Annotated in this window: 56 protein-coding genes (2 of these 56 running past the window's edge); 26 read left to right on the plus strand and 30 right to left on the minus strand. The window is 71.3% G+C overall.

The genetic code is table 11. The annotated features are described in order from the left end of the window. Positions 1 to 119 precede the first annotated feature (119 nt). The 4 genes from H0488_RS02000 to H0488_RS02015 all read left to right on the plus strand — a co-directional run bounded on the left by H0488_RS02000 (position 120) and on the right by H0488_RS02015 (position 6059). Complete coding sequence (locus H0488_RS02000; RefSeq protein ID WP_183097605.1) at positions 120 to 1253, plus strand: class I SAM-dependent RNA methyltransferase; 1134 nt, start codon at positions 120 to 122, stop codon at positions 1251 to 1253. Between the two features lie 226 nt (positions 1254 to 1479). Beyond that, positions 1480 to 2094, plus strand: a complete 615-nt coding sequence (wrbA, locus tag H0488_RS02005; protein ID WP_183097606.1) for an NAD(P)H:quinone oxidoreductase — start codon at positions 1480 to 1482, stop codon at positions 2092 to 2094. A 24-nt stretch (positions 2095 to 2118) separates the two neighbouring features. After that, entirely contained in the window at positions 2119 to 3156 is a 1038-nt protein-coding gene (locus H0488_RS02010) for an EamA family transporter (protein ID WP_312856171.1), read from the plus strand. Further along, positions 3042 to 6059 (plus strand): AfsR/SARP family transcriptional regulator, encoded by a 3018-nt coding sequence (locus H0488_RS02015; protein ID WP_183097607.1) that lies wholly within the window; start codon positions 3042 to 3044, stop codon positions 6057 to 6059. The genes H0488_RS02010 and H0488_RS02015 overlap by 115 nt, the downstream gene beginning before the upstream one ends. Here H0488_RS02015 and H0488_RS02020 read toward each other — a convergent pair. Continuing rightward, a complete protein-coding gene (locus H0488_RS02020; RefSeq protein ID WP_312856172.1) occupies positions 6019 to 6471 on the minus strand; it encodes a pyridoxal-phosphate dependent enzyme in 453 nt (150 codons plus the stop codon). The genes H0488_RS02015 and H0488_RS02020 overlap by 41 nt on opposite strands. On the opposite strand from H0488_RS02020, the gene H0488_RS02025 reads away from it, so the two are divergent. Next, on the plus strand, positions 6408 to 6908 hold the full coding sequence (locus H0488_RS02025) for a M20/M25/M40 family metallo-hydrolase (RefSeq protein ID WP_246371332.1): 501 nt from the start codon (positions 6408 to 6410) through the stop codon (positions 6906 to 6908). The two genes, H0488_RS02020 and H0488_RS02025, sit on opposite strands and share 64 nt — an antisense overlap. A 41-nt stretch (positions 6909 to 6949) precedes the next feature. On the opposite strand, the gene H0488_RS02030 is transcribed toward H0488_RS02025, so the two are convergent. Both H0488_RS02030 and H0488_RS02035 read right to left on the minus strand, forming a co-directional pair. Next, on the minus strand, positions 6950 to 7177 hold the full coding sequence (locus H0488_RS02030) for a heavy-metal-associated domain-containing protein (RefSeq protein WP_183097609.1): 228 nt from the start codon (positions 7175 to 7177) through the stop codon (positions 6950 to 6952). 81 nt (positions 7178 to 7258) lie between these two features. After that, complete coding sequence (locus tag H0488_RS02035; RefSeq protein ID WP_183097610.1) at positions 7259 to 8710, minus strand: MFS transporter; 1452 nt, start codon at positions 8708 to 8710, stop codon at positions 7259 to 7261. Between the two features lie 266 nt (positions 8711 to 8976). Here H0488_RS02035 and H0488_RS02040 point away from each other — a divergent pair, with 266 nt between their 5' ends. Further along, positions 8977 to 9186, plus strand: coding sequence for a heavy-metal-associated domain-containing protein (locus tag H0488_RS02040; RefSeq protein ID WP_183097611.1), 210 nt, complete (start codon positions 8977 to 8979; stop codon positions 9184 to 9186). 170 nt (positions 9187 to 9356) lie between these two features. Continuing rightward, positions 9357 to 10613 (plus strand): NAD(P)/FAD-dependent oxidoreductase, encoded by a 1257-nt coding sequence (locus H0488_RS02045; protein ID WP_183097612.1) that lies wholly within the window; start codon positions 9357 to 9359, stop codon positions 10611 to 10613. A gap of 145 nt (positions 10614 to 10758) precedes the next feature. On the opposite strand, the gene H0488_RS02050 is transcribed toward H0488_RS02045, so the two are convergent. From H0488_RS02050 to H0488_RS02070, 5 genes are all read right to left on the minus strand, one after another. Next, on the minus strand, positions 10759 to 11163 hold the full coding sequence (locus H0488_RS02050; RefSeq protein WP_312856174.1) for an aminoacyl-tRNA deacylase: 405 nt from the start codon (positions 11161 to 11163) through the stop codon (positions 10759 to 10761). Positions 11164 to 11227: 64 nt separating this feature from the next. After that, positions 11228 to 11725 carry a PGPGW domain-containing protein gene (locus H0488_RS02055; protein ID WP_183097613.1) on the minus strand — a complete coding sequence of 166 codons (498 nt, stop codon included), beginning with the start codon at positions 11723 to 11725 and terminating at the stop codon, positions 11228 to 11230. 160 nt (positions 11726 to 11885) lie between these two features. Beyond that, entirely contained in the window at positions 11886 to 14207 is a 2322-nt protein-coding gene (locus H0488_RS02060; protein WP_183097614.1) for a heavy metal translocating P-type ATPase, read from the minus strand. A gap of 28 nt (positions 14208 to 14235) precedes the next feature. Further along, a complete protein-coding gene (locus H0488_RS02065) occupies positions 14236 to 15243 on the minus strand; it encodes a DUF8832 domain-containing protein (protein WP_183097615.1) in 1008 nt (335 codons plus the stop codon). A gap of 222 nt (positions 15244 to 15465) precedes the next feature. After that, positions 15466 to 15648 (minus strand): hypothetical protein, encoded by a 183-nt coding sequence (locus H0488_RS02070; RefSeq protein WP_183097616.1) that lies wholly within the window; start codon positions 15646 to 15648, stop codon positions 15466 to 15468. A gap of 238 nt (positions 15649 to 15886) precedes the next feature. On the opposite strand from H0488_RS02070, the gene H0488_RS02075 reads away from it, so the two are divergent. From H0488_RS02075 to H0488_RS02085, 3 genes are all read left to right on the plus strand, one after another. Further along, on the plus strand, positions 15887 to 19087 hold the full coding sequence (locus H0488_RS02075) for an AfsR/SARP family transcriptional regulator (RefSeq protein ID WP_183097617.1): 3201 nt from the start codon (positions 15887 to 15889) through the stop codon (positions 19085 to 19087). 133 nt (positions 19088 to 19220) lie between these two features. Next, positions 19221 to 19724, plus strand: coding sequence for a GNAT family N-acetyltransferase (locus H0488_RS02080; RefSeq protein WP_183097618.1), 504 nt, complete (start codon positions 19221 to 19223; stop codon positions 19722 to 19724). A 3-nt stretch (positions 19725 to 19727) separates the two neighbouring features. Beyond that, on the plus strand, positions 19728 to 20276 hold the full coding sequence (locus tag H0488_RS02085; protein WP_183097619.1) for a GNAT family N-acetyltransferase: 549 nt from the start codon (positions 19728 to 19730) through the stop codon (positions 20274 to 20276). Between the two features lie 355 nt (positions 20277 to 20631). On the opposite strand, the gene H0488_RS02090 is transcribed toward H0488_RS02085, so the two are convergent. The 13 genes from H0488_RS02090 to H0488_RS02150 form a co-directional block, all read right to left on the minus strand. Then, the gene (locus H0488_RS02090; protein WP_183097620.1) at positions 20632 to 21666 is read right to left on the minus strand and encodes an EamA family transporter; all 1035 of its coding nucleotides are present in this window, start codon (positions 21664 to 21666) and stop codon (positions 20632 to 20634) included. A 49-nt stretch (positions 21667 to 21715) separates the two neighbouring features. Then, positions 21716 to 22174: an SRPBCC family protein gene (locus tag H0488_RS02095; protein ID WP_183097621.1), complete on the minus strand. Its 459-nt coding sequence runs from the start codon at positions 22172 to 22174 to the stop codon at positions 21716 to 21718. Positions 22175 to 22216: 42 nt separating this feature from the next. Further along, a complete protein-coding gene (locus H0488_RS02100) occupies positions 22217 to 23632 on the minus strand; it encodes an MFS transporter (protein WP_183097622.1) in 1416 nt (471 codons plus the stop codon). A gap of 76 nt (positions 23633 to 23708) precedes the next feature. Further along, positions 23709 to 24029 carry a DUF6204 family protein gene (locus H0488_RS02105; RefSeq protein WP_183097623.1) on the minus strand — a complete coding sequence of 107 codons (321 nt, stop codon included), beginning with the start codon at positions 24027 to 24029 and terminating at the stop codon, positions 23709 to 23711. Next, positions 24026 to 24640: a cysteine hydrolase family protein gene (locus H0488_RS02110; RefSeq protein WP_183097624.1), complete on the minus strand. Its 615-nt coding sequence runs from the start codon at positions 24638 to 24640 to the stop codon at positions 24026 to 24028. Before H0488_RS02110 ends, H0488_RS02105 begins: the two co-directional genes overlap by 4 nt. Further along, a complete protein-coding gene (locus tag H0488_RS02115; protein WP_183097625.1) occupies positions 24637 to 25062 on the minus strand; it encodes a VOC family protein in 426 nt (141 codons plus the stop codon). The genes H0488_RS02110 and H0488_RS02115 overlap by 4 nt, the downstream gene beginning before the upstream one ends. Before the next feature lie 28 nt (positions 25063 to 25090). Continuing rightward, on the minus strand, positions 25091 to 26005 hold the full coding sequence (locus H0488_RS02120; RefSeq protein ID WP_183097626.1) for a PhzF family protein: 915 nt from the start codon (positions 26003 to 26005) through the stop codon (positions 25091 to 25093). Further along, positions 26002 to 26802 carry a CPBP family intramembrane glutamic endopeptidase gene (locus H0488_RS02125; RefSeq protein ID WP_183097627.1) on the minus strand — a complete coding sequence of 267 codons (801 nt, stop codon included), beginning with the start codon at positions 26800 to 26802 and terminating at the stop codon, positions 26002 to 26004. Before H0488_RS02125 ends, H0488_RS02120 begins: the two co-directional genes overlap by 4 nt. A gap of 5 nt (positions 26803 to 26807) precedes the next feature. After that, entirely contained in the window at positions 26808 to 27842 is a 1035-nt protein-coding gene (locus H0488_RS02130; protein ID WP_183097628.1) for an AfsR/SARP family transcriptional regulator, read from the minus strand. Between the two features lie 883 nt (positions 27843 to 28725). Next, a complete protein-coding gene (locus H0488_RS02135) occupies positions 28726 to 29301 on the minus strand; it encodes a dihydrofolate reductase family protein (RefSeq protein WP_183097629.1) in 576 nt (191 codons plus the stop codon). A 123-nt stretch (positions 29302 to 29424) separates the two neighbouring features. Further along, positions 29425 to 30393: an ABC transporter ATP-binding protein gene (locus H0488_RS02140; protein WP_183097630.1), complete on the minus strand. Its 969-nt coding sequence runs from the start codon at positions 30391 to 30393 to the stop codon at positions 29425 to 29427. Next, positions 30390 to 31211: an ABC transporter permease gene (locus H0488_RS02145; protein WP_183097631.1), complete on the minus strand. Its 822-nt coding sequence runs from the start codon at positions 31209 to 31211 to the stop codon at positions 30390 to 30392. Before H0488_RS02145 ends, H0488_RS02140 begins: the two co-directional genes overlap by 4 nt. Then, positions 31204 to 32022: an ABC transporter permease gene (locus H0488_RS02150; protein WP_183097632.1), complete on the minus strand. Its 819-nt coding sequence runs from the start codon at positions 32020 to 32022 to the stop codon at positions 31204 to 31206. The genes H0488_RS02145 and H0488_RS02150 overlap by 8 nt, the downstream gene beginning before the upstream one ends. Before the next feature lie 57 nt (positions 32023 to 32079). Here H0488_RS02150 and H0488_RS02155 point away from each other — a divergent pair, with 57 nt between their 5' ends. Further along, positions 32080 to 33966 carry an ABC transporter ATP-binding protein gene (locus tag H0488_RS02155; protein WP_183097633.1) on the plus strand — a complete coding sequence of 629 codons (1887 nt, stop codon included), beginning with the start codon at positions 32080 to 32082 and terminating at the stop codon, positions 33964 to 33966. 9 nt (positions 33967 to 33975) lie between these two features. Here H0488_RS02155 and H0488_RS02160 read toward each other — a convergent pair whose 3' ends face one another. Then, the gene (locus tag H0488_RS02160; RefSeq protein ID WP_183097634.1) at positions 33976 to 34290 is read right to left on the minus strand and encodes a response regulator transcription factor; all 315 of its coding nucleotides are present in this window, start codon (positions 34288 to 34290) and stop codon (positions 33976 to 33978) included. A gap of 253 nt (positions 34291 to 34543) precedes the next feature. On the opposite strand from H0488_RS02160, the gene H0488_RS02165 reads away from it, so the two are divergent. The 4 genes from H0488_RS02165 (at position 34544) to H0488_RS02180 (ending at position 38936) form a co-directional block, all read left to right on the plus strand. Continuing rightward, positions 34544 to 37360, plus strand: coding sequence for an aconitate hydratase (locus H0488_RS02165; RefSeq protein ID WP_183097635.1), 2817 nt, complete (start codon positions 34544 to 34546; stop codon positions 37358 to 37360). Between the two features lie 100 nt (positions 37361 to 37460). After that, a complete protein-coding gene (locus H0488_RS02170; protein ID WP_183097636.1) occupies positions 37461 to 38153 on the plus strand; it encodes a hypothetical protein in 693 nt (230 codons plus the stop codon). A gap of 23 nt (positions 38154 to 38176) precedes the next feature. Further along, entirely contained in the window at positions 38177 to 38482 is a 306-nt protein-coding gene (locus H0488_RS02175; protein ID WP_183097637.1) for a thiamine-binding protein, read from the plus strand. A 49-nt stretch (positions 38483 to 38531) separates the two neighbouring features. Beyond that, positions 38532 to 38936 carry a YjbQ family protein gene (locus H0488_RS02180; RefSeq protein ID WP_183097638.1) on the plus strand — a complete coding sequence of 135 codons (405 nt, stop codon included), beginning with the start codon at positions 38532 to 38534 and terminating at the stop codon, positions 38934 to 38936. Positions 38937 to 38959: 23 nt separating this feature from the next. Here H0488_RS02180 and H0488_RS02185 read toward each other — a convergent pair whose 3' ends face one another. Next, entirely contained in the window at positions 38960 to 39754 is a 795-nt protein-coding gene (locus H0488_RS02185; protein ID WP_183097639.1) for a hypothetical protein, read from the minus strand. 23 nt (positions 39755 to 39777) lie between these two features. Here H0488_RS02185 and H0488_RS02190 point away from each other — a divergent pair, with 23 nt between their 5' ends. The 6 genes from H0488_RS02190 to H0488_RS02215 all read left to right on the plus strand — a co-directional run bounded on the left by H0488_RS02190 (position 39778) and on the right by H0488_RS02215 (position 46710). Beyond that, the gene (locus H0488_RS02190) at positions 39778 to 40230 is read left to right on the plus strand and encodes an NUDIX hydrolase (protein WP_183097640.1); all 453 of its coding nucleotides are present in this window, start codon (positions 39778 to 39780) and stop codon (positions 40228 to 40230) included. A gap of 18 nt (positions 40231 to 40248) precedes the next feature. Then, complete coding sequence (dxs, locus tag H0488_RS02195) at positions 40249 to 42174, plus strand: 1-deoxy-D-xylulose-5-phosphate synthase (RefSeq protein ID WP_183097641.1); 1926 nt, start codon at positions 40249 to 40251, stop codon at positions 42172 to 42174. After that, positions 42155 to 43447: a hypothetical protein gene (locus tag H0488_RS02200; RefSeq protein ID WP_183097642.1), complete on the plus strand. Its 1293-nt coding sequence runs from the start codon at positions 42155 to 42157 to the stop codon at positions 43445 to 43447. The genes dxs and H0488_RS02200 overlap by 20 nt, the downstream gene beginning before the upstream one ends. A gap of 79 nt (positions 43448 to 43526) precedes the next feature. Next, positions 43527 to 44465: a PAC2 family protein gene (locus tag H0488_RS02205; RefSeq protein ID WP_312856175.1), complete on the plus strand. Its 939-nt coding sequence runs from the start codon at positions 43527 to 43529 to the stop codon at positions 44463 to 44465. After that, the gene (locus H0488_RS02210) at positions 44462 to 45346 is read left to right on the plus strand and encodes an acyl-CoA thioesterase (RefSeq protein WP_246371328.1); all 885 of its coding nucleotides are present in this window, start codon (positions 44462 to 44464) and stop codon (positions 45344 to 45346) included. The genes H0488_RS02205 and H0488_RS02210 overlap by 4 nt, the downstream gene beginning before the upstream one ends. Then, complete coding sequence (locus H0488_RS02215) at positions 45343 to 46710, plus strand: methyltransferase (protein WP_183097643.1); 1368 nt, start codon at positions 45343 to 45345, stop codon at positions 46708 to 46710. Before H0488_RS02210 ends, H0488_RS02215 begins: the two co-directional genes overlap by 4 nt. Positions 46711 to 46737: 27 nt before the next feature. Here the strand turns inward: H0488_RS02215 and H0488_RS02220 are convergent, their stop codons facing one another. Genes H0488_RS02220 through rfbF form a run of 7 tightly spaced genes read right to left on the minus strand, consistent with a single transcriptional unit; the run spans position 46738 to position 52424 of the window. Then, the gene (locus H0488_RS02220; protein ID WP_183097644.1) at positions 46738 to 47517 is read right to left on the minus strand and encodes a cephalosporin hydroxylase family protein; all 780 of its coding nucleotides are present in this window, start codon (positions 47515 to 47517) and stop codon (positions 46738 to 46740) included. Beyond that, a complete protein-coding gene (locus H0488_RS02225; protein ID WP_183097645.1) occupies positions 47514 to 48320 on the minus strand; it encodes an NAD-dependent epimerase/dehydratase family protein in 807 nt (268 codons plus the stop codon). The genes H0488_RS02220 and H0488_RS02225 overlap by 4 nt, the downstream gene beginning before the upstream one ends. Beyond that, the gene (locus H0488_RS02230; protein ID WP_183097646.1) at positions 48317 to 48805 is read right to left on the minus strand and encodes an acyltransferase; all 489 of its coding nucleotides are present in this window, start codon (positions 48803 to 48805) and stop codon (positions 48317 to 48319) included. The genes H0488_RS02225 and H0488_RS02230 overlap by 4 nt, the downstream gene beginning before the upstream one ends. Further along, positions 48802 to 49353: a dTDP-4-dehydrorhamnose 3,5-epimerase family protein gene (locus H0488_RS02235; RefSeq protein WP_183097647.1), complete on the minus strand. Its 552-nt coding sequence runs from the start codon at positions 49351 to 49353 to the stop codon at positions 48802 to 48804. Before H0488_RS02235 ends, H0488_RS02230 begins: the two co-directional genes overlap by 4 nt. Continuing rightward, on the minus strand, positions 49353 to 50588 hold the full coding sequence (locus H0488_RS02240) for a class I SAM-dependent methyltransferase (RefSeq protein WP_183097648.1): 1236 nt from the start codon (positions 50586 to 50588) through the stop codon (positions 49353 to 49355). The genes H0488_RS02235 and H0488_RS02240 overlap by 1 nt, the downstream gene beginning before the upstream one ends. Continuing rightward, the gene (gene rfbG, locus H0488_RS02245) at positions 50585 to 51652 is read right to left on the minus strand and encodes a CDP-glucose 4,6-dehydratase (RefSeq protein ID WP_220794105.1); all 1068 of its coding nucleotides are present in this window, start codon (positions 51650 to 51652) and stop codon (positions 50585 to 50587) included. Before rfbG ends, H0488_RS02240 begins: the two co-directional genes overlap by 4 nt. A 7-nt stretch (positions 51653 to 51659) precedes the next feature. Then, on the minus strand, positions 51660 to 52424 hold the full coding sequence (gene rfbF / locus H0488_RS02250) for a glucose-1-phosphate cytidylyltransferase (RefSeq protein ID WP_312856180.1): 765 nt from the start codon (positions 52422 to 52424) through the stop codon (positions 51660 to 51662). A gap of 183 nt (positions 52425 to 52607) precedes the next feature. Between rfbF and H0488_RS02255 the strand changes: the two genes are divergently transcribed. After that, positions 52608 to 53633, plus strand: coding sequence for a TylF/MycF/NovP-related O-methyltransferase (locus H0488_RS02255; RefSeq protein ID WP_183097650.1), 1026 nt, complete (start codon positions 52608 to 52610; stop codon positions 53631 to 53633). 3 nt (positions 53634 to 53636) lie between these two features. Continuing rightward, positions 53637 to 54305, plus strand: coding sequence for a sialate O-acetylesterase (locus H0488_RS02260; protein ID WP_183097651.1), 669 nt, complete (start codon positions 53637 to 53639; stop codon positions 54303 to 54305). Continuing rightward, complete coding sequence (locus H0488_RS02265; protein WP_183097652.1) at positions 54302 to 55081, plus strand: sulfotransferase domain-containing protein; 780 nt, start codon at positions 54302 to 54304, stop codon at positions 55079 to 55081. Before H0488_RS02260 ends, H0488_RS02265 begins: the two co-directional genes overlap by 4 nt. Beyond that, positions 55078 to 56089, plus strand: the 5' portion of a protein-coding gene (locus tag H0488_RS02270) for a TIGR00180 family glycosyltransferase (protein WP_183097653.1). It continues 11 nt past the right edge of the window; only the first 1012 of its 1023 coding nucleotides appear in the window; it begins with the start codon at positions 55078 to 55080; the stop codon falls past the right edge of the window. The genes H0488_RS02265 and H0488_RS02270 overlap by 4 nt, the downstream gene beginning before the upstream one ends. Beyond that, on the plus strand, positions 56087 to 56089 hold the beginning of the coding sequence (locus H0488_RS02275; protein ID WP_183097654.1) for a hypothetical protein. It continues 138 nt past the right edge of the window; the window shows 3 of its 141 coding nt (coding positions 1-3); the start codon lies at positions 56087 to 56089; the stop codon falls past the right edge of the window. The genes H0488_RS02270 and H0488_RS02275 overlap by 14 nt, the downstream gene beginning before the upstream one ends.

Below are 56089 nucleotides of genomic sequence, written 5' to 3' on the forward strand. Positions count from 1 at the left end.
CTCGATCGCCGCGAAGGAGCGTGAGGAGCGGGAGGAGACCCGGGTGCACCCGGGCGACATCCGCAGGGGCCGGGTCGGCGGCGGCAAGGACCGGGACCGGCAGGTCCAGTGAGCTGCCCGTGAGCCCACCGCCGCGCCGTCCCCGAGCCCGACAGCAGCGCGGGCAGTCGCATGTCGGTGAGCGGTTCGAGGCCGAGATCGGTCCGGTGGCCCACGGCGGTCATTGCGTGGCGCGCCTTCCGCAGGGTGACGGCGACCGGGTCGTGTTCGTGCGGCACGCATTGCCGGGGGAGCGGGTGGTCGTCGAGATCACCGAGGGCACCGAGGGCGACCGGTTCTGGCGCGGCGACGCCGTCGAGGTGCTCGCCCCGTCGCCGGACCGGGTGGTCGCGCCGTGCCCGTACGCCGGGCCCGGCCAGTGCGGTGGCTGCGACTTCCAGCACGCGTCGTTGCCCGCCCAGCGGGCGTTGAAGGCCCAGGTGGTGCGCGAGCAGCTGCGTCGGCTCGCAGGGCTGGAGGTGGAGGTCGTGGTCGAGGCGGTGCCGGGCGACACCGCGGGCCTGGGTTGGCGGACCCGGCAGCGCTACGTGCCGCTGCCCGGCGGGCGACGCGGGATGCGCAAGCACCGGTCGCACGACGTGGTGCCGGTCGAGCGCTGCCTGCTCGAGGCACCCGACGGCCCGTCGTTCGAGGTGCGCGGCACCTGGTTCGACGTCGCCGCCAGCGGCTTCTGGCAGGTGCACCCCGGCGCGCCGGAGGCCCTGGTCGGCGCCGTGCTGGACGCCCTCGACCCGCAGCCGGGGGAGTCGGCGCTCGATCTCTACGCCGGCGTCGGGCTGTTCAGCCGGTTCCTGCTCGATGCGGTCGGCCCGGGTGGCCGGGTGTGCGCGGTCGAGGGGGACGGTTCCGCCGTACGGCTGGCGAGGCGGAACTGCCGCGGCCTCGACGCGACGGCCGGCGACGTCGGCGCCGTGCTCGCGACGACGTACGACGCCCCCTTCGACCTGGTCGTGCTCGACCCGCCGCGCGTGGGTGCGAAGCGGAAGGTCGTCGAGCAGGTCGTCGACCGGCGGCCGCGGGCCGTGGCCTACGTCGCCTGCGACCCCGCGGCGCTCGCCCGCGACGTGGCGATCTTCGCCGAGCACGGCTACCGGCTCACGGACCTCCGGGCGTTCGACCTGTTCCCGATGACCAGCCACACGGAATGCGTTGCGCTGCTGGAGCCTGCGGACGTTTGCGCGCGGCCGCGCTGAACGAGCCTTCACACGGGAAACAAGTCAACGGCGCGACAGACATCCTTCTGTGTCATCCCCCTTGGCGCCACAGATCAGATGTCACCTATCCGTGCAGCAGACCCGCCGTGGTGCTGTCACTGCTGAGCGCCGCAGCGTGAAAGGCATCCGAAAGGGGGGAAGCAGGCAGGACCGCCATCGTCGTGGAAGAGCCCGGGATCCGGGTCCCCACACAAGGAGCATCCCCATGGACAGGTCCACGAACATCCTCATCTCGTACTACTCCTCGACCGGCGGCGTGCACCGGCTCGCGGAGGCAGTGGCCGCTGGGGCCGAGAAGGCGGGAGCCGATGTGCGGCTGCGCCGGGTTCCCGAGCTGGCGCCCGCATCGGCGATCGCGGCCAATCCCGTCTGGGCCGAGCACGTCGCCAGCACGGACCACCTTCCCGAGGTGACCCTCGACGACCTGAGGTGGGCAGACGGCGTGGCCTTGGGGACGCCCACGCGCTTCGGGCTTCCCAGCGCCCAGATGAAGCAGTTCATCGACCAGACCGGTGGCCTGTGGTTCCGGCGCGAGCTCGAGGGCAAGGCGTATGCCTCGTTCACCGCGACCAGCACGGACCACGGCGGCGTCGAGGCGACGATCCTTGCTCTCAACAACACCTTCTACCACTGGGGCGGCATTATCGTGCCGCCCGGTTACACCGCTGAGGTCCAGCACGAGCACGGGAACCCGTACGGCGCCAGCCACGTCGCCAAGGGCGGCGCCGCACCGGGCGACGTGGCCCTGCTCTCGGCGCAGCACCTGGGCGAGCGGCTGGCTGTCGTGGCCTCGCAGACCCACGAGCTCCGGGCCGGCTGACCGGGCGCGGCCGAGGAGACCGTCGTGCGACACCACCGTTCCCAGCCCGTCCTGCTGGTCCTGGCCCTGACCGCGGTGGCGCCCGCCCTGTGGGGCACCACCTACTTCGTCACCACCGAGTGGTTGCCCGAGGACCGCCCGCTGCTCGCCGGCACGCTGCGCGCCCTGCCGGCAGGCCTGCTCCTGGTCGCGGTCACGCGCACCGTGCCCCGGGGCGCCTGGTGGTGGCGCGCCGGGGTCCTCGGGGTGCTCAACATCGGCGCCTTCTTCGCCCTGCTGTTCGTGGCCGCCTACCGTCTCCCCGGCGGGGTGGCCGCGACGCTGGGGGCGGTGCAGCCGCTGGTGGTCGTCGCGCTCTCGGCCGTGCTGCTGCACGAGCGGGTGAGCGGCCGAGCCGTGCTCGCGGGCGTCACCGGCGTGCTGGGAGTCGGGCTCCTCGTCCTGCGCGGCGACGCCCACCTGGACGTCCTCGGTGTCGTGGCCGGCCTGCTCGGGGCCGCGTCGATGGCGGTGGGCGTCGTCCTGACCAAGCGGTGGGGCCGTCCGGCGGACGTGGGGGTCGTCGCCTTCACCGGCTGGATCCTGTCAGCCGGCGGGCTCTTCCTGCTGCCGCTCACGCTGGTCTGGGAGGGCCTGCCCGGCAGTGTCTCCGGCAGCGAGACGCTGGCGCTGGGCTACATGACCTTCGTCAACACCGCGCTCACCTACTACCTCTGGGTCCGTGGGATCCAGCTGCTCCCGGCGAGCCGGGTGGCATACCTGGGCCTGCTCTCCCCCGTGGTGGCGACGGTGGTGGGCCTCGCTGCGGCCGGTGAGACCCTGTCCGGCTTGCAGGTCGTGGGCCTGCTGCTCGCCCTCGGGAGCCTGGTGGCCGCCCAGTCCCGCGGCGGTCTCGGCCCTCGGTCCGTGCCTCCCTCGCGGGTCGCCCGGTCCCGTACCGTTGCGCCGTGGAGGTCCCGGTCGAGTTCCTGGTCCTCGGACCGCTCGAGGTCCGGGTCGACGGGACCGTCGTCGCCCTCCGCGGCGGACGCCCCCGCACCCTGGTCCACGCGCTCCTCCTGAACCGGCGGCTCGCCCAACCGGTCGAGCTTCTCGCGGAGCGCCTCTGGGAGCGCGACGCCCCGGTCGACGGCTCGAACGCCGTGCACCAGCTCGTCTCCTACCTGCGGCGTGCCCTCGGGCCCGTCGGTCGGCAGGTCCTGGTCACCACGGCGACCGGCTACCGCCTTGACGTGTCGGACGACTGCCTCGACGCGGAGCGGCTCGAGCGGCTCGTGCGCTCGGCGATGGCGGGCACGGCGTCCCCCTCGGGTGTGGAGGTCCGCCGGGGCCTGGCCGAGGCCGATGAGGCAGTCCGCCTGTGGCGTGGCGAGCCGTACGCCGAGTCCGCGCACCACGAGTGGCTGGGTGGCGAGCGCGCGCGCCTCCAGGAGACGTACCTGGAGGCGCAGGAGACCCGGCTCGACGCCATGCTGGCCCTGGGGCGGCACCGCGAGGTCGTGATGGAGGCGCAGTCACTCAGCGCCGCCTACCCGCTGCGCGAGAAGCTGCACGCCCAGCTCTCGCTGGCGCTGTACCGCACCGGGCGACAGGGGGAGGCGCTCGAGGCGCACCGCGGCGTACGCGAGCTGCTGGCCCGCGAGCTCGGCCTGGACCCGGGTGGTGAGCTCCGGGAGCTCGAGCTCGCGATCCTCCGCCAGGATGCTGCCCTGGACTGGGTGGCGCCGTACGACGAGTCGGCCACGCGCGCCGGCGAGGGGCTCGCGACAGCCGCCGCGACGGCGGCGGACGAGGCGCCCCGCGTCCGACCGGCGCCCCATGCCGTGGTCGAGCCGCCGCTGTCCATGGTCGGCCGGGACCACGACCTGGCCACCGCCACCGCCACGATGCGGACCGCGCCCGTCTACACGATCACCGGCCCTGCCGGAGTCGGGAAGACCCGCTTGGCGGCAGCCGTCGCCGCGGCCGACGAGCGGCCCGTGTGGTGGGTCGACCTCAGCAGCGTGGCCCGCGAGCAGGACGTGCCGGCTGCGCTCGCCGACGCCCTCGACCTCCGACCGGCGGCCGGGCAGGACGCCCTCGTGACCGTCGCCGACGCCGTGCGCGACGCCCGCGGACTGCTGGTGCTGGACAGCTGCGAGCACCTCGTCGCGGCTGTCGGGTCGACGGTGATGGCTCTACGTGAGGTGGCGCCGTCGCTGAGCGTGCTCATGACCAGCCGACGACCCGTGGGACCGGTCGGGGGGACCGTCCACCAGCTCGCGCCGCTGGCCGTGCCCCCCGACGCCCTCGACGGCGCGCAGGAGCTCGCGGACAACCCTGCCGTGCGCATGTTCTGCGACCGTGCGCGCTCCCTGCGGGCGGACTTCGCGGCGACCGACGAGCGCCTCCGCGACATCGCGGCGATGGTGCGCACGCTCGACGGCCTGCCGTTGGGCATCGAGGTGGCCGCGGCCAACAGTGACGTCCTGACCACCGCGATGCTGCGTCAGCGCATCGAGGCACACGCGGACGGCCCCGTGGCCGAGGCGTCCTCGGTGCTGCCGCACCCCCGTTCCCTCACGGCAGCGCTCGACGCCAGCGTCGTGCTCCTGACGCCGGCGGAGCGGGAGCTGCTGTGGGAGCTCAGCGTCTTCCCCGCCAGCTTCACCGTCGGGGCCGCGGCGGCCGTCGCGGGCCAGGACGAGGAGGAGGTCCTCGGCCGGCTCGCGTCCCTGGTGCGCCAGTCGCTCGTCGTGCTCGACGAGCGGCACCGCCTGCTGGGACCGATACGGGCGTACGCCGCCAGGCGGGCGGCGGCCGAGCTGGACGTGGACTCCATCCGGGGGCGCCATGCCGACTGGGTCGCCTCGGTGTCCGGGTCGGTCCGGCGGCGGAGCGGCGGACTGGCCCAGCGCCACGAGCTGACCACCCTGCGGCCCCTGGTCGCCGACGCCCGCGCCGCGCTCGCCTGGTCCCTCGAGCAGCGGCGGCTGGAGCCGGCCGCCACGATCGCCGCCGCGTTCTCCTGGGTGTGGACGCTCCACGGCCAGGCACCCGAGGGGCTCGACTGGCTGCTGCAGGTCAGGCAGCTCTCGGACGAGGAGGGACGGACGGACCCCGACGCCGCTCTGGCCCGGGCCAGCGTGCTGCGGAGCGTGGGGCTCCTCGCGAACCCGATGGGACGCCTCGAGCTCGCCCGCGACGCCTGCACGGAGGCGATCGCGCTCGCCGAGCGCCACGGGGACCCCGAGGGCGCCGCGGCAGCCGCGCTGACCCTGGCGGTCTCCGAGTGGGCGCTGGGGGACATGGCGGCGTCGGCCCGCGCCGCCGACCGTGCCCGGGACCTCCTGGGCGAGCGCTCCGACACGTGGGGGTACGTCGCGGCACGTGTCCTGCGGGCCCGCGCTGCGCTCGACGGCGGCGAGGGGGCGGCCGGCGCTCTGCTCGAGGAGGCGACGGTGCTGGCGCAGACGGCCAACGAGCCGCACATGCTCGGGCTGGCCCTCGTCTGCAGTGCCCGGCTGGCGTTCCGTGACGGCGACGGCGACACCGCGATGGTGGCCGGCGCCGAAGCGCTACGGGTCTGGCGACAGATCGACTACAAGGAGGGTGAGATCTCGGCGCTCAACGCCCTGTCCCGCGCGTCCGCCGGCCTCGGTGACCCGGAGGCCGCGACCGCGCACGCCCGCGAGGCGCTGGCGGTTGCCCGCACCATCCAGCTGCGCGGCGGGATGTGCGAGGCGCTGGAGTCCCTCGCGCTGGTCGCGGCGGCCGACGGACGCCGCGAGCACGCCGCGCTCCTCCTCGCGGTCGCGTCGCGCGAGCGAGGCCGGCTCTCCGCGCCGGTCCCGCCCGCTGATGCGGGCGCAGTCACCGCACTGTCCCAGGACGTCACGCGATCCCTCGGCGCGGCCGTGGCGATGGTCGAGGCCCGGGCGAAGATCAGCCGGTTCGACGACCTCGTCGACGAGCTGCTGCGCTGAACGCCGCGGCGTCCACCTCGTCCGGTGCCCGCCCCACCACGCGCTGGTACCCGTCGGGGTCCGTGGCGCCCTCCGTGCACAGCAGCACGACCCGGGACTCGTGATCGAGTCCGAGGCGTCCCCGCACCTCCGGCTCGTCGGCCAGCGCCAGGAGGGCCGCGGCCGCGGCAGCGCCGGTCTCACCGGCGGCCACTCCGTCCTCGGCGAGGAGGACCATGGCCGTCTCGGCGAGAGCGTCGTCGATCACCAGGCTCCCCGTCAGACCTGCCCGCAGCGTCGGCCACGCGAGCAGCGACGGTGTCCCACAGTTCAGTCCAGCCATGATGGATCTGTGGGGACCTGGCCGAGCTGAGCAGGACCGACGTCGGGACCACCGTGACTCCCACAATCGTGCAGGCGGGCTCCGCGGCAAACACCGTTCCGGGTTCCGGGTCCTTCGCCGTCGATGTCAGGGCTCGGACGGTGACGGAGCAGCAGCGCGTCGACCGAGCCATGCAGTCGCTCCGCCCAGCACTGCCGTGGGCCACGCTCGACATCGATGGCGGCCCGAACCGGCCACCCATGGAAGCCTCGTCCTCGGCGGGTCTCTACGCCCGGATCTGTGCGCTCGCCGCACGCCTCGACATGCCGGAGCCGAGGTCCGTGGCCGTGGGCGGGGCCTCCGACGGCAACTTCACGGCCGGCGTCGGGACTCCGACTCTCGACGGTCTCGGCGCCATCGGCGGGGGAGCCCATGCCGACGACGAGCACGTAGTCATCGACGAGCTGCCCGGCCGGACCCACCTCCTGACCGCCTTCGTGCGCGACCTTGTCGGCGGGGAGGCCCGATCCGACCACGCCCACGCGTAGCGGGTCGTGGACCGCACGATCGGCGGCGCCCTGCGTCCGGGTCAGGACTCCGTCCGGTCCTCTTCCGCGACGAGGTGCGCGGTGAAGGTCGTGTCGCGCAAGGACGCCACGATGTCGGAGCTCGTCATCGTGCCGAGGACCGTGAGCAGCCCCGACTTGGCGTCGGCTGTCACGGCCTGGACGCCGTCGACGTCTCGAACCAGCGCGGTGGCGCGCCGTACGCATCGACGACAGCGCATGCCGTCGACGGAGAAGGTCAGTGTGCGCATGGGCGTGCCTCCGAACGGGGGATGGTGGACAGGAAAGGTCGGCGCCCCGTCCGCCGCTGGGCGGACGGGGCTCGACGTCTTTCAGCTCGCTCCCACGCGTGCTTCCTCGGCGGAAGGCGCCGCAGGGGAGGCGGCTGGTCGCAGCGTCAGTGCCGCGATCAGCGCTCCGGCACCGGCGATGGCGGCGGCGCCCCACAGGCCAGCTGAGAAGCCGTTCGTCAGAGCGTCGGCGTCGCCGATCTGGTCGGCGCCGTACGCGGCGGCCACGGCCGTCATGGCAGCGAGTCCCAGCGCGGACCCGATCTGGTAGCTGGTGTTGACGATTCCTGCCGCGAGCCCGCCTTCCTCAGGGGCGGCCGCTGAGAGCGCGGTGCCCAGAGAGGGGATGAACGCCATCGCCATGCCAGCGGCCGTGACGAGGGTGGCGGGCAGCACGTCCACGGAGAACGATCCGTCGGGGCTGATGAAGGAGAGCCACACCAGACCGACGGCCAGGGTGGCCAGGCCCGCGACCGTCATCGCCTTGGTGCCGTGGCGGGCGATCAGGCGCGGAGCGATCGCGACCATGCCGATCATGATGGTCAGCGTGAGCGGCAGCAGCGCCGCGCCGCTGGCGAACGCCCCGAGCCCCAGCACCTGCTGCAGGTACAGGTTGATGAAGAAGAACATCGGGATCCAGGCAGCACCGAGCAGGAGCTGGGCCACGTTGGCCGCGGCGAGGTCGGGTGCGCGGAAGATGCCCAGGCGCATCAACGGCTGGCGCAGGCGGGCCTGCAGCGACACGAAGACTCCCAGCAGCACGACTCCGGCGACGGCGGGGATCACTGTGGACGAGGCGGTCCAGCCTGCCTCGGGCGCCTGCACGACGGCGTAGACCACGGCTGCGATCCCGGCGGTGACCGTGCCGGCGCCCACGAAGTCGATGCTGCCCCGGGTCCTGGCGCCCGCCGGCATGACCGCCGAGGACATGACCAGGACCGCGACGGCCAGCGGCACGTTGATGAAGAACACCCAGGGCCAGCTGGCGTACTCGGTCAGGACGCCGCCGAGGAAGACGCCGGCGGTGCCGCCGGCGGGTGCGGCGGCGCCGTAGAGCGCCAGGGCCTTGGTGAGCTCCTTGGGGTTCGCGCCGAAGATGGTGAACAGCAGCGTCAGCGCCGAGGGCGCGATCAGTGCTGCGCCGGCGCCCTGCACGGCGCGGCCGACGATCTCGACGGTGGCGGTGTCAGCCAGTCCGGCGACCAGCGAGCCAACGGCGAGGATGGCCCAGCCGGCGTTGAAGATGCGCCGAGCCCCGAGCAGGTCGGAGAGGCGTCCTCCCAGCAGCAGGAGTCCGCCGAACGCGACGACGTAGGCGTTGAAGACCCAGCTGAGGTTCTGCGGATCGAAGCCGAGGTCCTGCTGCATCTCGGGCAGCGCCACCCCGATGATGGATGTGTCCATGATGACCATGAACTGAGCAGCGGCGATGAGCCCCAGCGCCAGCCAGCGCCGGTCGCCGGTCCTTCCCGCGGTCGGTGCGGTGGAAGACATGGGTTTCCTCTCTTTCAGTGGTGAGCGGCGCAGTGATGCTGCCGATGCAGAGAGGCTGCCCGGGGCGTCTGTCCGTCCCCTGTCCCACTCCTGTCGCCACGAAGCCGGCCCCGGATGGTCGCCAGCCCCGGGTTCATGCAGCGCGACAGTCTGCGGACAGCGTCAGGACAGTGGACCTCCCCATCGTTCTTCCCACGGGGTACTGCCGGCGTGACGACACGTCTCGACCAGTGCGCCTTCCATCCGCGACAGACAAGGAATTTCCCATGACCAGTAGCAACTTCACCGTGGTCGGCATGACGTGCAACAGCTGCGCGATGACGGTGACCGAGGAAGTCACGCAGGTCCCCGGCGTCCAGGACGTCGCCGTCGAGCTCTCGACGGGACGTATCACCGTCACGTCGGACTCCGACCTCGACCCGGCCCTGATCAAGGGTGCCGTCGAGGAGGCCGGCTACCAGCTGGCTGCCGGTTGAGAGCACCTGCCGGTCCCTTCCTGCCACCCGTCCAGGAAGGGACCGGCCCCCCTCTTGCCGCTCCCACCACAAGGACATCCGATGACTTCCTCACCTCAGCCCGGCGCAGGAGCTGATCTGTCGACCACCCGACTCCAGGCGCCGTGCACCGGCCGCGAGCGAGGCGTCTCATGACCGTCGCATCGGTCGTCATCGTCGGCGCGGGTGCAGCCGGCACGGCCGCCGCAACCCAGCTGCGAACGCTCGGGTTCGACGGCGACCTGACTCTCGTGCACGGAGAGGGGCCCGTTCCCTACAACCGGACCGCGGTGAACAAGACCCTGTTGCAGCCCGACGCCAGGCTCGAGTCCGTGCGTACGGTCCTCCCGGACGATGCCCCCACCGTGCTGCTCACCGGCCGCGCCCAGGGGCTGGACATCCCACGCCGAGCGGTCGTCCTGCAGGACGGCAGCCGCCTCTCCTATGACGCTGCGATCATCGCCACAGGCGCGCGGCCACGTCTGCTTCCAGCACGCGTGGGAGGCCTCGACGGCCCCGCGCTCAGTGGTCTGGTCACGCCGCTGCGCACCTCCGACGATGCCGACCACATCCGGCGACTCCTGGCCGATGTCGGCAGGAGGCACGAGCGTCCGGCGCGGGTGGGCATCGTGGGCGCGAGCCTGCTTGGCTCCGAGACGGCCGACGTCCTGACGACCTTGGGGCATGAGGTCTTCCTGATCGGCGCCGCGGCCGACCCCATGGCCCGACGGTTGGGCACCACCATCGCGAGGTGGGTCCGGAAGCGGCACGAGGAACACCTCGCCGGCCTCATCGAGGCCCGCGTCGACTCGCTCGAGGTGGCCGGCGACGGCCTCCGGCTCGCCCTGAGCAACGGCACAGGCCTGACCGTGGACCTGGTCATCGAGGCACTCGGGGTCGACCCCGACGTGGACTGGCTGCGCGACTCCCCGCTGGCGCTCGACGACGGCGTGCTCGTGGACGACCGTCTGCGCGCCGTGAACGTCGAGGGGGTGTACGCCGCCGGGGACCTCGCTCGGGTCGAGGGGTCGACGCGGATCGAGCACTGGGGCCATGCGTTGGCGCAGGGAGCCCACGTCGCCCGCACCGTCAGCCACGACCTGCGACGGACCGAGGACCCGGGGCCGTTCGGTCCCAGCGGTTCCTACTCGACGTGGTTGTACGGCAAGGCCATCAACGTCCTCGGCTCGCCGTGCCCCCGACGTGACCGGGAGGTCGTCCTGGCGCCGCCAGGGCACGAGACGCACGTCACCGTCTTCACGAGCGCAGAACACCGCGTGAGCGCGGCGGTGACGCTGGGTTCGGCGAAGCTGGCCAATCGGCTGCGACCACTGGTCGTGGCCCGCGCGGCGGTCGAGGAGGTCGCCGACGTGGTGACCGCCACACTGAGCCCCACGTCGGGCGTGTGACCACCGCGCGAGCCCTCCATGATCTTCAGCGCGGCCACACGCTGCGCTGATCCCTGCCGCCGCGGTGCCCCCCTAGCTGCGCGGCAGGCCCCCCAGAAGGCGCCGTCCGGGTCACCCGACCCGGGCGGCGCCGAGGTCTGCGGGCTCACCCGGCGTCGGGTGCCTGTCGTGCCGTGACGTCGGCGACGGGGGCGGACAGCGCCCGGACGACGTCACCCGCGTCAGCCGAGGCGCTCACCCCGTGCGCGCCTGCACCGATCGAGATGGTCCCGCGGACCCGGACGTCGGCGACGACGGGCCACGCATGCAGTGCGCCGAACGGGGTGATCGTGCCGCGCTCGTATCCGGTCACGTCTCGAGCGGTCTCGGCGTTGGGCATCGAGAGGCGGCTGACGCCGAGGAGGGCGCGCAGCTTGGGCCAGCTGATCTGCCGGTCCCCGGGGACCAGGATGAACAGGTAGTCGTCCTCGCCACGACGCACGACCAGTGTCTTGACAACCTGGTTCGGGGCCACGCCGCGGGCGCTCGCGGCCTCGACGAGAGAGCTCACGGGACCGTGACGAACGATCGTGTGGTCGATGCCGGACAATTCGAGCGCCGCCCTGGCGCGTTCCTCACTCATCATGACCCCTCCTCCTCGGTTCGACGGACGACGCCTGCGCGACCGCGGTCAGCCTTCCGGGTGCTCCGCGGAACCGCCGGTAGCTGTAGCCCAGCAGGGCAAGCGCGACGGCCGTCGAGGCCAGCTGCGTCACACCGACGACCACGCCCCCCGGTAGCCACCAGGTCTCTGTCAGCGGCCACCACAGGGGTGCCGGAGGTGACGCGATCCAGATGATGCCCGCCGAGAGGACAAGGGCTGCACCCCCGATGGACACGGTGAGGCGCGGCCAGGTGGCAACACTCCGTGCGGCCCCCTCGAGGGCGCGCAACCGGACCCATCCGACGCGGCGCTCGGCCCAGGCGTACTGGCGCGAGAGCAGCATCAGTCCGGCGAACGTGATCAGGAGGCCCGGCCCGGGCAGCGGGATCGCCGCCAGTCCTCCGACCAACAACAGCCAGCCGGCCGTCTCGCGCAACACTCTCTCCGCGGCGCGGACGACTCGTGTCATCACGCGCCCCCGACGACGCTGCACCGCCGGCGGGGGGCTGTCGTGGTACCCGGGACAGGGGTCTTCGTGGTCGTTGCCATGGCAGGGGCCTCCTCGGCGCCCGGGGGATCGGGTCTCGTCCGGGGCGGCGTCGGAGAGTGGACGGCGTCGCCGGGATGGGTCAGGTGGCGGCCGGCTGGGCGGGCCGCGCCGGGGTGGTGGTCGGCGCGGCCGGGGTGTCAGTGGCTCGGCTCCTGAACGAGCGCAGCTGCAGGCTGTTGCCGACGACGAAGACGCTGGAGAACGCCATCGCGGCGCCGGCGAGCATCGGGTTGAGCAGCCCGAGGGCGGCCAGCGGGATCGCTGCGACGTTGTACCCGAAGGCCCAGAACAGGTTGGTCTTGATCGTTCCGAGGGTCTTGCGTGAGAGGCGGATCGCGTCGGCTGCGCTGCGCAGGTCTCCGCGGACCAGGGTGATGTCGGCGGCCTCGATGGCCACGTCGGTGCCGGTGCCCATGGCCAGGCCGAGGTCGGCCTTGGCGAGGGCCGCGGCGTCGTTCACACCGTCGCCGACCATGGCGACCACCTTCCCCTGGGCCTGCAGCTTGGTGATGACGTCGACCTTGTCCTGGGGCATGACCTCTGCAATCACTTCCTCGATGCCGACTTCGGCGGCGATCTGTTCGGCGACGGCACGGTTGTCACCGGTAAGCAGGATCGGGGTCAGGCCCAGGGACCGCAGCTGTGCGATCGCCTCGTAGCTGGTCGCCTTGACCTGGTCTGCCACCACCAGGACGCCCCGTGCTTGGCCGTCCCAGCCAACGGCGACGGCGGTCTTGCCCTGCGCCTCAGCGTTCGCCTTGGCGCGTGCGAGGTCGATGTCGAGGTGCTGTGACCAGTCGGCCAGCAGCGTCTCGCGTCCGACGAGGACCGCGTGTCCGTCCACGATGCCCTGGACGCCCTTGCCTTCGACGTTCGCGAAGTCCTCAGGGGTGGGCAACTGCCCGACTTCCTGGACCGCTCCCTTGGCGATGGCCTGGGCGATGGGGTGCTCGGAGGCGTCCTCGAGGGCACCGGCCAGGCGGAGCAGCTCCCCGCGGGAGACGCCGTCGGCGACGAACACGTCGACCAGGGTCATCTTGCCGGTCGTGACGGTGCCGGTCTTGTCCAGCACGATCGTGTCGACCTTGCGGGTCGACTCCAGCACCTCGGGGCCCTTGATGAGCACACCCATCTGGGCACCGCGGCCGGTGCCGACCAGCAGGGCGGTCGGCGTGGCAAGGCCCAGCGCGCACGGGCAGGCGATGATGAGCACTGCGACCGCCGCGGTGAAGGCGGCGCTGACCGGGAATCCCGCGCCGAGCCAGGCCGCAAGTGTGGCCACCGCGATGCCGATCACGATCGGCACGAAGATGCCCGAGACCTGGTCGGCGAGGCGCTGGACCTGCGCCTTGCCGGACTGGGCGTCCTCGACGAGCTTGGCCATGTGGGCCAGTTGGGTGTCGGACCCGACCCGGGTGGCTTGCACGACGAGGCGTCCGCCCGCGTTGACGGTGGCGCCGGTGACGGGGTCACCCTCGCCCACCTCCACCGGCACCGATTCGCCGGTGAGCATGGAGGCGTCGACTGCGGAGGTGCCGGAGACGATGACGCCGTCGGTGGCGATCTTCTCGCCGGGACGGACCACGAACTCATCGCCCTCGGTGAGCTCGGCGGTGGGGATGCGAACCTCGACGCCGTGGCGCATGACGGCCACGTCCTTGGCGCCGAGCTCGAGCAGGGCCCGCAGCGCGGCACCGGCCTGTCGCTTGGATCGCTTCTCGAAGTAGCGGCCAGCGAGCAGGAACATGGTGACGCCGGCGGCGACCTCGAGGTAGATGTTCGCGGCGCCGTCGGTGGGCTTCACTGTCAGCTCGAAGGGGTGCGTCATGCCGGGGGTGCCGGCGGTGCCGAGGAACAGTGCGTACAGCGACCACAGCAGCGCCGAGAGGGTGCCGAGCGAGACCAGCGTGTCCATGGTCGCGGCGCCGTGCCGCAGGTTGGTCCACGCTGCGCGGTGGAAGGGCCAGGCCGCCCAGAGCACCACGGGTGCTGCCAGCGTCAGTGACGCCCACTGCCAGTAGTCGAACTGGAACGCGGGGATCATCGACAAGGCGATGACGGGCACCGCGAGGGCCACTGAACCGAGGAGGCGCTGTCGCAGGGCGAGGAGCTCCGTGTCGGGCTGCTCGTCCCCCGACGCGTCCGCGTCGGGGGCAGCGTCCTTGCTGCGGGGCAGAGTGGCGGTGTAGCCGGCCTTGGCCACCTCGGCGATGAGGGCCGCGGTGTCCACCCCCTCGGGGGCCAGGACCTGCGCCTTCTCGGTGGCGTAGTTGACGGTGGCGGTGACGCCATCGAGCTTGTTGAGCTTCTTCTCGATCCGCATCGCGCAGGAGGCACAGGTCATCCCGCCGATCGCGAGCTCGATGCTGGTGCCCAGGTTGGGGGCCGGGTGCGCAGTCATGGGTTCTTCCTTCGGTGTGCGATGTGCGTCAGTGGTCGTGGCCGTCGCCGGACTCGGCGTCGGTGTCGGGCTCCGTGACCGCGTGCGTCGGCTCGGAGTGGCCGTCCTCGGCGGTGGGGAGGCCGGCTGTGTCGACGACGAACGGGGCGCTGTGGACCTCGCCGTCGACCTTGAAGTCCAGGTAGAGCAGGTAGCGGCCCGGGGTGGGTGCCTCGGCGATGAAGCCGATCTCTGGGCCGGACTCCTCGCCCGCGGCCGGCTCGTCGCCTTCGGGGTGGACGTGCAGGAAGGCCAGGTCGCCCTCACGCAGCGCGACCAGGTGGCCGAACGCACCCAGGTAGGGCTCGAGGTCGGTGACCGGGGACCCGTCCCTCGACACGACGAAGGTGAGGTCGGAGCCTGATCCGGGGGCCACCTCACCTCTGAGCTCCACGCGGTACCCGCTGACGGTCGCGGTGCTGGCCGGCGCGGCGGGTGCGGGGGTGAGCCGGCCGGCCACGTCGACCGTGCGAGTCAGCGTGATGGTCTCGACTGCTCCGTCCGTCTCCGGGACGAAGTCGGCATAGACGCGGTAGGTGCCGGCCGAGGTCCAGCTCCAGGGCAGCGACCACGTGCCGTCGTCATCCATCGTGGGGTGCACGTGGCGGAACCGGGTCCCGTCGGTGCGGACGACGATCAGGTGCATCCGCTTCTCGTGCGAGGTGGCGAAGCGCGTCACGCCCGTGCCGTCCGCGTCGAGGATCCGGAACGACAGCTTCCCGGCCCGGTCGACAGCGCTGGGGGCAGCGACGGGGGAGAGCAGGTAGCCGTTCTGTGCGCTGGTGACGCCTGGGGCGGCGGCGTCGGTCTGGGACGGTCCGCTCGAGCCGTGGCCCCCGGGGCCGCTCGTGGTGCCGTTCATGGTGTGCCCGCCGGCTTCGTCGGTCCAGCTGTCGACCGTGCTCGCGGGCACGACGGCGTCTGCCGCGACGAACGCGCCGCCGAAGACGAGGGCCAGCCCGGCGCCGTAGGCCCCCAGGCGGACGGGGGTGCTCACGACGCGCCCGCCGTCCGGTAGCCCGATTCGGCGACGGCGGCGAGGACTGCGCCGTCGTCGACCTCTTCGGTGGGGACCTGGTACTCGCTGGTGTTCATCGCTGGCTCCTGGCTGTCATAAGTGGGGAGATGCCCCCCAGGGGTATGGGAGACGGAACTATATACCCCAGGGGGGTATAGGAGAGGCCGGCGGGCCGACAGGAAGGCGCGGCCGCTCGGGCGGTCAACGATTGCTGCGCCAGATCACGCCCATGCGTGGGTCGCCGGGGAGCACGGCGAGGGTCCCGATCGCGCCGGGACGGTTCAGGCGGAAGACGCGGGCGTCGTGGGTGTGGCGGGTGGCCCTGCGGGCCTGGGCGCCGCGTCGTGACTCGTGCACGACGAAGGCTGCGTAGATCTCGTTCATGGCGGTGCGTTGCCTTTCGGAGGGGGACGGGTGCGTGCCATGACTGTGGCCCGCCCGGGTTGCCGTCCCCTGTCCCAACGCTGTCCTGCGGCGCAGGCGCAGGCGCCGACGGCGCTGTGGCGCCCGTTCCTCCACCCGGCAGCTGATCTCCCGTACAGTCGGAGGGCCACCACTGGGCGTTGCCTGAGCCCCCGCGTGACATGACGACGACTACCCAGCGGGGTGACGAGGAGAGCTTGTGGACGTGCGCTTCCGGCTGTTGGGACCGATGGAGATCCTCGTCGAGGGCTGCCCGGTAGGGATGCCCGGCGCTGCCGAGCGCGCGGTCCTGGTTCAGCTCCTGCTGTCCCCCGGGCGGACGATCCCGGCGACCATGCTGGTGGACCGGCTCTGGTCGGAGTCGTCGCTTCCCCAGGATCCGATGAACGCCCTGCAGATCCGGGTCTCGAAGCTACGACGCAGTCTCAAGGCGGTCGGTGTGCCTGAGGTGGTCACGCGCGAAGGCGTGGGCTACCGCGCGAACGTCGATCCCCGGTCGGTCGACGCCGTCGACTTCGTTGCCCGCGTGCGGGAGGCGAGGGCGCGATCCGAGGCGGCGGTGGACGGGGCTGACGCGGCCTCGCTGGACGCGTACGACGAGGCCCTGGCCTTGTGGCAGGGCGACGCACTGGCCGACTTCGCAGCCGAGCAGTGGGCGATGGTCGAGGCCGCTCGGTTCTCCAAGCTCAGGCTGGCCGCGCTCACCGAACGTGCTCAGGTCGCGCTGGCGCTCGGCCGCCACGCGGAGGTGGTCGCGGACCTCGATCCTCTGGTGGCGCATGATCCGACCCTCGAGTCGCTCACCGGGCTGCTCATGGTCGCTCTGTACCGCAGTGGGCGACAGACGGAGGCGCTCGAGGCGTATCGGCGCACCCGCGACGTCCTGGATGAGTCCTTGGGGCTCGAGCCCTCCTTGACGCTGCGGTCCCTGCACGAACGCGTGCTCCGGCAGGACGAGGCGCTGGGCTCACTACCCGACCTGACCCCGGCGTCCGTGGCGGTGTCCCGCGTCGTCCCGGCCGAGAAGGTCGGGACTGCGCCCACCAACCTGCCGACGGTGGTGCGTCCGCTGATCGGCCGCGACGCACAACTCGACTCACTCGGAGAGCTCGTCCTCGGCACGCGCCTGCTGACGCTGATCGGCCCCGGCGGTGCCGGCAAGACATCCTTGGCGCTCGCCGCCGTGGTGCGAACCTCCGAGGCCTTTCCGGACGGCGCTTTCGGGGTCCGCCTCGCCTCCGTCGACATGCCCGACGAGGTGCCACTGGCGGTGGCCGACGCCCTGGGCGTGCCTCTCGACGGAGCGGCGGGGGACCGTGACGTGCGCGAACGAGTGGTCTCGTACCTGGTCAGACGCCGACTCCTGCTGCTGGTCGACAACTGCGAGCACGTCATCGACGCCGCTGCCGGTCTCATCGACCAGATCCTCAGCAGGTGCCCTGACGTCACGATCCTGGCGACGAGCCGTGAGGCTCTCGCGATCCCCGACGAGGTGCAGGTGACGGTGGGCCCTCTGGGGACGCCGCCGGACGGCACCCCCGCCGGGGACGTCCTGCTGTACCCGGCCGCGCAGCTGTTCGTCGAGCGGGCCCGGTCGGTGCGGCCCGGGACGGTCTTCGGGGACGAAGACCTCGCTGCGATCGGTCGCATCACTCGCGCTCTCGACGGCATCCCACTCGCGCTGGAGCTTGCCGGCGTTCGGGTGGCGACGATGTCGCCCGTCGAGATCGCTGGCCGCCTGGACCAGCGGTTCGCGCTGCTCACGACGGGGGCGCGCACCGCCGAAGCCCGGCAGCAGACGCTCCGCGCGACCGTCGACTGGAGCTACGCCTTGCTCACCGAGCGGGAGCAAACCGTCTTCAACCGGCTCGCCGTCTTCCAGGGAGGATGGAGCCTGAGCGCGTCGGAAGCCGTGGTGACCGACCCCGCTCTCGCGACAGGTGAGGTGCTGGACACCCTCGGCCGGCTGGTCGAACGCTCGATGGTGGTGGTCGACCGAGGGGCATCGACCCGCTACCGGATGCTGGACACCCTGCGCCACTACGCCGCCGAGCAGCTGGTCGCTTCCGGTGAGCACGAGGCCGTGGCGCAGCGGCATGCGGAGCACTTCCGTGACGTCGTCCACGACGCCGAGTCCCGCCTGCGCGGCCACGACCAGCGTGAGACCTTCCAACGGCTCCGCGACGAGCAACCCAACATCAGGGCTGCGCTCGCCTGGCTGGGCCGGCCGGGTGGCGATCTCGACTCGGCACTCGAGACGGCCGGTGCCCTCGGGCTCTTCTGGCACCTCGGGCGCCACCTCGAGGGCCGCGAGGTCTTGTCCCGCCTGCTCGAGTCGGGCGAGGGCAGCCCGTCCTCGCGGGCCCGTGCCCTGCAGGCGGTCTCCCTGGTGGAGCGCCCTCGCGCGTGCCTCGTGCACCCGAGTCCGCGCTGCGCCGAGACCGCCCGGGAGAGCCTGGCGATCTTCGACGCCCTGGGCGATGGCTCCCGTGCCGCCCTCTCACGCGTCCTCCTGGCCGTCGAGGGCGTCACCGGCCAGGACCCCGACCAGGCCGAGGACCTGCTGTGCAAGGCCGAGGCACAGTTCGCCGCCGACGGTGACGCCTGGGGCGGCGGCGTCGTCGGCTTCGTACGCATGGAGACCGCCCTCAAGAACGGGAACGAGACGGCTGCGGTCCCCATCGGGCGCGCGACCTCCGCGACGTTCCGGCACCTCGACGATCCGTGGGGCCTGTCCGCGATCCTCTACCACCTCGGCTGGGGGCTGCGGCAGTTCGGCCGCTACGACGAAGGCTCACGTGCTCTCGAGGAGGCGATCGACGTGGCGGCCGGGGCCGGCCTCTACAACACCGTCCAGTGGGCGCTGGCCGACCTGGCGATCGCTCAGCTCCACCTCGGCGACCAGGAGGCCGCTCGAAGCCTCCTGGACCGGGCGAGCGCCGCGTCGGAGCACGTCGGTGACGGGGCCGGCGCCGTCCTCGCCTGCTACGGCCACGGGCTCGTCGCCCAGGTCGGCCAGGAGTGGGGCCTGGCACGCGAGCGGTACGCGGAGTCGTACGCCGGCTTCGGCGCGCTCGGCACGCCTGTGTCCCAGGGCCTCGCGCTCGCCGGCCTGGCCCGGTGGGACGAAGCTGCGGGCGACGCGACCGCTGCCGGTCGCCGGTACGACGAGCTGCTCGAGCTCAGCCGCAGGATCGGCGAGCCGGGGCTCACCAGCACGGCGCTGGAGGGACTGTGCCGGCTCGCCTCGGCGCGTGGGGACAGAGACCTTGCTGCCGGCCTGCTCGCCGAGGCCTCCCGCCTGCGGATCTCCTCGTCCCGACCACGCCCGCCGCACGAGGAGCGTGACCTCGCGGCCGCCGTCGCCGACCTCACGCCGGACTCCGTCGCAGGAGTCTGACGTCCCGGGGCGGCACCGCCGCTCCCCGAGCCCACCCGTGAGGCAACGCAGACTCAACGCCCGGCCGGAAGACTCGCTCCGATCTTGCAGTCGGGACCGGCCGCCACTGCACACCACGCACAGAGGAGCTCAGATGGCCGACGACACCTGGTTGCCCCGAGACTGGGAGCACCCGCTGCGGGAGGAGCTGTCCACGGGTCACCACCTCCGGCCGATCAGTCCTGACGACACCCACAAGGACATGCTCGCCGTGATGGGCTCTCGCGAGCGCCTGTGGTCGATCTACGGGGAGGCCTGGGGATGGCCCCCTGCGGACATGACGCCCGAACAGGATCGCGCGGACCTGCAGCACCACGCCGACGAGATCGAGCGCCACGAGTCGTTCAACTACGCCCTGTTCGATGCGGAGGAGAGCGAGCTCATCGGTTGCGTCTACATCGACCCGACCGACAAGGCAGGCGCGGACGCCGACATCTCCTGGTGGGTCCGGGACGAGTACGTCGGATCTGCCGTGGAACGCGCCCTCGATGAGCTCGTCCCGAGGTGGATCGCCGCCAGGTGGCCCTTCCGGCTGCCGCGACTCGTGGGCGTCGACATCAGCTGGCAGTCCTGGCTCGCCATTCCCAGGCAGCGGTGAGCGGTGACAGGCGAAGTCGGCTCGGCGCCGAGCGTCCGCATCATTCACCTTGACCCGGCGACTCTCGAACATCTCGCCGACGGCGACCTGGTCCTTGCGAGCCAGCACTGTCCCTGGCAGCTCTCGCCCTGGCTGGCGGGACCCGACGCGGTCGACGTGTGGCGGGTGCGTGCACGGCAAGCCGTGGCTGCGCCCCAGGACCTGCCCTGGATCACGGGCATCGTGTGGGACGAGCACGCAGCGGCGGCGGTCGGGATGGCAGGATTCCACGCGGCCCCGGATGCAGAAGGCATGGTGGAAGTCGGCTACGCCGTCGACCCGGCCCTGCGTCGGCGCGGCGACGCGCGGGCCGCCCTCGACGTGTTGCTCTCCCGCGCTCACGCGTCACCGCTCATCCGGACCGTCCGAGCCACCGTCGCTCCTGACAACCTGCCCTCGCTCGCACTGCTCGCTGACTACGACTTCCTCGAGGTGGGCGAACAGTGGGACGAGGAGGATGGTCTGGAGATCGTCTACGAGCTCGCCGCAGACGCCTCTCGATCCCGCGCCTGAGGGCTCCCGCCCAGCGGCCGTAGCTGTGGTCGCGGTCAGCTGGCGCGGGCGAGAGGGGGAAGGGCAGCGGCTCGCGCGGTACCGCACCGTGGGCAGTGGCCCGAGCGGACGTGCTCGAGGTCCTGGCCGCACCAGCAGTGCGGCGGGATCAGGTTCGATCGGACGGCTCCGGTCGAACGGGTCGTGGGCGTCAGGCTGGTCGTGTTCATCTGGCTCACCGCCTCGGTTGGCTGTGGTCGAGTTGGCCACACAAGAACGGTCGGGCATGCCGCTTGCTCTCGACTGTCCGTCGCCTGTCTTGAGGCAGCGGTGGTCGGAGCAGCCCGGCGAGGCCGTGGGTGCACGTGCCGCCGGGTCAGGGATGTGCTCGCGCCGCGGGCGCGGAAGAGCACAGTTCCTCGACACGTCCGGTCTCGGCGGGACCTGCAGGTCCCTGCGGACCGACGGCGCTGCGGCCGATTCCTTCGCCCGGGATGCCGGAGCACGTCGGAAGGTCGTCGTCGCAGCAGGGGTCGATCGTTGCGCGGCGACGCGTCACCAGCCGCCCGATCGCGGGCTGCCCGGCAAGGGCTCCGCCGAGGACCAGGGCCATCCCCATGGCGGTGGTGTACCTGAACTCCTCGCCCCCGATGATGACGCCCAACGCCGTCGCCACGACGGGGTTGACGAGTCCGATGAGGGCGACCGTGCCTGCCGGCAGATGCGTGAGGCCGTGGAACCAGCACAGATAGGCCCCAATGGTTCCCACGATGCTCATCCACAGCAACCCGGCGATCGAGCCGGCACCCACGGGCGGCGGCCGTCCCTCGAAGACGAGGGCAAGAGGCAGGAGCGCGAGTCCTCCGGCGACCAGCTGCCAGGACACCAGGGTCACCATGTCCACGGGGGCGGGCCATCGCTTGATCAGGACGAACCCCAGGGCTGCGGCCACCACGGATCCGACAGCGGCGAGCACTCCGACGGGCTCGACGGAGCTCCCGCCGTTGAGGACGAGCACGGCGACGCCCACCAGGCCGACGATGCTTGCTGCGGCCCGGCTCCAACCGGGCGTCTCGCGGAGCAGGATCCACGCCAAGGCCATCACGACGATCGGTGATGTGGCCGTGATCGTGGACGCGACGCCGCCGGGCAGGTGGAAGGCTGCCAGGAACACCAACGAGAAGAAGGCCGTGAAGTTGAGCAGGCCGAGCAAGGCCGCCCGGAACCACCACACGCCTGTGGGCAGCTTCCGACGCAACGCCAGCAGGACGAGTCCGGCCGGCAGGGCGCGGATCAGCGCGGCGTACAAGGGGTGGTCGGCAGGAAGAAGCTGGCCTGCGACGATGTACGTCGACCCCCACGCCGCGGGCGCGACGAGGGTTATCACCGAAGCGCGGGCCTGCGGGGTCATGATGGGCTCCTGACGTGGTTCTCGGTCGTCGACGAAGGTCGTGCGGCGGTCAGCTCGCGCTCGCTCCGTCCGCGGCCACGCCCTCCGCGGCGGCGGCGAGCCGCTTCGAGATGTCGGTGAGGACCCGGGTCATGACGAGGCGCAGGAGGCTGCCGGTGAAGGGGTACTTGGTGGTGAACTGGGAGCGCCAGTCGATGAAGGTGCCGCCCTCGACGGCAGTCAGGGTGACGTCGGCGCGGTACGCCTTGAAGGGCAGGGTCCCGACATAGTCGTAGGAGAACAGCCTGTCCTCCTCGAACGCGAGGACGTTCTCGATGGAGCTGAGCCGGCCGATGCGGATACGTCGTACCGCGCCGAGGCCGTGCGGAGCGGGGGTGCCTTCGCGGTCGTAGTCGACCTCGTCGAACCCGGCCCATCGTGTCCACGAGGGCCCATCGGCGAGCAGCGTCCAGACCTGGCTGGGGGTGGCCATGGACTCTGCTGTCACGTGCACGGACTTCCGGCTCATCTGCTTCTCCTTCTCGGGGTGTGGGGGTGGTGCGTGTCGGTGTCATGTCGTGCTGCTCGCCGGGGGTCGCTGCCCTGCGAGTCGATCGGTCAGCGGTCGGTCACGTTCGGGCGGTCGAGGAGCCAGTACGTCGCGCCCGCGCAGTCCCAGCAGCGCGATCCCCGCGACGGCGGCGCCGCCGGCAGCGATCACCGCCACGCTCAAGCCTGTCGCCTGCATCGGTGAGGTTCCTGCCGCGACCCGGACGTCGTAGAGGGCCTCGCCCCCTGCCAGGGCGACCGCTCCACCGACCTGGCGAGCCAGCAGCAGTGCTCCCATCGCAGCGCCGAGGTCCTCGGGTGCGACCACGCGCCCGATCACCATCTGCAGGCCGGAGAGCGCAGGACCCATCCCGAGGCCGAGGAGTGCCAGGACCGCCATGTGTGCATACAGGTCACCGCCGACCCAGACCCGGAAACCGCCGGCCGCCGCCATGACGACGGCGCTGGCACCCACCAGGACGACCACGTACCGACCCCGGCTCTGGATCAGCCCCACGCCCACGTTGACCCCCACGAGCAGTGCCAGCAGGAACGGGTACATCCGGACGCCGGTCGCGCTGGCGCTGAGGCCTTGTTCGGACTGCAGCAGTCGCGGGAGCAGGACGACGAGCACGTACAGGCCGAACGTTGCGAAGCCGCCTGCCACCAGCAGTCGCCCGACCACGGGATCGGCGAGCAGCCGTGGAGGCAGGACGGGCGCGACGGCACGCCGTTCGACGAGGACCAGCAGGGCCAGGCCCATCAGGCCCAGGACGACCATCCCCCCGGTCCGGCTGTCGGACCAGGACGAGACGACAGCGTGCTGGTGGAGCCCGACCAGCAACGCCCCGGTCGCCAGGGTCAGGACGGCGATGCCCGCGACGTCGACAGGCAGCCTCCTGTCCTCACGCTGGCCGACCTGAGGGGGCAGGACCACGGCGATCACTGCGAGCGCGGCCATCCCCAGCGGGACGTTGACCAGGAAGATCGACCGCCAACCCAGCAGGTCACTGAGGATGCCGCCGGCCAGCGGCCCGCCGACGAAGCTGAACGTCATCACGCCGGCGAGCGCGAGCTGGGCACGTGCGCTCCTGGTCGGCCCGGCCAGCTCCATGACCAGGAGGAACGAGAGCGCCTCGAGCGCCGCCGCCCCGACGCCTTGGACCGCGCGGGCGGCCACCAGCTGGGGCATCTGCTGGGCGAACGCACAGAGCGCGGAGGCCGCGACGAACGTCGCCATGCCGCTGAGGAGCATGCGTTGCCGACCGAAGCGGTCCGAGAGCCGTGTGAAGACCGGGATCATCACGGTGGCCGGCACGAGGTACGCGCTCACCACCCAGACGTACCAGCGGTGGCCGCCCAGGTCCTCGACGATGGTGGGCAGCGCTGTCCCGACGATGGTCTGGTCGAGCATCGACAGCAGCAGTCCCGAGAGCACGGCGCACCACAGCAGGGCGCGGCGTCGCGGGCCCAGTGTGGACAGCAGATCTTCATGACTGTTCCTGTGCACGTGCTTACCGCCGCGGGATCTTGATCTCGCGCATGTCGACGACCGTGGTCCGCCGAACCTCGACCTGGTAGCCGTGGGCGGCCAGCGCAGCGAGCGCCAGCGCACGGACGGACTCCTCCTGGGAATCCGGTGCGTCGCCGGCCTCGTCGGCCGGGACGGCGCACCGGAACGTGAAGACCGTCCCCGTGGGGTCGCACGTGAAGGTCCCGGGGCGGCTGAACGACATCAGGGCGACGTCGGACCCGGCGACGAGGTCGCGACGCTGCTGGCTGGTCAAATGCACGAACTTGCCGCTGACGGTCACCCGGAACACGTCGCTGTTCATTCGGCAGACGGCTTCGCTCGTGCTGCAGGCGCGCGGGCGGCAGCGACGACCTGCTCTGTCGAGACGACGGTCGCGAACTGGCCGTGGAGGTTCGTCGCGGTTGCTCGCGAGAGCTCGTCGGCCGTCATCGTGGCGCCATCAGGCCCGACCCGGTCGAAGGTGTGGGTGGCGTCGAGCGCGAACCAGACCTCGTACCCGATGTTGTCGCCCACGCGCGCAGTCGTCTCACAGCAGTGGTTGGTCGTGATGCCGGCGATCACGATCGCGGAGACGCCGCGACCACGCAGCCAGGCGTCGAGGTCAGGGGTCCCGTGGAAGCTGGAGTGCACCGTCTTCGTCACCACCAGGTCCGGGGTGTGCTCCTGGAGGTAGGGCTTCAGTGCGTTGCCGGGGTTCTGCGGGTGCAGCGTGCTCTTCGGGCTCGCGGACTCGTGACGTACGTACACGACCGGTCGGCCCGCAGCCACGAAGGTCGACACGAGTGTGGCGATGTTCCGGTCGCAGTGGGGATTGTTGCGCCGTCCCCAGGAGGGGGCGTCGAACCCGACCTGGGCGTCGATCACGACGAGGGCGGTGGAGTCGGGGAGCCGGACTGCGGTGGGGGTGCTCATGATGCGTCCCCCGACTCCTCGAAGACGGTGATCTGGAGTCCGGCCGGAGCATCCAGTCGTGCGTTGACAGACCCCCAGGGTGTGACCGTGGGTGGTGCGACGAGCTCGGCACCGGCTCGGACCAGCTCCTCGGTGACGGTTGCCGCATCCGCGACCTCGAACGCCACTCTCACGTGCGGGCTCACCCGGTGCCCGACTTCGACCCGGTCGATCATGTCCACCTGGGCCGGGTTGGAGATCTCGAGCGTGGCGCGTCCTACGTCGAGGATCGTGACGTGCTCGCCCGCCTCCGAGTGGATCTGGAGCTCCTCGCCCGCACCCAGGGCGTCGCGATAGAAGGCGAGGGCCTCGTCATAGTCGTCGGCCTCGACGACGACTCGCATCTGGAGGACCTGGTGTCGTGGTGATCGGGTGGTGGCCATCAGTGTGTTCCTGTCTGGTGGAGGGTGGTCACAGGACCCTGCGGGCGTCGTCGTCGCTCGGCATCTCGGTCGCCTCGCCGCTCACAGCGACGCCGTCCTGACCAGGCCGCAGCTCGACCGTCAGCTCACTCGGTGTGCCGAGGTCGTGCCCCTGGTGGATGGTGAGCGTGGCGGGGGGTCGGCTGTGGCCGATCTGGCGCAGGTACCCGCCGAATGCTGCGGCAGCAGCCCCGGTCGCCGGGTCCTCCACGACGCCGCCCGGTGGGAAGGGGTTGCGCGCGTGGAAGACGACATCGGATTCTGCCCAGAACACGTTCACCGTCGTCCATGACGCGACGTCCATCAGTCGGGCGAGTGCCGGGTAGTCGTAGGTCATGGCGGCCAGCGTGTCTCGCGAGCCGACCCCCAGCATGAGGTGGTGGTTCCCAGCGAAACCGACCTGCGCAGGGAACCGCGGGTCGAGGTCCTCGACGGTCCACCCGAAGGCGTCCAGGGCGGGCTCCAGCTCGGCGGGGGTGGCGGGGCGGCTGCTGGCGGGGGGCGAGGTCAGCGTCGCGCCCGTGTGCCCGCCGGCCGTCCAGGTGCTGATGACCACCGGTCCCACGTGCGTGGAGAGATGGAGCTCTCCGGGACCGTGCCTGTCGGCCACGGCAGCAGCGGATGCGACGGTCGCGTGGCCGCAGAACGCGACCTCGGCCAACGGGCTGAAGTACCTGATCCGTGCCGCCTGGATCCCGCTCGTGGGGGCGCGCCCGTCGCCGGGCCGGGGGTCGGCGGGGGAGTCCTCGGGGAACAGGAAGGCGGTCTCCGAGTACCCGACGACCTGGGCGATCCGAAGCATCTCGGCGTCGGTGAGCCCGTGGGCGTTTAGGACGACGCCCGCCGGGTTCCCCCCACGTCCTTGGTGCGTGAAGGCGCTGTAGTGCAGCACGTGTGCGGTCATCGTTCGTTCCTCTCGTTCAGGTGCGCGCTGTCCCGGTTCTTCATCGCCACGAGAGCGAGGAGGCCGAAGGCGAGGGTGACCAGGTAGCGGATCCAGTCGTAGTCGGCGTCGAGCAGCTCGCCCGACGCGTTGAAGGTGGCGTGCAGCAGTGCAAGCGTCAGGATGGAGCGCCTGCCCCACGTGTCGAAGGCGCCGAGGAGGAGCCGGAGCCCGACCCCGGCGACCAAGAGCCCGGCGAGGTTCTCGCCCAGGTCAGCAGCATCGTCGATGTCGTAGAAGGCGAGCGGGAGGTGGATGCCCACGAACAGGACCGCCGTGGCGAGGCTTCCGCGCAGGTATCCCCATCGCGCCATGGTCCGCCGCTGCACGAAGCCGGCCCAGACCATCTCCTCCCAGAGATTCACGATCAGCAGGGAGGCAGCCACGTTCCCCAGCGCGAGCGAGACGACGAACCCCACGTCGAGGCCGGCCTGCTGGTCGAAGGCTCGAGCCGCCAGCCAGGTGCCGGCCGGGATGAGCAGCAGTGCCGGGATCAGCAGGATCCGGGGCCGGGGGAGGCGGAAGCAGTCGCGGAAGAGCTGGCGGCCATCCGCTCCGGGGTCGCGCCTCACCAGGAGGACCGTCGGCAGGACCAGGCCGAGAACCAGGGTGCCGAGGACGAACGGCTCGACGGGGACGTCGACGAACAAGGGGATGGACAGGAGCACCCAGCCGACGGGAAGGGCGATGGCGACGAACGCCTTCAGGAGAGCGAGGTCGTCGGCCTCCCGAGCGGCGACGGATGCTGTGCGCTTCATGTGTCTCATGCTGTTCGTGCCACCTTGGGTCTCGGTTGGTCTGCCGTTGGGGCTCTGCCTGTCAGCGAGGTGGGGCCGAGCACGAGATCGCGTCGGGTCAGCGACTCGATCAGGATCGTGGCGTGCAGGGTCAGTTGCTGAAGCGTGTCGATCAGGGACGCCAGGGACGACTCCGTGACTGCGAGGCCGGCGAGTGGACTCGGCGGTGTGAGGTCCAGGTGGGGTTCGTGGTTCAGGATCGAACCGACCAGCTGGTCCAGTCCCGGACCGGGGTCGATGCCGAGCTGGTCCCTGAGGAGGGCCCGGCACCGTCGGTGCACGTCGAGTGCCTCGGCCGAGCGCCCGCCCCGGTGCAGCGCGAGCATCAGCAGCTCGTAGGGGGGTTCGCGCAGCGGTTCGTCACGCACCAGCGCCTCCAACAGGGGGACGGCCTCCTCGTGCCGACCGGTCTCGACCATCGCGCGCAGCAGACCTTCGCGAGCGGAGGTCCGCAGCTCAGTGAGCTCGGCGATCAGCGCTGTGGCGACGTCGTGTGCGGCCAGCTCGATCACGGGCTGCCCGCGCCAGAGCTGGAGCGCCGCCCCGTAGGCGAGCGCTGACTCCTCGGGGCGGCCGGCCCGCATGTGCGAGAAGCCCGAGGAGATCAGGCGGCGGAAGCGCACGACGTCGAGGGCGTCGTCCTCCACCTCCAGGCCGTAGCCCGAGCTCGTCGTGATGAGCCTGGCCGAGGCGGTCGGGTGCTCTGCGAGCCGTTTGCGCAGGTGGAAGACGTAGGAACGCAGCGTCACCAGGGCGCCTGGCGGGGGATGGCCGTCCCACAGCTGGTCGGCAAGCTGGTCAGCCGGCAGCACGGTGTTGGCGTGCACGGCGAAGAGCGCCATCAGGGTGCGCTGTCGACGGCTGGTGAGGTTGAGCTCGTGGCCGCCGGCGCGGACCCGGAGCGGTCCGAGCAGGTCGATGGTCACGGCGGCGGCATCGACGTCCTCGGTGGCGCAGCTGGCGAGATGACGTCCAGGCGCGGTGGTACGCATGTCAGGCATCAGGTTCTCCTGCCGGGGCGGCCGTCCTCGGCGGAACGGCCTGGTGGATCGACCCTCTCCTCAGGGTCTGTCCAAAACCTGTCTCGGGTCTTTCACCTCAAGTGCGGGCCCCGCGCGTGCGCGTCGTCTGCGGTCCGGCATCCGTACCACGGGTGGCGCTGGTGGGCGCCTGACCTGCGGTTTTGTAGAGCTTCAGGGGGTCGAACCTAAACCAACGGCTCCGGGCGTCGTTGCTGTCTACGGAGCCGAGCAACTGAGCTAACCGGAATGGTCCACGGCGACGGACGCCATCCTCGCGGTCGCCGAGAGCCAGTCTCGGGTCTCGCGCAGTGTGTGTGCATCGAGCAGTCGGCCAACAAGCCAAGGGATCGACTCAGGACCCGAGGCACTCGGCGACTGCCCACTGCTCGGCACTAGCGGTGTCTTCGGCAACGGCGTTCGGGGAGTGGCAAGTGGTCTGCGAGGTTCGTGTTTGACCGCGTTGAGATCGAAAGCGACGAGGGCCCCGGCTAAGCCGGAGCCCTCGCTGTCGAACGGTGCGTTCGAGCTCTACCTGCACAAGTGACTACATGTCGTAGTAGAGCCCGACCTGGCGCCGAGTGGTCTCCGTAGTGCGGTGCCAGGGCGTGGCTGCATTGGTTTGTGACCGTCTGAGCCTGCTCACAGGAGGGCTCGGAATGGGCTCACTTTGATTCGCAAAGGCCCGCAACACCGCTCCGCCGCCCGCAGTCTCCGAGGACGGCATCGCCGCAGGTCAGAGGCTGGTTCCACCTCCTGCGCGCAACCGACCGCAAAGGATCGCGCTCACGCTCAGGATCATCGGTGCCTTCCCGATGACGCACCACGTCGAGTGCGTCGCGCTGCTGGAGCCGGCAGGGTCCGGTCAGCGCACCACGTCGTAGACGAGCTTCTGGACGCCGTTGGCGTAGGACTGGCTCTCGGCGAGGCTCAGCTTCTGCTTGTCGGGGGAGGAGTCGGAGAACAGCCGCTTGCCCGAGCCGAGGACGACCGGGAAGACCAGCAGGTGGTAGCGGTCGACGAGGCCGGCAGCGGCGAGCGACTGGGCGAGCCGGGCGCTGGCGTGCACGGAGATCGGGCCGCCCTCGGTCTCCTTGAGCCGGGCGACGTCGTCCATGGTCCGGAGGATCGTGATCTCGCCCCAGTTGTCGACCAGGTCGTCCTCCTGGAGCGAGGAGGAGACGACGTACTTGGGCATCGCGTTGTACTTCGGGAACTCCTCGGTCATCGACGGCCACACCGGTGCGAACAGGTCGTAGCTGACCCGGCCGAGCATCAGCGCGCCGGCCTCCTCCTGCTCCTGGCCCTTCATCTCGTAGACCTCGGGCAGGAACTCGACGTCCTTGAACGACCAGCCGGCGTGGGGGTGGCCCTCGTTGCCGCCGGGCGAGTCGATGACGCCGTCGAGGGTGATGAACTCGGTGACGTACAGGGTGCGCATCTCAGGATCTCCTTGGTCGGGTTGCATTTAACTCACCACGAACGGGGTGCCGCGGATCCGACACGCACCTGACGTCGATGTCGGAAAAGCTGCCGGACGCGACCGGTAGGTCAGGTACGAAGCTCAGCGGCGCGCGGCGTAGATCCGGCGTACGACGTCCTCGATGTCGGGCTCCTCGACCGTGAGGTCCAGGACCTCCGCCCGTTCGGAGACGGCGGCGAGGACCCGGGCGGCGGTGGTCGTCTCGGCGTCGAAGGCGAGCCGCTGGCGGAGCCCGTGGCCCTCGGAGGCGAGGTGGCGGGTGCCGGTGATGCCGGTCAGGTCGGCGACCGCCTCGGCCAGGTCGACGACGAGCACCCGCTCGGCTCCGACGGTCCGGGACAGGCCGGGGAGGTCACCGTCGTAGGCGAGCCGGCCGCGGTCGATGACGAGGATCCGGTCGCAGAGCCGCTCGACGTCGCCCATGTCGTGGGTGGTGAGCAGCAGCGTGGTGCCGTGGGTGCGGCGCTCGGCCACCAGGAACTCGCGGAGCCGCTGCTTGGACAGCACGTCGAGACCGATGGTCGGCTCGTCGAGGATCACCAGCCGCGGGGAGTGGAGCAACGCGGCGGCCATCTCGGCCCGCATCCGCTGACCGAGGGAGAGCTGCCGCACCGGTGTCGCCAGGAACTCGCCCATCTCGAGCCGCTCGACCAGCTCGTCGGTGCGGTCGCGCTCCGCGGTCGCCGACAGGTCGTGGATCGCGGCGAGGATCCGGAACGACTCGCGCACCGGGAGGTCCCACCACAGCTGCGACCGCTGCCCGAAGACCACGCCCACCTGGCGGGCCAGCCGCCGGCGGTCCTGCACCGGGCGCAGGCCGCAGGTGGTCACCTCGCCCCGGCTCGGCACCAGGATCCCGGTGAGCATCTTGATGGTCGTCGACTTCCCGGCGCCGTTCGCGCCGATGTAGCCCACCGCCTCGCCGGGCTCGATCCGGAGCGTGAGGTCGTCGACGGCGACGAGCGTTCGCCTTCGTGCTCCCTCCCGGATCCGGAACTCCCGGGTCAGCCCGTTGGTCTCGATGATCGGGCCTGCATCGGTGGTGGTCATCCGCCGCCTCCTTGGTAGTGCCGGACGCCCCACCGCCAGCTGATGAGCGCCAGCAGCCAGGTCCATGCTGCCGCGAGCGGCGCGCACCAGCCGAGCCAGTCGGGCAGCCCGTACGGCGGCGCGATCCCGAGCAGCCAGAGTGCCGGGAGGAACCCGGTGAACGCCATCGGGAAGAAGAACCCGAAGACCGCCCACAACGGTCGGTTCCACACCGAGGCGGGCTGCGTCGCCGCGTAGCGGCCGCCGTACACGAACGCGTTGGTCGTCTCGGCGCCGTCGACGAGGAAGAACTGGGCGCCGCCTGCCCAGACGAACATCCCGGCGAACATCACGTAGCCGCTCACGATCGCGACCGCCAGCAGCAGCACGTGCGCCGGGCTCCAGGCGATGTCGTTGAGGGCCAGCCCGAACGCCAGCGCGACCGCGCCGACGCCGGCGCGGGCGAGCCGGCGCAGCGAGATGTCGCTGGTGACGAGCTGCAGGAGCAGCGGCTGGGGCCGGAGGTAGAAGACGTCGAGCGTGCCCGCGCGGAGGTACGTCGGCAGGTTGTCGCAGTGCCCGAACGTCATGTCGGCGAGGGAGAAGCAGAGGTCGGCCAGGCCGAACACCAGCAGGATCTGGGCGAAGTCGAGGCCGCCGAGCTCGGTCACGCTGTGGAACAGCACCCAGATCTCCGCGAGCTCGATCACCCCGACCAGCGCCGAGCTGGCCAGGTCGAGGCCGAAGCTCGCCCGGTAGGCGCGCTGCGACCGGGCGCGGGACGCGAGCACCGCACGGTAGGGCCGAAGGCGCGCGCGGAGGGTCAGCGGCTCAGCCACCCTGCACCTCCAGGTGGCGGCGGCCGGCCCGGGTGAGGACCTGGCCGAGAGCGCCGACGCCGACCAGCCACCCGACCTGCACCGCGATCAGCAGCAGCCCCTGCCCGCTGTCGACGCGGCCGGAGATGATGTCGACGGGATACATCATCATCGACGGGAACGGCGTCGCCTGGGCGACGATCTCCAGCCAGCGCGGGAAGATCCAGATCGGGACGAACAGGCCGGCCAGGAAGCCCGAGACCACCATGTAGAGGATCTGGAGGCCGCGGGTCTCGACCAGCCAGAAGCCGGGCGCCGCGACGACCAGGTAGACCGTCGCCGCCGAGATCGCGATGCCGAGCACGATGCTCGCGGCGCCGAGGAGGTAGGCCACGGGGTTGTCGGGCAGCGCCATGCCCACGACGAGGCCGCCGATGAGCACCGACGGGATGCCGCGCGGGATCAGGTTGAAGAGCGACTTGCCGACCTCGGTCGTGATCGCGGCCGCCTGCACGTCGAGCGGACGGAGGAAGTCCACGGCGACGTCGCCGTCCTTGATCCGGTCGGCGATGTCGATCCGGCCGAAGAGGTTGACGGACCCGAGCAGCCCCTGCGAGACCCAGATGTAGGTGCTCATCAGCGCGACGTCGTACCCCTCCAGCTCGCCGCCGGCGGCGCGGACGGTCGCGAACAGGATCGCCACCTTGAGCAGGCCGAAGGTGGTGTTGGCGACCAGGCCGCCGAACGCCGCGAGGAGATAGGCGGACTGCCGGCGGAAGCCGGCGACGAGGATGCGCCAGTAGACCCGGACCCCTGATGGCACAGCACGCATGAGGGACAGCAACCTAGGCTTGCCTTCAAGTCGACTTCAAGTCCTAGGGTCATGCGCATGAGCATGGAGTCGATCGCGTGGAACCAGATGTACCGGCGGATGAGCGCGCCGGACGAGCGGCGTGCCTTCAGCGCCGCGACCGCTCGCCGGATCCTGGAGTTCGCGCGGCCGCACCGCCGCAAGCTGATCGGCTTCCTCGTCCTCAGCGTGGCGGGCGCCGCGCTCGCGGTGGCGACGCCGGTGCTGGCCGGCCGGGTCGTCGACGCGATCGTCGATGGTTCCGAGCCGCGGGTCGTGGTGGTGCTGGCGCTGGTGATCGCCGGCGTCGCGGTGCTGGACGCGGCGATGGGCCTGGTCACGCGGTGGCTCTCGGCGGGGATCGGTGAGGGACTGATCCTCGACCTGCGGACGGCCGTGTTCGACCACGTGCAGCGGATGCCTGTCGCCTTCTTCACCCGGACCCGGACCGGTGCCCTGGTCAGTCGTCTCAACAACGACGTCATCGGTGCCCAGCGGGCGTTCAGCAGCACGCTGTCGGGGGTGGTCGGGAACTTCGTGATGCTCGTCCTCACGCTGGTGGTGATGCTCGGCATCTCCTGGCGGGTCACGCTGCTGGCGCTGGTGCTGCTCCCCGTCTTCGTCCTCCCCGCGCGCCGGATGGGCAACCGCCTCGCCGGCATCCAGCGCGAGGCGGCCGACCACAACGCCGCCATGGGCAACCAGATGACCGAGCGCTTCTCCGCGCCCGGCGCGACCCTGGTCAAGCTGTTCGGCCGGCCGGACCAGGAGTCCGCCGAGTTCGCGGCCCGGGCGCGGCGGGTGGCGCAGATCGGGGTCCGGATCGCCATGGTGCAGACGACCTTCGTGACCGCCCTCACCGTGGTGTCCTCCCTCGCGGTGGCCCTGGTCTACGGTCTCGGCGGCTACTACGCCCTGACCGGCGGTCTCGACGCCGGTGACGTCGTCGCCCTGTCGCTGCTGCTGGCCCGGCTCTACGCCCCGCTCACGGCCCTCGCCAGCGCCCGGGTCGAGGTGATGGCCGCCCTGGTGAGCTTCGAGCGGGTCTTCGAGGTGCTCGACCTCGAGCCGCTGATCCACGACCGGCCTGGCGCCCGGGACGTGCCCGAGGGACCGGTGTCCGTACAGCTCGACGACGTGCGCTTCTCCTACCCGTCCGCCGATCGCGTCTCGCTCGCGTCCCTGGAGGACGTGGCGACGCTCGACGCGCGTGGCGGCGAGGAGGTCCTGCACGGGGTGAGCCTGCGGGCGGAGCCCGGCCAGGTGATCGCGCTGGTCGGCTCCTCCGGTGCCGGGAAGTCCACGATCGCGCAGCTCGTGTCCCGGCTCTACGACGTCGACGCGGGCGCCGTACGGCTCGCCGGCGTGGACGTGCGGGACCTGTCCGCCGCGGCGATCCGCGACGCGGTCGGAATGGTGACCCAGGACGGGCACCTGTTCCACGACTCGATCCGCGGCAACCTCCTGTTCGCGCGGCCTGATGCGACGGAGGAGGAGGTGTGGGACGCGCTGGAGCGGGCCCGCCTCGCCGACCTGGTGCGGTCGCTGCCCGACGGGCTCGCCACGGTCGTGGGCGAGCGGGGCTACCGGCTCTCCGGCGGCGAGCGGCAGCGGTTGACCATCGCCCGGCTGCTGCTGAAGCGGCCGCGGGTGGTCGTCCTCGACGAGGCGACGGCGTCGCTGGACTCCACCTCCGAGGCGGCGGTGCAGGCGGCTCTCTCCGAGGTGCTCGCCGGCCGGACGGCGCTCGTCATCGCCCACCGGCTCTCGACGATCCGCACCGCGGACCGCATCCTGGTGGTCGAGGACGGGCAGATCGTCGAGCAGGGCACCCACGCGGAGCTGCTGGTGGCCGGTGGTCGCTACGAGGAGCTCTACCGCACCCAGTTCGCGGAGACCGGCGGTGGGGTGTCGGCGCCGGCCTGAGGCGGAGCCTCAGTCGACCCGGACGAACCCGCTGCGGTAGGCCGCGATGACGAGCTGGACGCGGTCGCGCACGCCGACCTTGGCGATCAGCCGGGCGACGTGGCACTTCACGGTGGCGGGGGAGATGAACAGGGTGTGCGCGATCTCGACCGTCGACTGGCCCTCGGCGAGGAGGCGGAGGACGTCGCCCTCCCGGCTGGAGAGCCGTGCCGTCCAGGGGTACGTCGGCAGCGGTGGGGCCGGCTGGGGCGCGTCGGGCGAGTGCCGCACCACCTGGAGGTGGCGGGGCGCGGCCGCCGAGGAGGTGTACTGCGGTTCGCTCATTCTGGCGAGGCTAGGGAAGGCCTTCGGCGCGCGCACCCGACCCGGGGGAACGTGATACCGATGTGAGACGCGCTCGCACGGTCGATCGTGTGGAGAATCCACTCGACCTCGTGTATCTTGATATCAAGAGATAGGGGTTCCTGGGTGTCCCGGAACTTAGGGCAGCCTCACTATCCGCCCGCCCGCTCGCGGCGGCAGGATGTGACGGCAGCCCTACCCCGACCCACAGATGTCGACGAGGACGGAGACGCGGATGGCCAGCAAGGACAGCTTCGGCGCCAAGAGCACCCTGGACGTGGACGGGAAGGCGTATGAGATCTTCCGTCTCGATGCGGTGACCGGGGAGGGTCTGGACCAGGCATCGCTGCCGTTCTCCCTCAAGGTGCTCCTCGAGAACCTGCTCCGCACCGAGGACGGCGCCGACATCACGGCCGACGACATCAAGGCGCTCGCCGGCTGGGACGCCGACGCGCAGCCCGACAAGGAGATCCAGTTCACCCCCGCCCGGGTGATCATGCAGGACTTCACCGGCGTGCCGTGCGTGGTCGACCTCGCCACCATGCGCGAGGCGATGGCCGACCTGGGCGGCGACGCGACCAAGATCAACCCGCTGGCTCCCGCCGAGATGGTCATCGACCACTCGGTGATCGCCGACGTCTTCGGCACCCCCGAGGCGTTCGGGCGCAACGTCGAGATCGAGTACGAGCGCAACCGCGAGCGCTACCAGTTCCTGCGGTGGGGCCAGACCGCGTTCTCCGACTTCAAGGTCGTCCCGCCGGGCACCGGCATCGTCCACCAGGTCAACATCGAGCACCTGGCGCGGGTCACCTTCACCCGTGAGGTCGATGGCGTTCTCCAGGCCTACCCGGACACCTGCGTCGGCACCGACTCCCACACCACGATGGTCAACGGCATCGGCGTGGTCGGCTGGGGCGTCGGCGGCATCGAGGCCGAGGCCGCGATGCTCGGCCAGCCCGTGTCGATGCTGATCCCGCGGGTGGTCGGCTTCAAGCTGAGCGGCGACCTGCCCGAGGGCGCCACCGCGACCGACCTGGTCCTCACCATCACCGAGATGCTCCGCAAGCACGGCGTGGTCGGCAAGTTCGTCGAGTTCTACGGCCCCGGCGTCTCGGTGCTGCCGCTGGCGAACCGGGCCACCATCGGCAACATGAGCCCCGAGTTCGGCTCCACGATCGCGGTCTTCCCGATCGACGAGGAGACCATCAAGTACCTCGAGCTCACGGGTCGCTCCGCGGAGCAGCTCGCGCTGGTGGAGGCGTACGCCAAGGAGCAGGGCCTCTGGCACGACCCCGCCGCGGAGCCCCGGTTCTCCGAGAAGCTCGAGCTCGACCTGGCGACGGTCGTGCCGTCGCTGGCCGGCCCCAAGCGGCCGCAGGACCGCGTGTCGCTGTCCGACGCCAAGGGCGCCTTCCGCGACGCCCTCGACGAGTACGTCGACGACTCCGGCGACCAGCAGGGGTACGACGAGGCGGTGGCCGAGTCCTTCCCGGCTTCGGACGCCCCGTCCCACAACGGTGCGCAGGTCGACGGCTCTCCCGCTCCGCGCGACCACGGCTCGGCGGACCACACCGTGATCGGCCGGCCGAGCAACCCCGCCCAGGTCACCCTGGCCGACGGCACGTCGTTCGAGATCGACCACGGCGCGGTCACGATCGCCGCCATCACCTCCTGCACCAACACGTCCAACCCCTCGGTGATGATCGGCGCCGCCCTGCTCGCCAAGAAGGCGGTCGAGAAGGGGCTCCAGCGCAAGCCGTGGGTCAAGACCACGCTGGCGCCGGGCTCGAAGGTGGTCTCGGACTACTACGAGAAGTCCGGCCTGACGCCCTACCTCGACAAGCTCGGCTTCAACCTCGTCGGCTACGGCTGCACGACCTGCATCGGCAACTCCGGCCCGCTGATCCCCGAGGTCAGCCAGGCCGTCAACGACAACGACCTTGCGGTCGTGTCCGTGCTGTCGGGCAACCGGAACTTCGAGGGCCGGATCAACCCGGACATCAAGATGAACTACCTCGCGTCGCCGCCGCTCGTCGTCGCCTACGCGCTGGCCGGCTCGATGGACGTCGACCTGTTCAACGACCCCCTGGGCAAGGACAGCGACGGCAACGACGTCTTCATGAAGGACATCTGGCCGACGCCGACGGAGATCGAGGAGGTCATCGCCGCCGCGATCAGCTCCGAGATGTTCGACGACAGCTACAAGGACGTCTTCGCGGGTGACGAGGCGTGGCAGTCGCTGCCGACGCCCGAGGGCAAGACCTTCGAGTGGGACCCGGAGTCGACGTACGTCCGCAAGCCCCCCTACTTCGACGGCATGCCGGCCGAGCCGACCCCGGTCACCGACATCGACGGTGCGCGGGTGCTGCTCAAGCTCGGCGACTCGGTCACCACCGACCACATCAGCCCGGCCGGTGCGATCAAGAAGGACTCGCCCGCGGGCACGTACCTCTCGGAGAACGGCGTCGAGCCGCGCGACTTCAACTCCTACGGCTCGCGTCGCGGCAACCACGAGGTCATGATCCGCGGCACCTTCGCCAACATCCGGCTCCGCAACCAGATCGCGCCCGGCACCGAGGGTGGCTTCACCCGCGACTTCACGGTCGCGGACGGCCCGGTGACCACGGTCTACGACGCGTCGGTCAACTACCAGGCCGCCGGCATCCCGCTGGTCGTGCTGGCCGGCAAGGAGTACGGCTCCGGCTCGTCGCGCGACTGGGCTGCCAAGGGCACCTCGCTGCTGGGCGTCAAGGCGGTCATCGCCGAGTCCTACGAGCGGATCCACCGGTCGAACCTCATCGGCATGGGTGTCATCCCGCTGCAGTTCCCCGAGGGTGAGACGGCCGAGTCGCTCGGGCTGACGGGTGAGGAGACGTTCTCGATCACCGGCATCACCGAGCTCAACGACGGCACCACGCCGCGGACCGTGAAGGTCAAGGCGGGGGACACCGAGTTCGACGCCGTGGTCCGGATCGACACCCCCGGTGAGGCCAACTACTACCGCAACGGCGGCATCATGCAGTACGTCCTGCGCAACCTGCGCCGGAGCTGATCCGCCGGAACTGAACCGCCGGAGCTGATCCGATCGGCCGATGGCCCGACACCCGGTGTGGTGGCGGGCCATCGCCCGCATCTGTTGGAACGATGGCCCCATGCGCTCCTTCGGTACGGCGGCCCTCCTGATCGCCCTGACGGTGCTGACCGGCTGCGGCTCGGGCAGCGGCGACGCGGACGACGTGCCGACGATCACGACCCGACCCTCCACCTCGGCGACGAGCGCACCCACGACCGCGTCCGGCGCGCCGTCGAGCGACGCGTCCGCGACGCCCGGTACGTCGTCGCAGCCGCCGGCCACGGAGACCAGCACGCCTCCGTCACCGCCGGAGACGACCATCGCCCCGCCGACGTCCGCGCCGCCACCGGACGAGGCGCGCGGTCCCACGACGTATGCCGACGCGATCGACCGGATCAACGCGGCCGCGACCGCGGGCACGACCGTGTCCACGGCTCGGTTCGTCACCCCCGGCGACGACGTCTACTGCCTGCTCGACGACCCGGTCATCGGCCCGACCTGCGAGCTGGGCAACGGGTTCATCACCGACCCCCGCGTCTGCGGCGCCGACTCCACCGACCGGGTCGGCCGGATCGAGACCTTCAACGGCAGGCCGCGGCCGGTGTGCAACGCCGACACCATCCGCGAGCCCGGCGCCGAGGTGGTCCGTCCGGACGCGGCCGTGGTCAGCGGCGACGTCAGCTGCGGGATCGAGCCCTTCGGCGTGACCTGCATCGACCGTTCGGCCGAGGTCGGGTTCTTCATCGGCAAGGGCGAGTACCACGTCTTCTGACCCGCGCGACTACGGTGAGCGACATGCTCGTCGCCTTCAGCATCTCGCCGTCCGGGGCCGCCGCCGATGAGACCGGCGGCGTGACCGAGGCCGTTGCCGCCGCGGTGCGCGTGGTCCGGGAGTCGGGGCTCCCCAACGAGACCAATGCGATGTTCACGAACATCGAGGGGGAGTGGGACGAGGTGATGGCCGTCGTCAAGCGGGCCGTCGACGTCGTCGCCGCGGTGTCGCCGCGGGTCGGGCTGGTCCTCAAGGCCGACATCCGTCCTGGCCACACCGGGCAGCTGACCGCCAAGGTGGAGCGGATCGAACGGGCGCTCGAGGCATGACCGACCACGCCGGCAGTGCCCCGGGCCGCAGCGCCTGATCGGAGGGACCATGGACAGCGAGACCCTCGGCTTCCGCACGGGCGGGGAGGAGCGGGTCCTCGACATCACCCGCGAGTGCGCGGACTTCGCGTCGGGACGCGGCGACGGGCTGCTGCACGTGTTCGTGCCCCACGCCACCGCGGGGATCGCGATCATCGAGACGGGCGCCGGCAGCGACGACGACCTGTTGGCTGCCCTCGGGGACCTGCTCCCCGCGGACGACCGCTGGCAGCATCGCCACGGGTCGCCGGGCCACGGTCGCTCGCACGTGATGCCGGCACTGGTCCCGCCGTACGCCTCGGTGCCGGTGCTCGGCGGCCGGCTCGCGCTCGGCACCTGGCAGAGCATCTGCCTGGTCGACCTCAACGTCGACAACGCAGTCCGCGAGGTGCGGGTGAGCTTCCTCCCGGGCTGACCGACGCGTACGCCGGAGCGCGGTCAGTCGGGCGCGTAGGCCAGCCCGAGCTCGGCGAGCGACGCCTCGATCCGGTCGAGCGCGATCGGTCCGACCCCGTGCAGGGCCGCGAGGTCACGGCGACGCCAGTGGCTCGCGGCCTCCAGGGTGTGCACGTCCACGCGGCGCAGGGCGGCCGTCGCCGGCGCGCCGATCGTCCGCGGCAGCGGCGTGCCCTCCCGGCGGGGGGCGCGTTCGCGGGGTCCGTCCTCGTGGTCGAGCACCGCCTGCCCCCGCGGTGACAGGCGGTAGCCGATCGCGAGCGACTCGGTCAGCCCTCGCTCCTTGAGCTTGCGGACGTCACGCTTGAAGTCGGGGGTCGGCCGGCCGACCAGAGCGGCGAGGTCGGGCGCCCGCACCTCGGGGTGGGCGTCGATGAGGCGCAGCGTGGCCCGGGTCCAGGGTTCACTCGGGGAGGCGCGGTCGAGGCGGTCCAGGCCGGAGAGGACCTCCCCGATCTCGTCGGGGCCGGGCACGGTCTCGCGCAGCGCCTCCCGCGGGTCGGCGCCGGCGTACCTCAGGCCGATGCGGTAGACCGGCCGGTCGGCCCTGGCTGCCAGGGCCGCCTTGAGCTCGGTCAGGGACGCAGCGCCGCAGCGGCGGGCGTCGTCGGCGCGCAGCGCGCCGACGGTCGTCCGGTCGACGCTCACCACCTCGACCAGTCCGACCGCGGTCCGCAGCCGCGACCCGACCCGCACCCGGGGCCGGTCCCACCGTCGGAAGGCGAGGTCGACCTCGCCCCTGCGGATCGCCTCGAGCTCGGCCGGTCGCATCAGCACCCTCGGAGGATACGGTGATCGGCGTGCGCCACTTCGCCTCGATCCTGCTCGTCGACCAGCGGGGCTGGGTGCTGCTGCAGGAGCGCGACGAGCACCCGGTGATCGACCCGGGCTGCTGGGGCTTCGTCGGTGGCCACGTCGACCCCGACGAGGAGCCGGAGACCGCGGCCTACCGCGAGCTGCTGGAGGAGACCGGTCTCCGGGTCGAGCCGCCCGCCCTCGAGCTGTGGCGGGAGGTCTCGATCTACCACGCCGCCTACGAGTCCTTCGACGACGTGTTCGTCTACACGGCCGCCAGCACCGCCACCGACGCGGACATCGTCGTGGGGGAGGGGCGCCAGATCGTCTTCGTCGACCCCGCGACGGTCAGCGAGCTGCCGCTGACCGCGTCGGCGACCCGGATCCTGCCCGAGTTCCTCGCCTCCGACCGCTACCAGACCCTCCGCGGGCCCGCGATCAGGGCCATCGACCCCTGACGGCCTAAACTCGCACCCATGGGCCTCCTCGACCGGATCACCTCGCCGCGCGACCTGCGTGACCTCTCCGACGTCGAGCTGGCCACGCTCGCGAGCGAGATCCGCGACCTGTTGATCCGCACGGTCGCGACGAACACCGGTCACCTCGGGCCCAACCTGGGCGTGGTCGAGCTGACCCTGGCGATCCACCGGGTCTTCGACAGCCCGCGCGACCGGGTGGTCTTCGACACCGGCCACCAGGCCTACGTGCACAAGCTCGTGACCGGCCGGGTCGCGGAGTTCGCCACGCTGCGCCGTGAGGGCGGGATGAGCGGCTACCCGAGCCGGGCCGAGTCCGACCACGACATCGTCGAGAACTCCCATGCCTCCACCGCGCTCAGCTATGCCGACGGCATCGCGAAGGCCTACGCCATCCGGGGCGAGGACCGCCACGTGGTGGCCGTGATCGGCGACGGCGCGCTGACGGGCGGCATGGCCTGGGAGGCCCTCAACAACATCGCGATCGCCAAGGACTCGCGCCTGGTGATGGTGGTCAACGACAACGGCCGCTCCTACACGCCGACGATCGGGGGCCTGGCCAACGCGCTCACCGGGCTGCGCACCAACCCGCGCTACGAGCAGGTGCTCGACCTCGTCAAGAAGCGCGTCAACGCGGTCCCGGCGGTCGGCCCCACGGCGTACGACGCCCTCCACGCGGTGAAGAAGGGCCTCAAGGACGCGCTCGCCCCGCAGGGCCTGTTCGAGGACCTCGGTCTCAAGTACGTCGGTCCCGTCGACGGTCACGACCGCCAGGCCATGGAGCACGCCCTCCAGCAGGCGAAGAGGTTCGGCGGGCCGGTGATCGTGCACGCCATCACGCGCAAGGGCTTCGGCTACGACCCGGCCGAGCGGCACGAGGCCGACCAGTTCCACGCGCCTGGTCCCTTCGACGTGCAGACCGGTGCAGAGAAGCCGAAGGGCCCGATCTGGACCGACCACTTCGCCGACCACATCGTGCGGATCGGCGGCCGGCGCCCCGACGTCGTCGCGATCACGGCCGCGATGATGCACCCCGTCGGTCTCGACAAGTTCCAGACCCGCTTCCCCGAGCGCACCTTCGACGTCGGCATCGCCGAGCAGCACGCCGCGACCTCGGCCGCCGGGCTGGCGCTCGGCGGCCTGCACCCGGTCTTCGCGGTCTACGCGACGTTCCTCAACCGGGCCTTCGACCAGGTGCTGATGGACGTCGCGCTCCACAAGTGCGGCGTGACCTTCGTGCTCGACCGTTCGGGCGTGACCGGTGACGACGGCGCCAGCCACAACGGCATGTGGGACATGTCGATCCTCCAGGTCGTGCCCGGGCTCCGTCTTGCCGCGCCCCGCGACGTCACCCGGATGCGCGAGCTGCTCGACGAAGCGGTCGAGGTCGCGGACGCCCCGACGGTCGTGCGCTTCCCGAAGGGCCCCCCGCCGCCCGATCTCGAGGCGATCGACACCGTCAACGGCCTCGACGTGCTCGTCCGCGACGGCGAGCGCGACGTGCTCGTCGTCGCCGTCGGCTCGATGGCCGGCACCGGGGTCGACGTGGCCGAGCGGCTGACCGCGCAGGGGATCGGCGTCACGGTCGTCGACCCGCGTTGGGTCAAGCCGGTCAACCCGGCGCTGGTCGAGCTCGCCTCCCACCACCGGCTGGTCGTGACGATCGAGGACAACGGCGTCATCGGCGGCGTCGGCGCCGTGCTCCTCCAGACCCTCGCCGCGGCCGGCATCGACACCCCGGTGCGGCTGCACGGCATCCCCCAGGAGTTCCTGGACCACGCCAAGCGGGCCGTCATCCTCGAGCGGGTCGGACTCTCGGCGCAGTCGATCGCGCTCGACATCGTGCACGAGATGGCCAGGATCGGCACCGACGACGCAGCCACGGCGGACGACCGGGCGCTCCTCGATGCCGACAGGAAGCACTGACGTCCACGGGAGCCGGCTCCGGATCGTCTCCGCGCTGCTGACCGCTCTCGTCGCGACCACGCTCGCCGCCTGCGGCGGCGACGACCCGCCCGTCAGCACCGACGACCCGGAGGCCGACGTCGCCGACGCTGTCCAGCGCACGCTGCGCCAGCGCGCCCGCGCGATCGTCGAGCGGGACCCGGTGCGGTTCGAGGGCACGCTCGCGCCGCGCGACGGGGGCTTCGTCGCCGAGCAGCAGCGCTACCTCGACAACCTCGGCCAGCTGCCGCTCGGGGTCGTGCGCATCGACCTGGTCGAGGACTCGCTCGAGCAGGACGGCGAGGGCTACTGGGGCGTGGTCCGGGTCCGCCTCGAGCTCCAGGGGTACGACGCCGCGCCCGTCATGACCTCCGACCGGTGGCGCTTCGCGCCCTCCCGCAACGAGCGTCGCTACCTGATCTCCTCGACCACCGACGCCGGCTGGGAGGCCGAGCACGGACCGCAGCCGCAGCCGTGGGACCTCGGCGACATCGAGGTGCGCGAGGGCCCGGGTGTGCTGGGCATCTTCGACGCGACGACGGTGGCGAACGCGGACGTCGTGATCAGCGCCGTCTCGGAGGCCCGCTTCGAGGTCAAGGGCATCGTCCCCGACAGCCCCGCCGGCCCCGACAACCGCGCCGGCCGCGCCGAGCCGGACGGTGTCGTCGTCTACACGCTCGCCGACCCGGCGTTCCTCGAGCACCTCGAGGGCCTGCCGGTGAGCGACCCCGACCTCCTGGACGGCGCAACCGTCCAGGTGCCGCGCAACGCGACGGACGTCGACGGGCCGGTGGCGTCGTACCGGGTCCTGCTCAGCCCGCACGTCCTCGACCAGGGCAGCGAGGTCCTCGACCGGCTGGTCCGCCACGAGCTCACCCACGTCGTGCTCGGCGACCGTGGCCGGGAGGCGCCGCTGTGGCTCACCGAGGGCATCGCCGAGTACGTCTCGGTGCGTCCGATCGCCCCGGCCGAGCGGCGGCTGCAGACCGGCGCGCTCGACCTGGTCGCGGCCGGCGTCAACGACGTGCCGTCCGACGACGACTTCGCCGGCAGCGACGCCGAGGGCTGGTACGCCGTCGCGTGGTGGGTGTGCGAGTACGTCGCGGCGACCTACGGCGAGCCGGTCCTGTGGGCGCTCGTCGACGGGCTCGCGAGCGGCACCGACGTGCAGTCGGTCGTCTTCGAGCAGCTGGGGATCACGACCTCCGAGCTGGTCGAGGCGGGCATCGGCCTGATGCGCCGCACCTACGGGTGAGCGGGCCCAGCCAACCGCCCAGCCAACCGCACAGCCACCGCACAGGCCACCCGCACCGACCGGTCAGTATCGTTCACCTGTGACCTCGACTCCGCGCCTCGTCCACATCGTCGACGACGTGCCGGAGCTCGCCGGGGTCGACGAGCTGCGCATGCTCGTGGCGCTCGACGGCTTCCTCGACGCCGGCAACGCCGGTGCGACCGCGTGCCGTCACCTGGTGGGCGCTGCCGACGGTGGCGGCACGGTCGTCGCGACGTTCGACGTCGACCAGCTGCACGACTACCGGGCCCGACGGCCTCCGATGTCCTTCGTGCGCGATCACTACGAGGGCTACGACGCCCCCCGGCTGGTCGTGCGGCTGCTGCGCGACACGGGTGGCTCGCCGTACCTCCTGCTGCACGGGCCGGAGCCGGACATCCGCTGGGAGGCGTTCTGCCGGGCGGTGCTCGAGGTCATCGAGCGGTTCTCGGTGGTGCTGGTCGTCGGCATGGGGTCGGTGCCGATGGCGGTGCCGCACACCCGGCCGATCGCGATCACCCATCACGCCAACAACGCCGACCTGCTCACCGCCACCAGCCCCTGGCAGGGCGAGCTGCGGATCCCCAGCAGCGCGCAGGCGCTCCTGGAGGTGCGGCTGGGGGAGTGGGGCCACGACGCGCTCGGGTTCGTCGCCCACGTCCCGCACTATCTCGCCCAGCTCGACTTCCCGCGCGCGTCGCTCACGCTGCTGGAGCAGGTCGAGCTCGCCGCGCGGTTGACGATCGACCTGTCCGACCTCGCCGCGGAGGCGGAGGAGCGCGAGGACGAGATCGCCCGCTACCTCGCCGCCAACAACGAGGTCGGCGAGGTCGTCGCTGCGCTCGAGCAGCAGTACGACGCGTTCGCGCGCGCCGAGGAGAGCGGCTCCAGCCTGCTCGCCGAGGACCGGCCGCTCCCGACCGGCGAGGAGATCGGGCAGCAGTTCGAGCAGTTCCTGGCCGGCCTGGAACGGCCGGACGAGACCGGAGGTGGCGCATGACGGAGCAGGTGGAGACCGGACACCCGGACGAGATGGCGGACGCGACCCGTCAGCTGGTGTCGCTGCTGGACCTCGAGCAGCTCGACACCGACCTGTTCCGCGGCCGGCAGCCCGAGTCGGTGCGGCAACGCGTCTACGGCGGCCAGGTCGCCGCGCAGGCCCTGATCGCGGCCACCCGCTCGGTCGGCCCGGACTTCCACGTGCACTCGCTGCACTCGTACTTCCTGCTGCCGGGCGACTACAACGTCCCGATCATCTACGACGTCGAGCGGATCCGGGACGGCAAGTCGTTCGCCACCCGACGGGTGCTGGCCCGCCAGCACGGCCGCCCGATCTACTACCAGTCGCTCAACTTCCAGCGTGCCGAGGACGGCTTCGAGCACCAGGACGTGATGCCGGAGGTCAAGGGGCCCGACGAGGGCATGAACCTGATCGATCTCATGCAGGACCGCGGCTCCGACGACGGGCTGAGCAAGGAGTGGGCGGCCCTCGACGTGCGCTGGCTCGGCAACAGCCAGTACGGCCTCGAGCCGGACCCGATGCACCCGTCGAAGACCCAGCTGTGGATCCGCATCGACGGGCGGCTCTCCGACGACCCGCTCGAGCACCTCGCGACCTTCACCTACGCCAGCGACGTGTCGCTGCTGGGCGCGGCGCTGGCGGCCCACGAGGCCGACCCGACCAAGGTGCAGATGGCGTCCCTCGACCACACGATCTGGTTCCACCGACCGTTCCGGGCCGACGAGTGGTGGCTCTACGACCAGTGGTCGCCGTCGGCGGGCGGCGCCCGCGGGCTCTCCCTCGGCCGGGTGTTCACGCAGGACGGGACCCTGGTCGCGACCACTGCCCAGGAGGGCCTGATCCGCCCCCGCACCCGGTGACCGGACAGCTCGAGGCCGGCCGCGCTGCCGTCAAGCGGGGAGACCTCGACGAAGCCAGGCTGCTGCTCGGCCCGTTGGTCGCGGAGTCGCCCGCCGGTCCCGCCTCGATCGTCCTGGCCCGGCTGGAGCTCGACGCGGAGCGGCCGGAGGTCGCCGTACCGATCCTCGACGGCTTCCTCGCGGTCCGCTCCGACCACGGCCTCGCGTCCCTGATGCGGGCCCGCGCCCACCTGGCGACCGGCGACCTCGCCGGCGCGCGCGACGACGCCACGAGGGCCGGCGAGCTCCTGGAGGACCGCAGCTCTGCGGAGCGGGTGCTGGCGAAGGTCGAGGCCGCCGAGGACGCACGCCGGGTGGCGGCGCTGGTGGAGCGGGCGGCGCCGCTCATCGGCGTCATCGACGCCGGCCACGTCGAGGCCCGCTCGACGGGACCCAGCCAGGAGATGCGCGACGCGGCCCGCGAGCTCGCCGGTCTGCCGCTCGAGGGCGACTGGACCACGGACCCGAACCTCAGCAAGATCGCCTTCTTCGTGCACGCCGCCGACCCCGAGGAGGCACTGCGCAGCTACGACGCCCACCTGGTCGAGGTGTCCGCGGAGTTCGGCTACATCACCTGGCCGCGACGCATCCAGGAGCACGTGCGCGGCCGGCGGGTCATCGACGTCGGATGCGGGTTCGGAGGCTTCGGGGTGGGCTTCCTCGTCGCGGGCGCGTCGTCGTACGTCGGACTCGATCCCGCGATGAACATGGACTCCTCGGCTGCGCGGAACAAGCGCCTCCGGCAGCGGGCCGACATGGGCATCACCCCTCGGCAGATCGCCGACGACCTGCCGGCGATCCACCTCGTGCGCGGCAAGTCCGAGGACCTGGCCTTCGACGAGCAGTTCGACACGATCTCCCTGCACAACGTGACCGAGCACCTCGCCGAGCCGGACCTGGTCTTCGCCGGGCTGGTCCCGCTCTGCCACGCGGACACCGCCGTGGTCTTCCACCACCACAACTACTACTGCTGGAACGGTCACCACGACCCGCCGGTCCAGCCTGCCCAGCTCGACCTGTCGTCGCCGGCCCACACGGCGGTCTACGACTGGCGGCACATCGACCTGCTGCCGGACCTGCCGCCCGGCCACCGCTACCTCACCGGGCTGAACCGGATCCGGCTCGACGAGCTCCGCGCCATCACCGAGCGGTACTTCGACATCGAGCGCTGGGACGAGATCCCGTCGTCGGCAGCGACGCTCGACCGATTCACGCCCGAGATCCTCGACCGGGTGCGACGCACGATCCCGGACCTGACCGAGCGCGACCTGGTGGTCCACGCCGTGCTGGCGGTGGCGCGGCCGAAGCGACCGCGGGAGGCGTGACGGTGCGGGTGAGCTAGAGCGGGGCCCTCAGCTCCTGCGCAACCAGCCGTCCGGCGCAGCCGAGATCAGCAGCTTGTCACTGACCGACCGGTCGACCGCGAAGTCCGGGTTGGCCTCGAGGAACTCCCACACCGCCGTCTTCGGACTGTTGCCCGGGGCCCACGGACGATCGGGGAACACGCTGTCGTCCATGTCCTCGACGATCGTGTCGAAGACCATGCAGTAGCTGCCGGAGGTCACCAGCGGGGCGTAGAGCGCGAGCTCCCGGGCGACGTGCTCGTGGGTGTGGTTCGAGTCGAGCACGACGAGCACCCGCTCGAAGCCGGCGGCGAAGTCGCGGACCCGGGCCGCCATCTCTTCGGTGACCGAGGACCCCTCGAGCATCTCGATGCGCGAGCGCATCGGATGGGCGTCGATCTCGGCGCGGTTGTGGGGGCGGATGTCGATGTCGACGCCCAGCACCTTCCGGGACGGCTGCGCCGGGTCGAGCACGGTGCCGGCAGCCGCCGCGTCGCTGTAGTCCAGCATGGCCAGCAGGGACGCGCTGAGCACGAGCGAGCCGCCGTGGGCGATCCCGGTCTCGATGATCAGGTCGGGCTTGACCTCCCAGACGATCTCCTGGAAGGCGACGATGTCGGCGGGGAACTGGATGAGGGGCCGACCCAGCCAGTCGAAGTTGTACATGTAGCGCTTGTCGAACGCACGGGTGACCCATTGCCGGGTGAGGCCCTGCCACTCGTCCTCGGCGCCGTACGTCGCGATGGACTCGCGTCGCTCGGATCGGAACTCAACAATCGGGTCGGTCATCGGGTGGTCCTCCATGTCGCGAGCATCTCAGGCAGTCGGTCGAGCAGGTGCGCCGGGTCGAGGTCGGTCTCGGCCCGGATCCGGGTGACGTCGACCCGCGGGAAGGTGCGGGTGGGGCCCTCGGGGTCGAAGGAGACGGCGCGGCCGGTCTCGCGGGTGATCACCGAGGCGATCTCGGCGTGGGTGACCGGGACGCCGCTGGCCAGGTTGTAGAGCCGGTGCCGCCCCGCCACGGCCACGTGCTCGATCATCCGGCACAGGTCGTCGATCGCCAGGTAGTCCTTGGACGACCCGGGCGCCTCGCCGATCGTGATGTCGCGTCCGGCCGCGACGTCGGCGAGCAGCATGCCGAGGAACGAGTCGCTGTGGGCGCCGGGGCCGTAGACGTTGGAGACCCGCGCGACCCGCGCCCGCTCGTCGTCGACGGTCGCGCAGATCGCCTCGCCGAGGAGCTTGCTGATGTCGTACAGACCGTCGGCGGTCGGCCGGACCTCCAACGGGGCGTCCTCCGAGGCGGTCCCGGACCCCAGCCCCCGGTAGACGCGGGTGCTCGAGAGGTAGAGCCACGAGTCGAAGTCGGCGCCGCGGAGCCGGTCCGTGAGCGCGGTGACGTGGGCGTCGACGGTCGCCAGCGGCCGGCTCCGGAAGTCGCCGGTCAGGCCGATGGCGTAGACGACGTGGCCGAGCCCGCCGGTCGGGATCTCGTCCCGCTCCGGCGCCCGCACGTCGTGACCGGCTGCGCGCAGGTGGCGGCACAGCGCGCCACCGATGAACCCGCTGGCGCCGTACACGGTGAACCTCACGTACGCGACCCCCGCAGCGTCATCGGGTTGCCGGCCGCGATGGCGTAGGCCGGCACGTCGCCCCGGACCAGGGTCATCGCCCCGATCACGGCGCCGCGTCCGATGCGCGCGCCGTCGAGGATGACTGCGCCGGCTCCGATCCAGACGTCGTCCTCGATGACGATGCCGCCCTTGCTGGCACGGAAGCCCTGCTGCTGGATGAGGGTGTCGGGGTCGGCGTACTCGTGGTTGGCGGGGGCCAGGACGCAGTTGGCGGCGATGGACACCGCGTTGCCGATGGTGATCCCGTTGCCGGAGTAGAAGACGCAGCCCGAGTTGACCACGCAGTCCTCGCCGATCACGACGTCGCCGGAGCCGCCGGCGGGCTTCACCTTCACGAAGCTGTCGATGACGGTGCGCGCCCCGATCACCAGTCGGGTGCCGCGCACGCTCGGCTCCAGGTCGGCCCGGTCGGACACGCGTGCGGTGGGATCGATCTGGATCATGACAACAGCTCCGGGTCGATCTCGGCGAGCAGGGGATAGGTGGCATCGCGGTCGGAGATGACGAGCGGTCGGCCCGGCCACGGGATGTCGAGAGCGGGATCGTCCCACCGGATGCCGCGACCGGCACCATCGACGAACCGGGAGCCCATGGCGTACAGGATGTCGGTCCCGGGTTCGGTCGTCAGGAACCCGTGGGCGCACCCGGGTGGGATGAAGAGGAGCCGGCCGCTGTCGGCGTCGAGCGTCACCGATGCCGACCGGCCGAAGGTGGGTGAGTCGCGGCGCAGGTCGACGATCGCGTCGAACAGCGCGCCGGCGACGCACTGCACCAGCTTGGCCTCCTCGTGCGGAGGTCGCTGGAAGTGGAGACCGCGCAGCGTCCCTTCCGCGACGTTGCGCGAGAGGTTGCCCTGGACCGGCACGAAGTCGATGCCGGCGCGGGCGAACTCGTCGGCACAGTAGGTACGTGCGAACACGCCGCGGTCGTCGCGCAGGAGGTCGAGGTGGATGACGAAGGCGCCGGGGATGTCGAGCGGCTCGAACTCCATCACCACACCTCCAGCGAGGGTACGGCGGTGACGAACCTGCCTCCCCACGCGCGCACGTCGCCGAGCTGCTCGGCCACCTCGTCGCGGAGGTTCCACGGCAGGATCAGCACGTAGTCGGGTCGCTCCTCGAGCAGGGTCTCGGGAGCGACGATCGGGATCCGCCCTCCAGGCGTCAGCCGACCCTGTTTGGCCGCGGAGCGGTCGGCGATCATCGGCAGCTCGCTCGCGGTCACGCCGGCGTAGTTCAACAGGGTGTTGCCCTTCGCTGCCGCGCCGTAGCCGAGCACGGTCCGGCCGGCAGCGCGGGCCTCGGCGAGGAAAGACATCAGGTCGTCGCGGACCTTCTCCACCTTGGCGGTGAAGTCGAGGTAGCCCGCCCGTGCGTCCAACGCGGCGGCGTGCTCGAGGGCGCGCACGTGCGCGACGCCCGGAGCCTCCGTGTGGCCGGCTGCGGCGAGGCAGGCGAAGACCCGGAGCGAGCCTCCGTGGGTCGAGAGCTCCTGGACGTCGAACACCCGGAGCCCGTGCCGCTGGAACACCCGCTCGACCGCGAGCAGCGAGAGGTACGTGAAGTGCTCGTGGTAGATCTGGTCGAACTGAACCCGCTCGAGGGTCCGCAGCAGGTGCGGGAACTCGACCGTGAACACGCCCTCCGGCTTGAGGATCTCGGCGACTCCGGCGACGAAGTCGTTGATGTCCGGGACATGGGCCATGACGTTCTTGGCGGCGAGGAGGTCGGCCGAGCGGCCGGCGGCGGCCAGCCTCGTCGCCGTACCGAAGCCGAAGAACGCGACCTCGGTCGGCACTCCCTTCCCGACCGCGACGGCCGCGGTGTTGGCCGACGGCTCGACGCCGAGCACCGGGATGCCGTCGGCCGCGAAGTACTGCAGGAGGTAGCCGTCGTTGGAGGCGATCTCGACGACCTGGTTGCTGGGGCCGAGCCCGAACCTCTCGGTCATCTCGGTCGCGTAGGTGCGGCAGTGCTCGAGCCAGCTCTCCGAGTAGCTCGAGAAGTAGGCGTAGTCGTCGTTGAAGATCGCGTCGGGCGGCACGACCGCGTCGACCTGGACCAACCAGCACTCCTCGCACACTCGCGCGTGCAGCGCGAACACGCGGTCGGGGGAGCCGGCGTCCTCGGGGCGCACGTTGGCGTTGGAGAGGGGCTGGTGACCGAGATCGACGAGGGTCAGCTCCAGGGCGGCGCCGCAGCCGAGGCAGCGAGGTGCGGCGCTCATGCCGCCGCCAGCTGCTGGTAGCGGGCGATCTGACCCAGCGTCAGCTCGCGCGGATCCGCGCCGCCCTCGAACGAGCGGTACCACTCGGCCGTCCACTGGAGCGCGGTCGCCGGATCCAGACGCGGTGTCCACCCGAGGGTGTCGATCGCCAGCGAGGGGTCGAGGGCGAGGGTCGCCATCTCGTGCGGGTGGTCCCCGTCGGCCTGTGCCCACGCGGAGGCGGCGCCGGCAGCGTCGGCGAACGTCTCGGCGACCTCCGCGACGGTGATCTCCGGCATGTCGGGCGACGGTCCGAAGTTCAGCGCGGTCGGGGACTCGCCGGGTCGTGCGGTCAGGGCCTCGACGTAGAGCAGGTAGCCGGCGATCGACTCGAGGACGTGCTGCCAGGGCCGGGTGGCACGGGGGTAGCGCAGCTCCGGGACCTCGCCGGCGCGGATCGCGCGCCAGATGTCGGGCACCAACCGGTCCTCGGACCAGTCCCCACCGCCGACGACGTTGCCGGCTCGCGCGGTGGCGAGGCCGATGCCCCGGGGCGCGAAGTACGTCGATCGGTAGCAGGCCGTGACCAGCTCGCAGCACGCCTTGGACGCCGAGTACGGGTCGTGCCCGCCGAGGCGGTCGTTCTCGACGAAACGGCGACCGGTTCCGGTGTTGGCGTAGACCTTGTCCGTCGTCACGACCAGCACCGCCGACAGCTCCTCCAGCTCGCGGGCAGCATCCAGGAGGTTGACGGTCCCCTGGACGTTGGTCGCGAAGGTGGCGGACGGCTCGCGGTAGGAGCGACGGACGAGGGGCTGGGCAGCGAGGTGGAGGATGACCTCCGGTCGGAACTCCTGGACGCACGCCCTGAGCGCCGCCTCGTCGGCGAGGTCGGCCAGGGTCGACTGCTCCTTGCCGCCGCCGAGCACCTCGAAGAGCGACGGCGTCTGGTCGGGAGCCAGCGCGTAGCCGGCGACGTCGGCGCCGAGGTCCTCCAACCAGAGCGCGGTCCAGCTCCCCTTGAACCCGGTGTGGCCCGTGAGCAGGACGCGGCGACCGGCCCAGAACGCAGGTGACGGCATCATCGCGATCTCAGTCCCACTGCTTCCAGGGCGCCTTGCCCGAGTCCCACAGCGCCTCCAGCTGGATCTTCTCACGCAGCGTGTCCATCGGCTGCCAGTAGCCGCGGTGCCGGTACGCCATCAGCTCGCCGTCCCTGGCCAGCTGTTGCATGGGCTCGAGCTCCCACACGGTGTCGTCGCCCTCGATCAGGTCGATGACCGACTTCTCCAGGATGAAGAACCCGCCGTTGATCCCCGTGCCGTCCCCGCTCGGCTTCTCCATGAACCCGGTCACCTGGTCGCCGGCGATGTCCAGTGCGCCGAACCGGCCCGGCGGCTCGACGGCCAGCACCGTGGCCTGCTTGCCGTGGTCGCGGTGGAACGCGATCTCGTCGGTGATGCTCACGTCGGTGAGCCCGTCCCCGTAGGTGAAGGCGAACGGCTCGTCGTCGGCCAGGAAGTCGCTGACCCGGCGGAGCCGTCCTCCGGTCATCGTCTCCTCGCCCGTGTCGACCAGGGTCACCGTCCAGGGCTCGGCGCGCTGCTCGTGGACGGCCATCTGGCCCGTCGTCATGTCGAACGTCACGTTGGACATGTGCAGGGCGTAGTTGGCGAAGTACTCCTTGATGACGTAGCCCTTGTAGCCGCAGCAGATGATGAAGTCGTTGATCCCGTGGTGGGAGTAGATCTTCAGGATGTGCCAGATGAGCGGGCGGCCGCCGATCATCACCATCGGCTTCGGCTTGGCGGAGGTCTCCTCCGAGATCCGTGTCCCCAGCCCTCCGGCCAGAATCACCGCTTTCAAGCTCGCACCCTTTCGGGACCGCCGCCTGACGCTGGTCGATGGCGCTGCGTCGTCGTGGACGGCCGGTCGGTCGGGGGAACCTTACTCGGTGCGAAGACGATTTCCAGGCAGCCCCGTCGCCACCTGACGGCCGTCGCCTTGACGCGACCGGGCGGGTCGGTCAGGATCCTCGGGATGTCGGGCGAGGGAGACGTGCTGGAGCCTGGTGGCGAGGTCCAGGAGGCACTGGCTCAGCTCGCTGCCAGGCTGCGACCGAACAACCGCCCTGGCCCGGTTCCGATCATCGGCCCGATCCGCACGCTGCTCGTGGCCGCCGGCTACCCGCCCGAGGCGTCCACGCTCTTCTCGAGCCTGCTCCAACCGGCCAAGCCGAGCGACCTGCGGGCGCAGCTCCGCCTGGTCCTCGACAACAACGGGCTGGACCGGCGGTTCGCCAACGACATCGCGGCGATGCTGACGCGCGACTCCGACGAGATCGACGTGGGCGAGCTGCTGCGGATCGCGTCGCGCTCGTCCACGGCCGAGGACTCGTGCGCCTCGGTGGCTGCCCCGAGCTGGTTGGCGGACCCGCGGTTCGCCGGTGCCTACGCCGAGGCGAAGGGGATCGCGGCGTGGGGCCGCGAGATCCGGTGGCGCGTCCAGACGCTGGTCAAGCTCGCCGCGGCGGCGTCCCACCTCGAGGGTGACTTCGTCGAGTGCGGTGTCGACACCGGCGGTACGGCGCGCGCGGTCATGGCCTACCTGGGGGACGACGCCTTCGCCGACCGCACCTTCTACCTCTTCGACACCTTCCGCGGGCTCGTGAGCGACCAGCTCGACGCGGACCATCAGGAGGGCGAGCACATCAGCGACGAGCGCTACCCGGACGTGTCGGAGGTGGTGCGCGCGAACTTCGCCGACAAGCCCTTCGCCCGGATCGTGCAGGGCACGGTGCCCGAGACGCTGGACCAGTTCGAGGGCAGCCGGGTGGCCTACCTCCACATCGACATGAACGTCGCCCACCCGGAGGTCGAGGCGCTCAGGTTCTTCTGGCCGATGCTCGTGCCCGGCGCTCCCGTGGTGTTCGACGACTACGGGTTCCCGCCGCACCACCTGCAGCGCACCGCGCTCGACGAGGTCGCGCGCGAGCTCGGGGTGGAGATCATGATGCTGCCCACCTGCCAGGGCCTGCTGATCCGTCCCCCCGACGGGGGTGCCTGACCGATGCACGTCCTCGGTGTCGGCCAGTCCAACATCGCGAACCACTGCGGGTCTGTCGGCAGCTCGGACTTCGGCGAGGTCGTCTTCGGCGGCGAGATCCACCCGATGAGCGACCCGATCCCCGGTGGCACCGGAGATCTCGGCAGTGTCTGGCCGCGGGTCGCCGACGAGCTCGTCCGGCGCGGCCGGCCCGACTCCTTCCGGCTGACCCTCGCCGCCAGCGGCGGCACCTCGGTGGGAGAGTGGGCTCCGGGCGGCACGTTGTACGACGCCCTCGCCACCCGGCTCGCGGCCGGCGACGGCCGGGGCATCACCCACGTGGTGTTCCAGCAGGGCGAGAAGGACACGTTGCTCGGCACGTCGGAATCCGACTACACAAGGGACTTCATGAGGTTGCACGACGGGCTCGCCGGTCTGGTCGGCGACGCGCGCTGGATCATCTGCCGCTCGTCGTACCGCTTCGGTGTGACCTCACCGGACGTCATCACGGCCCAGTCGCGGCTTGCGGCCACCCTTCCCGGGGCGGTCGCTGGCCCCTGCCTGGACGAGCTGGGGTCGGACCTGCGCCGCGACGACACCCACTTCAACGACCGGGGTCTCGCCCGCTTCGCCGAGCTGCTCGTCGACGCGCTGGTCACGTCGGGCGAAGTCGATGAAGGGAGGGCGTCGTGAACGACGTCCCGAACTCGCGCGCGGTCCTGGTCGCCTGCATGCCCAAGAGCGGCTCGACCTACGTCACCGAGCTGCTCGCACAGATCCCGGGCTTCCGGCGCGAGCACATCGTCCCGTCGTACTTCCGTCGGGAGCAGGAGCTGAGCGACAGCCTGATCCGGCGGGCGTTCGACAACACGAACACGTTGCGTCAGGCGATCAGCAGGGGCACGGTGACCGCGGAGCACCGTCCTCGCGGCTGGGTCGCCCAGAACCACGTCAAGCACAACGCCGAGACCCAGACCCTCATCGACCGCTACGGCATCGTCCCGGTCTTCCTCGTGCGCAACATCTTCGACGTCGTGGTGAGCCTCCGCGACCACGTCGCGAACACCTCGCCGAACACTCCGGTCGCCTACATCGACGAGGAGATGGGGGCGTGGGAGCCGGAGCGGATGCACGAGTTCCTCGTCGAGATGGCGGTGCCGTGGTACATCCACTTCTACGTCAGCTGGTACCGCGCCGAGAACAAGATCATGGTGCGCTACGAGGACCTGATCGCCGACCCGTCCCGTGAGCTGCGGCGGATCCTGAAGTTCGGGGGCCTCGGCTGGAACCCGGACATCCTCGCCGCCGCGGTGGCCGGGGTCGCCGGCGACCGGACGCGCAAGAACGTCGGGGTCGCGGGCCGCGGGTCGGTCCTGTCGGACGAGCTCAAGGCTCGCATCCACCAGTACTGCGGCTACTACCCCAGCGTGGACTTCAGCCCCATCGGCATCGAGGGCGGCCGCGGGTGAAGGTCATCATCCCCACCCGCAACCGACCGACGTCGCTGCGGGGAGTCCTCGACTACTACGAGCGGTTCTACCCACGGGTCGACCTGCTGATCGCCGACGGCTCGGCACCTGAGTTCCAGGAGCGCAACCAGCAGGTCGCGGAGCAGAGCTCGCTGCAGGTCGACTACCGCAGCTTCGATGCGTCCATCTCGCTGTTCGACCGCCTGCTCGAGGTGCTCCACGCGATCGACACCGAGTACGTCGTCATGGCTGCCGACGACGACTACCCGATCCTCGAGACCATGGAGCGGGCCCAGAAGCGCCTCCAGGAGAAGCCGGACGCCATCTGCGCCGGGGGCCACCTGGTGCACCTGGGGATCACGAGCGCCGACGGCGGCATCGCCCGGCTCGACCCGGTCCGGCACATCATGGCCGACGACGCCGGACGTCGGATGCGGATGTTCGGCGCCCTTCCGTTCACCACGACCTACGGCGTCGCGCGGCGCGAGCTCCTGATCCATCGCTACGAGTTCCTCAGCGGCTGGAGCATGCCGGGCTTCTTCGATCTCGCCGTGGGCCTGATGGACCTGTCCCGGGGCAAGTTCGTGGCGATCCCGGACCTCGGGTTCATCTGCACCCGCAACTTCGTCCACAGCTACTACCGCGCGGAGGAGCCGCTGGTCTACCTCCGCCGGGCCGCCGCGGTCCTCGAGCTACACGACCTGCTCCTCGAGCGCCTGTCCCACACCGACGACTACGACCCCGACCGTGCCGCCGACGTCGTGCGCTCGGTCATCGCGCGCCGGGTCGCGGCACTGGCAGGAGCTCCGCCGTACCGGATCGTGGGGTTCACCGAGCGACCCCCCTTCAAGACGCCGATCGTCGAGGGCGCCCGGCAGCTGTTCGCCGACCTGTTCCACGCCGACACCGAGGTCCGCACCAAGTACGGCGAGCGCCTGGCGTTCATCGCCGAACGACTCGGGGAGACCCTCGAGTCCTCCGACAACGCTGGGGAGGCTGGCACCTATG

Origin of the sequence: Nocardioides pelophilus (assembly GCF_014180685.1) — a bacterium.
In the GTDB taxonomy this organism is placed as follows: Bacteria; Actinomycetota; Actinomycetes; order Propionibacteriales; family Nocardioidaceae; genus Nocardioides; species Nocardioides pelophilus.

What these genes read in the sequence shown, in the direction of transcription:
- wrbA (WP_183097606.1), top strand. Translation starts at nt 1,480, where the DNA reads ATGGACAGGTCCACGAACATCCTCATCTCGTACTACTCCTCGACCGGC.
- H0488_RS02030 (WP_183097609.1), bottom strand. Translation starts at nt 7,177, where the DNA reads ATGCGCACACTGACCTTCTCCGTCGACGGCATGCGCTGTCGTCGATGC.
- H0488_RS02035 (WP_183097610.1), bottom strand. Translation starts at nt 8,710, where the DNA reads ATGTCTTCCACCGCACCGACCGCGGGAAGGACCGGCGACCGGCGCTGG.
- H0488_RS02040 (WP_183097611.1), top strand. Translation starts at nt 8,977, where the DNA reads ATGACCAGTAGCAACTTCACCGTGGTCGGCATGACGTGCAACAGCTGC.
- H0488_RS02045 (WP_183097612.1), top strand. Translation starts at nt 9,357, where the DNA reads ATGACCGTCGCATCGGTCGTCATCGTCGGCGCGGGTGCAGCCGGCACG.
- H0488_RS02055 (WP_183097613.1), bottom strand. Translation starts at nt 11,725, where the DNA reads ATGACACGAGTCGTCCGCGCCGCGGAGAGAGTGTTGCGCGAGACGGCC.
- H0488_RS02060 (WP_183097614.1), bottom strand. Translation starts at nt 14,207, where the DNA reads ATGACTGCGCACCCGGCCCCCAACCTGGGCACCAGCATCGAGCTCGCG.
- H0488_RS02070 (WP_183097616.1), bottom strand. Translation starts at nt 15,648, where the DNA reads ATGAACGAGATCTACGCAGCCTTCGTCGTGCACGAGTCACGACGCGGC.
- H0488_RS02080 (WP_183097618.1), top strand. Translation starts at nt 19,221, where the DNA reads ATGGCCGACGACACCTGGTTGCCCCGAGACTGGGAGCACCCGCTGCGG.
- H0488_RS02090 (WP_183097620.1), bottom strand. Translation starts at nt 21,666, where the DNA reads ATGACCCCGCAGGCCCGCGCTTCGGTGATAACCCTCGTCGCGCCCGCG.
- H0488_RS02095 (WP_183097621.1), bottom strand. Translation starts at nt 22,174, where the DNA reads ATGAGCCGGAAGTCCGTGCACGTGACAGCAGAGTCCATGGCCACCCCC.
- H0488_RS02105 (WP_183097623.1), bottom strand. Translation starts at nt 24,029, where the DNA reads ATGAACAGCGACGTGTTCCGGGTGACCGTCAGCGGCAAGTTCGTGCAT.
- H0488_RS02110 (WP_183097624.1), bottom strand. Translation starts at nt 24,640, where the DNA reads ATGAGCACCCCCACCGCAGTCCGGCTCCCCGACTCCACCGCCCTCGTC.
- H0488_RS02115 (WP_183097625.1), bottom strand. Translation starts at nt 25,062, where the DNA reads ATGGCCACCACCCGATCACCACGACACCAGGTCCTCCAGATGCGAGTC.
- H0488_RS02120 (WP_183097626.1), bottom strand. Translation starts at nt 26,005, where the DNA reads ATGACCGCACACGTGCTGCACTACAGCGCCTTCACGCACCAAGGACGT.
- H0488_RS02125 (WP_183097627.1), bottom strand. Translation starts at nt 26,802, where the DNA reads ATGAAGCGCACAGCATCCGTCGCCGCTCGGGAGGCCGACGACCTCGCT.
- H0488_RS02130 (WP_183097628.1), bottom strand. Translation starts at nt 27,842, where the DNA reads ATGCCTGACATGCGTACCACCGCGCCTGGACGTCATCTCGCCAGCTGC.
- H0488_RS02135 (WP_183097629.1), bottom strand. Translation starts at nt 29,301, where the DNA reads ATGCGCACCCTGTACGTCACCGAGTTCATCACCCTCGACGGCGTCATC.
- H0488_RS02140 (WP_183097630.1), bottom strand. Translation starts at nt 30,393, where the DNA reads ATGACCACCACCGATGCAGGCCCGATCATCGAGACCAACGGGCTGACC.
- H0488_RS02150 (WP_183097632.1), bottom strand. Translation starts at nt 32,022, where the DNA reads ATGCGTGCTGTGCCATCAGGGGTCCGGGTCTACTGGCGCATCCTCGTC.
- H0488_RS02155 (WP_183097633.1), top strand. Translation starts at nt 32,080, where the DNA reads ATGAGCATGGAGTCGATCGCGTGGAACCAGATGTACCGGCGGATGAGC.
- H0488_RS02160 (WP_183097634.1), bottom strand. Translation starts at nt 34,290, where the DNA reads ATGAGCGAACCGCAGTACACCTCCTCGGCGGCCGCGCCCCGCCACCTC.
- H0488_RS02165 (WP_183097635.1), top strand. Translation starts at nt 34,544, where the DNA reads ATGGCCAGCAAGGACAGCTTCGGCGCCAAGAGCACCCTGGACGTGGAC.
- H0488_RS02170 (WP_183097636.1), top strand. Translation starts at nt 37,461, where the DNA reads ATGCGCTCCTTCGGTACGGCGGCCCTCCTGATCGCCCTGACGGTGCTG.
- H0488_RS02175 (WP_183097637.1), top strand. Translation starts at nt 38,177, where the DNA reads ATGCTCGTCGCCTTCAGCATCTCGCCGTCCGGGGCCGCCGCCGATGAG.
- H0488_RS02180 (WP_183097638.1), top strand. Translation starts at nt 38,532, where the DNA reads ATGGACAGCGAGACCCTCGGCTTCCGCACGGGCGGGGAGGAGCGGGTC.
- dxs (WP_183097641.1), top strand. Translation starts at nt 40,249, where the DNA reads ATGGGCCTCCTCGACCGGATCACCTCGCCGCGCGACCTGCGTGACCTC.
- H0488_RS02200 (WP_183097642.1), top strand. Translation starts at nt 42,155, where the DNA reads ATGCCGACAGGAAGCACTGACGTCCACGGGAGCCGGCTCCGGATCGTC.
- H0488_RS02210 (WP_246371328.1), top strand. Translation starts at nt 44,462, where the DNA reads ATGACGGAGCAGGTGGAGACCGGACACCCGGACGAGATGGCGGACGCG.
- H0488_RS02220 (WP_183097644.1), bottom strand. Translation starts at nt 47,517, where the DNA reads ATGACCGACCCGATTGTTGAGTTCCGATCCGAGCGACGCGAGTCCATC.
- H0488_RS02230 (WP_183097646.1), bottom strand. Translation starts at nt 48,805, where the DNA reads ATGATCCAGATCGATCCCACCGCACGCGTGTCCGACCGGGCCGACCTG.
- H0488_RS02235 (WP_183097647.1), bottom strand. Translation starts at nt 49,353, where the DNA reads ATGGAGTTCGAGCCGCTCGACATCCCCGGCGCCTTCGTCATCCACCTC.
- H0488_RS02240 (WP_183097648.1), bottom strand. Translation starts at nt 50,588, where the DNA reads ATGAGCGCCGCACCTCGCTGCCTCGGCTGCGGCGCCGCCCTGGAGCTG.
- rfbG (WP_220794105.1), bottom strand. Translation starts at nt 51,652, where the DNA reads ATGATGCCGTCACCTGCGTTCTGGGCCGGTCGCCGCGTCCTGCTCACG.
- H0488_RS02255 (WP_183097650.1), top strand. Translation starts at nt 52,608, where the DNA reads ATGTCGGGCGAGGGAGACGTGCTGGAGCCTGGTGGCGAGGTCCAGGAG.
- H0488_RS02260 (WP_183097651.1), top strand. Translation starts at nt 53,637, where the DNA reads ATGCACGTCCTCGGTGTCGGCCAGTCCAACATCGCGAACCACTGCGGG.